The organism is Lujinxingia vulgaris, assembly GCF_007997005.1.
Taxonomy (GTDB): Bacteria; Myxococcota_A; Bradymonadia; order Bradymonadales; family Bradymonadaceae; genus Lujinxingia.
The window spans coordinates 117461-175131 of record NZ_VOSL01000025.1; the positions used below are offsets into that span (position 1 = coordinate 117461).

General features: G+C 64.1%; 48 protein-coding genes and 2 tRNA genes (2 of these 50 running past the window's edge). 40 read left to right on the forward strand and 10 right to left on the reverse strand.

What is annotated here, in order from left to right; translation table 11 throughout:
• Positions 1–560 carry the end of a pyridoxal phosphate-dependent aminotransferase gene (locus FRC96_RS06115; RefSeq protein WP_146973621.1) on the forward strand. It extends 730 nt beyond the left edge of the window, so only the last 560 of its 1290 coding nucleotides appear in the window; its start codon lies off the left edge, out of view; it ends in the stop codon at positions 558–560.
• 17 nt (positions 561–577) lie between these two features.
• On the opposite strand, the gene FRC96_RS06120 is transcribed toward FRC96_RS06115, so the two are convergent.
• Positions 578–2140 (reverse strand): sensor histidine kinase, encoded by a 1563-nt coding sequence (locus FRC96_RS06120; protein WP_146973622.1) that lies wholly within the window; start codon positions 2138–2140, stop codon positions 578–580.
• A 264-nt stretch (positions 2141–2404) separates the two neighbouring features.
• Here FRC96_RS06120 and FRC96_RS06125 point away from each other — a divergent pair, with 264 nt between their 5' ends.
• The 3 genes from FRC96_RS06125 (at position 2405) to FRC96_RS06135 (ending at position 6622) form a co-directional block, all read left to right on the forward strand.
• Positions 2405–3949: a PEGA domain-containing protein gene (locus FRC96_RS06125; protein WP_146973623.1), complete on the forward strand. Its 1545-nt coding sequence runs from the start codon at positions 2405–2407 to the stop codon at positions 3947–3949.
• Positions 3946–5658, forward strand: coding sequence for a hypothetical protein (locus FRC96_RS06130; RefSeq protein ID WP_146973624.1), 1713 nt, complete (start codon positions 3946–3948; stop codon positions 5656–5658). Before FRC96_RS06125 ends, FRC96_RS06130 begins: the two co-directional genes overlap by 4 nt.
• A 208-nt stretch (positions 5659–5866) precedes the next feature.
• Entirely contained in the window at positions 5867–6622 is a 756-nt protein-coding gene (locus FRC96_RS06135) for an SDR family NAD(P)-dependent oxidoreductase (RefSeq protein ID WP_146973625.1), read from the forward strand.
• A gap of 40 nt (positions 6623–6662) precedes the next feature.
• Here FRC96_RS06135 and FRC96_RS06140 read toward each other — a convergent pair whose 3' ends face one another.
• Positions 6663–7622 (reverse strand): hypothetical protein, encoded by a 960-nt coding sequence (locus FRC96_RS06140; RefSeq protein WP_146973626.1) that lies wholly within the window; start codon positions 7620–7622, stop codon positions 6663–6665.
• A 97-nt stretch (positions 7623–7719) separates the two neighbouring features.
• On the opposite strand from FRC96_RS06140, the gene FRC96_RS06145 reads away from it, so the two are divergent.
• The 16 genes from FRC96_RS06145 (at position 7720) to FRC96_RS06220 (ending at position 26290) form a co-directional block, all read left to right on the forward strand.
• A complete protein-coding gene (locus FRC96_RS06145; protein ID WP_146973627.1) occupies positions 7720–7902 on the forward strand; it encodes a hypothetical protein in 183 nt (60 codons plus the stop codon).
• A gap of 690 nt (positions 7903–8592) precedes the next feature.
• Entirely contained in the window at positions 8593–9051 is a 459-nt protein-coding gene (gene mraZ, locus FRC96_RS06150) for a division/cell wall cluster transcriptional repressor MraZ (RefSeq protein WP_146973628.1), read from the forward strand.
• Between the two features lie 227 nt (positions 9052–9278).
• Complete coding sequence (rsmH, locus tag FRC96_RS06155; RefSeq protein WP_230469935.1) at positions 9279–10244, forward strand: 16S rRNA (cytosine(1402)-N(4))-methyltransferase RsmH; 966 nt, start codon at positions 9279–9281, stop codon at positions 10242–10244.
• 11 nt (positions 10245–10255) lie between these two features.
• Positions 10256–10612, forward strand: coding sequence for a cell division protein FtsL (locus FRC96_RS06160; protein ID WP_146973629.1), 357 nt, complete (start codon positions 10256–10258; stop codon positions 10610–10612).
• Positions 10613–10642: 30 nt separating this feature from the next.
• A complete protein-coding gene (locus FRC96_RS06165; protein ID WP_146973630.1) occupies positions 10643–12715 on the forward strand; it encodes a penicillin-binding transpeptidase domain-containing protein in 2073 nt (690 codons plus the stop codon).
• Positions 12716–12735: 20 nt separating this feature from the next.
• Positions 12736–14292, forward strand: a complete 1557-nt coding sequence (locus tag FRC96_RS06170; protein WP_230469936.1) for a UDP-N-acetylmuramoyl-L-alanyl-D-glutamate--2,6-diaminopimelate ligase — start codon at positions 12736–12738, stop codon at positions 14290–14292.
• Positions 14289–15758 (forward strand): UDP-N-acetylmuramoyl-tripeptide--D-alanyl-D-alanine ligase, encoded by a 1470-nt coding sequence (locus FRC96_RS06175; RefSeq protein ID WP_146973632.1) that lies wholly within the window; start codon positions 14289–14291, stop codon positions 15756–15758. Before FRC96_RS06170 ends, FRC96_RS06175 begins: the two co-directional genes overlap by 4 nt.
• 3 nt (positions 15759–15761) lie before the next feature.
• Positions 15762–16901 carry a phospho-N-acetylmuramoyl-pentapeptide-transferase gene (gene mraY / locus FRC96_RS06180; RefSeq protein ID WP_146973633.1) on the forward strand — a complete coding sequence of 380 codons (1140 nt, stop codon included), beginning with the start codon at positions 15762–15764 and terminating at the stop codon, positions 16899–16901.
• 49 nt (positions 16902–16950) lie between these two features.
• Positions 16951–18216 carry a putative lipid II flippase FtsW gene (gene ftsW, locus FRC96_RS06185; RefSeq protein ID WP_146973634.1) on the forward strand — a complete coding sequence of 422 codons (1266 nt, stop codon included), beginning with the start codon at positions 16951–16953 and terminating at the stop codon, positions 18214–18216.
• A gap of 29 nt (positions 18217–18245) precedes the next feature.
• Positions 18246–19370 (forward strand): undecaprenyldiphospho-muramoylpentapeptide beta-N-acetylglucosaminyltransferase, encoded by a 1125-nt coding sequence (gene murG, locus FRC96_RS06190; protein WP_146973635.1) that lies wholly within the window; start codon positions 18246–18248, stop codon positions 19368–19370.
• 289 nt (positions 19371–19659) lie between these two features.
• Positions 19660–20607: a UDP-N-acetylmuramate dehydrogenase gene (murB, locus tag FRC96_RS06195; protein ID WP_283808890.1), complete on the forward strand. Its 948-nt coding sequence runs from the start codon at positions 19660–19662 to the stop codon at positions 20605–20607.
• Positions 20608–20613: 6 nt separating this feature from the next.
• Complete coding sequence (locus FRC96_RS06200; RefSeq protein ID WP_146973637.1) at positions 20614–21594, forward strand: D-alanine--D-alanine ligase; 981 nt, start codon at positions 20614–20616, stop codon at positions 21592–21594.
• Between the two features lie 82 nt (positions 21595–21676).
• A complete protein-coding gene (locus FRC96_RS06205) occupies positions 21677–22555 on the forward strand; it encodes a cell division protein FtsQ/DivIB (RefSeq protein ID WP_146973638.1) in 879 nt (292 codons plus the stop codon).
• A gap of 125 nt (positions 22556–22680) precedes the next feature.
• Complete coding sequence (gene ftsA / locus FRC96_RS06210) at positions 22681–23913, forward strand: cell division protein FtsA (RefSeq protein ID WP_115602784.1); 1233 nt, start codon at positions 22681–22683, stop codon at positions 23911–23913.
• 216 nt (positions 23914–24129) lie between these two features.
• Entirely contained in the window at positions 24130–25437 is a 1308-nt protein-coding gene (gene ftsZ / locus FRC96_RS06215) for a cell division protein FtsZ (RefSeq protein WP_146973639.1), read from the forward strand.
• A gap of 70 nt (positions 25438–25507) precedes the next feature.
• Positions 25508–26290, forward strand: coding sequence for an RNA methyltransferase (locus FRC96_RS06220; RefSeq protein WP_146973640.1), 783 nt, complete (start codon positions 25508–25510; stop codon positions 26288–26290).
• Between the two features lie 25 nt (positions 26291–26315).
• Here FRC96_RS06220 and FRC96_RS06225 read toward each other — a convergent pair whose 3' ends face one another.
• The gene (locus tag FRC96_RS06225) at positions 26316–26654 is read right to left on the reverse strand and encodes a hypothetical protein (protein WP_146973641.1); all 339 of its coding nucleotides are present in this window, start codon (positions 26652–26654) and stop codon (positions 26316–26318) included.
• Between the two features lie 101 nt (positions 26655–26755).
• Here FRC96_RS06225 and FRC96_RS06230 point away from each other — a divergent pair, with 101 nt between their 5' ends.
• The 5 genes from FRC96_RS06230 (at position 26756) to FRC96_RS06250 (ending at position 33843) form a co-directional block, all read left to right on the forward strand.
• Positions 26756–28285, forward strand: coding sequence for a hypothetical protein (locus FRC96_RS06230; protein ID WP_146973642.1), 1530 nt, complete (start codon positions 26756–26758; stop codon positions 28283–28285).
• A 144-nt stretch (positions 28286–28429) separates the two neighbouring features.
• A complete protein-coding gene (gene rpsO / locus FRC96_RS06235; protein WP_146973643.1) occupies positions 28430–28699 on the forward strand; it encodes a 30S ribosomal protein S15 in 270 nt (89 codons plus the stop codon).
• A 368-nt stretch (positions 28700–29067) separates the two neighbouring features.
• The gene (gene pnp / locus FRC96_RS06240; RefSeq protein ID WP_146973644.1) at positions 29068–31173 is read left to right on the forward strand and encodes a polyribonucleotide nucleotidyltransferase; all 2106 of its coding nucleotides are present in this window, start codon (positions 29068–29070) and stop codon (positions 31171–31173) included.
• A 259-nt stretch (positions 31174–31432) separates the two neighbouring features.
• Complete coding sequence (locus FRC96_RS06245; protein ID WP_146973645.1) at positions 31433–32416, forward strand: hypothetical protein; 984 nt, start codon at positions 31433–31435, stop codon at positions 32414–32416.
• A 104-nt stretch (positions 32417–32520) separates the two neighbouring features.
• Positions 32521–33843, forward strand: coding sequence for a hypothetical protein (locus tag FRC96_RS06250; protein ID WP_146973646.1), 1323 nt, complete (start codon positions 32521–32523; stop codon positions 33841–33843).
• Between the two features lie 113 nt (positions 33844–33956).
• On the opposite strand, the gene FRC96_RS06255 is transcribed toward FRC96_RS06250, so the two are convergent.
• A complete protein-coding gene (locus FRC96_RS06255; RefSeq protein ID WP_146973647.1) occupies positions 33957–34880 on the reverse strand; it encodes a redoxin domain-containing protein in 924 nt (307 codons plus the stop codon).
• 102 nt (positions 34881–34982) lie between these two features.
• On the opposite strand from FRC96_RS06255, the gene FRC96_RS06260 reads away from it, so the two are divergent.
• From FRC96_RS06260 to FRC96_RS06285, 6 genes are all read left to right on the forward strand, one after another.
• A complete protein-coding gene (locus FRC96_RS06260) occupies positions 34983–36392 on the forward strand; it encodes a cytochrome c biogenesis protein CcdA (RefSeq protein WP_230469938.1) in 1410 nt (469 codons plus the stop codon).
• A gap of 261 nt (positions 36393–36653) precedes the next feature.
• Complete coding sequence (locus FRC96_RS06265; protein ID WP_146973649.1) at positions 36654–36884, forward strand: FmdB family zinc ribbon protein; 231 nt, start codon at positions 36654–36656, stop codon at positions 36882–36884.
• A 159-nt stretch (positions 36885–37043) separates the two neighbouring features.
• A complete protein-coding gene (gene dnaK / locus FRC96_RS06270; RefSeq protein ID WP_146973650.1) occupies positions 37044–38936 on the forward strand; it encodes a molecular chaperone DnaK in 1893 nt (630 codons plus the stop codon).
• A gap of 173 nt (positions 38937–39109) precedes the next feature.
• Positions 39110–39994 (forward strand): hypothetical protein, encoded by an 885-nt coding sequence (locus FRC96_RS06275; RefSeq protein ID WP_146973651.1) that lies wholly within the window; start codon positions 39110–39112, stop codon positions 39992–39994.
• A 113-nt stretch (positions 39995–40107) separates the two neighbouring features.
• Positions 40108–40179, forward strand: a tRNA-Gly gene (locus tag FRC96_RS06280).
• A gap of 176 nt (positions 40180–40355) precedes the next feature.
• Positions 40356–40427: transfer RNA gene (locus FRC96_RS06285), tRNA-Gly, on the forward strand.
• A 476-nt stretch (positions 40428–40903) separates the two neighbouring features.
• Here the strand turns inward: FRC96_RS06285 and FRC96_RS06290 are convergent.
• Positions 40904–42658 carry a peptidylprolyl isomerase gene (locus FRC96_RS06290; RefSeq protein ID WP_146973652.1) on the reverse strand — a complete coding sequence of 585 codons (1755 nt, stop codon included), beginning with the start codon at positions 42656–42658 and terminating at the stop codon, positions 40904–40906.
• A gap of 381 nt (positions 42659–43039) precedes the next feature.
• Between FRC96_RS06290 and FRC96_RS06295 the strand changes: the two genes are divergently transcribed.
• Genes FRC96_RS06295 through FRC96_RS06320 form a run of 6 tightly spaced genes read left to right on the forward strand, consistent with a single transcriptional unit; the run spans position 43040 to position 50202 of the window.
• Positions 43040–44077, forward strand: a complete 1038-nt coding sequence (locus FRC96_RS06295) for a rod shape-determining protein (protein WP_146973653.1) — start codon at positions 43040–43042, stop codon at positions 44075–44077.
• 55 nt (positions 44078–44132) lie between these two features.
• Positions 44133–44966 carry a rod shape-determining protein MreC gene (gene mreC, locus FRC96_RS06300; RefSeq protein WP_146973654.1) on the forward strand — a complete coding sequence of 278 codons (834 nt, stop codon included), beginning with the start codon at positions 44133–44135 and terminating at the stop codon, positions 44964–44966.
• Positions 44967–44971: 5 nt separating this feature from the next.
• Entirely contained in the window at positions 44972–45487 is a 516-nt protein-coding gene (locus FRC96_RS06305) for a hypothetical protein (protein WP_146973655.1), read from the forward strand.
• A 34-nt stretch (positions 45488–45521) separates the two neighbouring features.
• On the forward strand, positions 45522–47447 hold the full coding sequence (mrdA, locus tag FRC96_RS06310) for a penicillin-binding protein 2 (RefSeq protein ID WP_146973656.1): 1926 nt from the start codon (positions 45522–45524) through the stop codon (positions 47445–47447).
• Between the two features lie 2 nt (positions 47448–47449).
• Positions 47450–48556 (forward strand): rod shape-determining protein RodA, encoded by a 1107-nt coding sequence (rodA, locus tag FRC96_RS06315; protein WP_230469939.1) that lies wholly within the window; start codon positions 47450–47452, stop codon positions 48554–48556.
• 11 nt (positions 48557–48567) lie between these two features.
• Complete coding sequence (locus FRC96_RS06320; protein WP_146973658.1) at positions 48568–50202, forward strand: ABC transporter ATP-binding protein; 1635 nt, start codon at positions 48568–48570, stop codon at positions 50200–50202.
• A 21-nt stretch (positions 50203–50223) separates the two neighbouring features.
• Here FRC96_RS06320 and FRC96_RS06325 read toward each other — a convergent pair whose 3' ends face one another.
• Entirely contained in the window at positions 50224–50559 is a 336-nt protein-coding gene (locus FRC96_RS06325) for a nucleotide pyrophosphohydrolase (RefSeq protein ID WP_146973659.1), read from the reverse strand.
• A gap of 44 nt (positions 50560–50603) precedes the next feature.
• Between FRC96_RS06325 and FRC96_RS06330 the strand changes: the two genes are divergently transcribed.
• Positions 50604–50936 (forward strand): Rieske (2Fe-2S) protein, encoded by a 333-nt coding sequence (locus FRC96_RS06330; protein ID WP_146973660.1) that lies wholly within the window; start codon positions 50604–50606, stop codon positions 50934–50936.
• Between the two features lie 3 nt (positions 50937–50939).
• Here the strand turns inward: FRC96_RS06330 and FRC96_RS06335 are convergent, their stop codons facing one another.
• Positions 50940–52550 carry an aldehyde dehydrogenase family protein gene (locus tag FRC96_RS06335; RefSeq protein ID WP_230469940.1) on the reverse strand — a complete coding sequence of 537 codons (1611 nt, stop codon included), beginning with the start codon at positions 52548–52550 and terminating at the stop codon, positions 50940–50942.
• Positions 52551–53291: 741 nt separating this feature from the next.
• On the opposite strand from FRC96_RS06335, the gene FRC96_RS06340 reads away from it, so the two are divergent.
• The gene (locus tag FRC96_RS06340; protein WP_146973662.1) at positions 53292–54185 is read left to right on the forward strand and encodes a PfkB family carbohydrate kinase; all 894 of its coding nucleotides are present in this window, start codon (positions 53292–53294) and stop codon (positions 54183–54185) included.
• 84 nt (positions 54186–54269) lie between these two features.
• Here FRC96_RS06340 and FRC96_RS06345 read toward each other — a convergent pair whose 3' ends face one another.
• The 3 genes from FRC96_RS06345 to fsa form a co-directional block, all read right to left on the reverse strand.
• Entirely contained in the window at positions 54270–55103 is an 834-nt protein-coding gene (locus FRC96_RS06345; RefSeq protein ID WP_146973663.1) for a PHP-associated domain-containing protein, read from the reverse strand.
• Between the two features lie 109 nt (positions 55104–55212).
• Positions 55213–55767, reverse strand: coding sequence for an FxsA family protein (locus tag FRC96_RS06350; protein ID WP_146973664.1), 555 nt, complete (start codon positions 55765–55767; stop codon positions 55213–55215).
• A 60-nt stretch (positions 55768–55827) separates the two neighbouring features.
• Positions 55828–56478, reverse strand: coding sequence for a fructose-6-phosphate aldolase (gene fsa / locus FRC96_RS06355; RefSeq protein ID WP_146973665.1), 651 nt, complete (start codon positions 56476–56478; stop codon positions 55828–55830).
• 273 nt (positions 56479–56751) lie between these two features.
• On the opposite strand from fsa, the gene serS reads away from it, so the two are divergent.
• On the forward strand, positions 56752–57671 hold the 5' portion of the coding sequence (serS, locus tag FRC96_RS06360; protein WP_146973666.1) for a serine--tRNA ligase. 358 nt of this gene lie beyond the right edge of the window; the window shows 920 of its 1278 coding nt (coding positions 1–920); the start codon lies at positions 56752–56754; the stop codon falls past the right edge of the window.

Here is a 57671-nt window from a genome sequence, read left to right on the forward strand (position 1 = left end):
ACCCGGCGGTGATCGTCAACGGCCTGACCAAGAGCTGGCGTTACCCGGGCTGGCGCCTCTCCTGGACGGTGGGGCCGAAGAAGGTCATTGAGCGTGTCGCCAGCGCCGGAAGCTTTCTCGACGGCGGCGCGGCGCGTCCTCTGCAACGCGCGGCGGTCAGTCTGCTCGATGATGAGGTGACCGACGCCGAGATCATCGCCATCCGTGAGCGCTTCGCGGCCAAGCGTCAGATGATGATGTCGCGCTTGCAGAAGATGGGCATCAAGCTCGATCTGCCCGCCCAGGGAACCTTCTACGTGTGGGCCAACTTAAGCGAGCTGCCGCCCGGGCTTCGAGACGGGATGGACTTCTTCTCGCAGGCCCTCAAACGCCAGGTGATCTGCGTGCCCGGCGAGTTCTTTGACGTCAACCCTGGCCAGCGTCGCGCCAACCGCTACAGCCGCTTCAAAAACTATGTGCGCTTTAGCTTCGGGCCGCCTCAGGCGGAGCTGGAGGCCGGCCTGGACCGCCTCGAGCAGATGATCGCCGAGGTGTCGCAGGCGCAGATGGCAGGCGCCTGAGAGGCGCGTCCTGAGTCTCAACGCGAGCGCATAAGGGGGAGCTCAAAGCAGAAGCGGGTGCCGCGTCCGACCTCGCTCTCTACGCGTAGCTCGCCGCCGTGCTCTTCGATGATCTGCTGGGTCATCGGAAGACCCAGCCCGGTGCCTTGAGACTTGGTGGAGAAGAAGGGCTCAAAGAGGCGCTCCAGCGCCTCGGGCGCGATGCCCTCGCCACGGTCATGAACCTCAACGCGGGCACGTCCCTCGTTGCGCGCGACGCGCACGACGACCTCATCGCCACGCGCGCTGGCTTCGACCGCGTTTTTGATCAGGTTGAGCAGCGCCTGGCGCATCTGGTTGGCGTCGACGTCGACCTCCACAGGCCCGTCGTCGATCGCCAGAAGCACCTCGACGCCGTGCTGGCTCCACTCCCATTGATGAAAGTCGATCAACCCCTGCACGATGTCATCGAGGTGCTCGGCCTGGGTCTTCGGGGAGGGAAGGCGCGCGTAGATCAGGTACTCCTCGGTGATGTCTCGGAGGCGATCGACCTCCTCAATGACCGTCTCCAGAAGGGGGCTTATCTCCTGGTCGGAGGTATCGATGCCGCGCTCCTGGAGCGCTTCAGCGAGCATCTCGACGTTGAGGTTGATGCTGGAGAGGGGGTTGCGCAGCTCGTGGGTGATCAGGCTGGTCATGCGCCCGATGGTCGCGAGGCGCTCCGACTTGAGCAGCGCGGCGTGCTGGCTACGCAGCCGCGCGTCGCGCTCGGCCAGGCTGTGGGCCATCGCGTTGAACTCTTCGGTGAGCAGCGCGACCTCATCCTGCCCCATCCGCGTGGAGGGGCTGGGAAGCGGGCGGTAGTCGCCCTCACCGATGCGGCGGGCAGCCTGAGTGAGGGTGGTCAGTGGACGCAGCGTCCAGACAATCAGGATGAGCACGAGCAGGGCCACCGCCAGCGCCGCCAGGCTGAGCGCCCCGAGCGCATAGACCGAGCTGCGCTCGGTATCATCGGCCCGCGCCAGGGCCTCATCGGTGGCCACGCGCAGCTCGGCGCGAAGCTGCGTGAGCCGATTGTCCAGCGCGCGCGCCTCCGCGCTCAGCTCGGTCTGCGTCTCGGAGATGGACTCGGAGAGCTCCGAGCCCTGAGGGCGCTCTCTCAACACCTGAGCCGTGAAGGCGCTGGCCGCCCCGGAGAACTCGCCGCCTCGCGCCTGCAGGGCCCGCAGATCGCGATGGATGGTGGCAAACGCCTCACTCTGCGCGGCGGGCACCTCCTCAAGCTCGCTGAAGTCCGCCAGGAGTGCGGCTTCGCCGAGCTCTTCGTCAAGGTTGTCCGGCAGCGCATTGAGCAGACGCGTCAGCTGCAAGGAGCGCCGAAGCACCGCCGGGTCGCGCTCGTTGAGCACCACATGGAAGCTGCGCAGGTCGTTTTGCACATCGCTCAGCTGCAACCCCAGCGGCACGATGCGGTGATTGATCGCGCGAAGCTGCCCGTAGAGGGTCTGGGTGCGCTCGACACCGAACATCACCACCGCGCTGAAGACGATGGTGACGCCGGCAAAGGCGATGAAGACTTTGGTGGCCAGGCTCAGGCGCATAGGGCGAACGATCTCGAAGAGGAGAGGGGCTTAATAATGAGGACAATGCGGGGCGATTCGTGATGGCGGCGACCGAGGTGGTGAAAAAGGCGTGCCGGTTGACGCTCAAATCGCCGTTATGCTAGTGAACGAGGCCGTTTTATCCACGCGAGTCGCGCGTCTTCAAGGCGTCGCTCACAGGTCGAGTGACGACCGAGTGCAGCGCGTAAGTCGTCGTGCCCGAGTCCTCTGTGAGGACGCGAGCGGGCCGGAGGTTGAGGTATCATGAATTCTGTACGTATCGCGAGCCGCGCCAGGCGTCCGCTGGGCGCGCTGCTCTTTATGCTGGGGTTTGTCGCGTTGAGCGCCCCGGCCTGGGCTCAAGAGGGCGAGGAGAGCGGTCAGGCTGAGCAGCCCGCCGCGGAAGAGCCCGCTCAGCCTGCCGGGCCTACTCCCCGTCTTTTCATGCTGCCGACCGACAGCGTCGGTGGGGAGTTGACCCGCATCATCCCCGAGCGCGTCGATGATGGCACCCGCGCACGTCTCAAGGAGCAACGGGGGCTGGAGCTCTTGCCAGACTACCGTCAGATGCAGGAGCGACTGGGCGGTGGCCGCAACGCCAGCGCGGCGGTGGCTGAAGCCGAGCGACTTTATACCTCCGGCATCGGTCTGCTGGCCGCCGGGGACTCTCAGCGCGCCGCCGAGACCTTCCAGCGCGCGCTCGATATGATGAACGAGCACCTGGCCGATCTTCAGAACTTTGATGTGTACGCCGATACGCTGGCCAACCTCTCGCTGGCTTACTTCCAGAGCAACTTTGACCTGGATGCCCGCAAGTTGATGCAGCGCTACGCGCAGCTTCGCCCGGGCGCCACGCTTGACCCCGAGAAGTTCCCTGCCGACCTGCGCGAAGTCTTCGATTCGGAGATGGACCGGGTGGAGAAGGCCGGCCCGGGGGTGCTCGCCGTGGTGGGCAACGTCGACGGCGCAGAGGTCTACCTCGATGGTGAACTCAAAGGGGTGACCCCGGCCCGAATCGACGGGGTGGGATTTGGTCACCACTACCTGGTGGTGCGCGGTGGCGGCAGCGTCTGGGCGCAGGAGGTCCGCGTGCGCGGTCGTGGCACCGAGCAGGCCGTCTCCGTGGAGCTTGGCGCGCCGCGTGAGGAGCAGGCCGCGGCCGATGAGGATCTTCCCGCATTTTATCTCGATCTTCGGGAGACCCTGCGCTCGGGTCGTTTTGGCGCCGAGCTCAGCCCGTACCTGGTGGAGCTGACCACGCGCACCGGCGCGGACTTCGTGGCCTGGGTCATCATGGTGCGCGACGGGCGCGACTACGCCGCGGCCCCCTTTGTGTATCGGGCCCGCGACGGGATGGTGGTGCAGGGCGAGAACGTCAGCTTTAACATGGAGATGTCGAACCAGCGTGTGGGTGTGAGCCGACTCGCTGCTGAGATCGCCACCGCGGTGCGCACGATGCCCGCGGATCGCGCGGTGGTCGATGTGGACCTGGCCCCCGCACCGGCGGTCGCCGTGACCACGCCGGTGGAGACGGAAGAAGGGGGCTCAACCTCGGGGGTCCGCGAGGTGAGCGAAGACCAGGAAGTTGCTCGTGCGCCGCTGCCCACGCCCGGCCCTGTGGTCGAGGACCCGGAAGTTATCGCCCCGCCCGCGGCGATGCCCTCGGAGGGACGCAGCAACACCAAACGCTACCTCGCCTATGGCGGCGCCGCGGTCCTTGCCGGCGGCGCGATCGCGGGGACCCTCTTTTTGATTTTGCGTAGCAGCGCCTCGCAGCCCGCGGCGTTTGAGGCGGAGGTGGAGTGGTGAGCACCGTGAACACGAAGACGACACAGATCGCCTGCCTGCTGGCAGGAACCTTGCTCTTGAGCCCGCTCGGCTGTGGTCCCGATGAGGCCACGCCCCGTGTCCAGGTCAGCCTCTTTGGCTGGGGCCCCACCCTTCAGGGCGGGGAGGGGTTTGTGACGGGCATGCCAGCCTACGAAGGCGCCCAGACGGTCCGCATCAAGGTGACCCAGCCGATGGATCGGCGGGTCCTCTCGCAGAGCACCTTTGATTTCGCCGCGCGCAGCGCGTCGATGCCCGAGATCACCTATGGCGAGCGCCTGCGCCTGGATGTGGAGGTCTTTGATGCCTCCAACAACCTGCTGGCTGCCGGCGCCACCCCGATCTTCACCTTCCAGGCCGGAAGTCCGCTGCGGAACTTCCGGGCGATGGTGGCGCCGGTCGACGAGGCATCTCCGGTGGGCTCGTTGATCCTGGACAGTGAGACGCAGCAGACCCAGTTCGTGCAGAGCGCCTTTGACTATCGCGGTGAGACCCGCGACTGGCTCGGGCGCATCGGGCATGCCTCGGCGACGACCTCGGATGGCGAGGTGCTGATCGTCGGCGGCGGCAACCCGGGGAGCTTCTACCAGCCCTTCACCACCCCGAACCTCACCGAGGTGTACGACGACATTCAGGTCTTCTCGCCACAGACCGGCTACTTCACCAGCCTGGCTCAAGACGACGCCGCCGAAGCGGTTGGCGTGCTGGGTCGCGACAAGCTCGCCGAGCCGCGCGCCTTCCATACGGTGACGCCCCTGGGGGATAAGCGCTACCTGGTTGCCGGCGGGTTTACGCTGCGCGACGGCGTGGTGCGGCCGGTCGACTCCCTGGAGCTCATCGATCTGAATGAGGCGCCTGGCACCCGCGTGCGCAGCATTGTGGACTTCAACGGCAACGCCATTCGCCTGGCGACGCCGCGTGCGCATCACACCGCAACGCGCCGCACCTCCGACGGCGCGGTGGTCATCGCCGGCGGCCTGGGTCGCGACAATGCGGTGCTCAACACCTTTGAGGTCGTCAATGTGCAGGCCGCTCAGGTGAGCTCCGGCCTGCAGATGACCGACGCGCGCGTGGGTCATACCGCGGTCTTGCTGCGCGACGGACGCACGGTGTGGTTGGCCGGAGGACGCAGCGCAAGCCAGGTGCTCGCGAGCTCCGAAGAGATCGTGCCGACCGAAGCCAGCTCGGTCACCACCGAGAGCGTGCTGCTGAACATGGCGCGTTTCGGTGCCTCCGCGCGCCGCATCAGCAGCGGGGGAGGGGATCTGGTGATTGTGATTGGCGGTTTCACCGGCCTGACCGATGGCGGCACCGCCAACTTTGAGGTGGGCCGGCCGCAGCAGGGCCAGATGCTCAGCGAGAGCACCTGGCGCATCAACGAGGCGCGTGGCGCAGCCTCGCTGGTGGAGCTTCCCCAGAGTGGCGACCTGCTCATCATCGGTGGCGTGGGGCCGGGGCGCCAGCACGTGAACAACGCCGAGCGCCTGACCTTCCAGGGCCTCACCGCCGTGCCCCCCTTCAACGTGAACGTGCTGGGTGATTTGCACCAGGAGCGCTTCGGCTTCACCGCGGATGTTGCGTCGAACGGACGCGTTCTGATCACCGGTGGCATGAGCCGCACCAACAACAACGTGGCGCGCCACGACGCCGAGTATTTCAACGCCTACGACCCGGTGCGTCCGCCCCTCTGAGCGGGGACGGCTACGCAAAACCTCAGGGTTAAGATGGCCCGGTTTGCCGACGTGTTCGGTAAGCCGGGCTTCTTTTTTGTCCCGTTGGCCAGGGGAGGCCCGTGATTTGTGGCGGGTTCTGTGCGTCGGAAGGTCCCCCCGTTGACCGACCCGGCAGGGTGCGCACAACTTGAAGCTCACGCATCAGTCACAAGCTGCAGGAGGTTCGATGAAGTCGTTGTCGGGAAAGGTCGCTGTCATCACAGGGGCATCACGGGGCATCGGTCAGGCGTGTGCCGAGATCTTTGCTTCAAAAGGGGCAAAGGTTGTGGTCTCCGACCTTCCGGACACCGGGGGCGAAGAGGTGGTCGAGGCGATCGAGCGGGCCGGCGGCAGCGCGCGTTTTGTCGCCTGTGACGTCACCGATTCAGAGCAGGTGGCCGCGTTGATGAGCGCCGCAGTGGACGCTTTCGGTAACCTGGATATCGGCGTCAACAATGCAGGTATCGGCGGAGCCCAGAAACCCACCCATGACTACACCCTGGAGGAGTGGCAGCAGGTACTCAACGTCAACCTCACCGGCCCCTTTTTGTGCATGAAACATCAACTTCGCCATATGGTCCGCGCGCGCTCCGGGGCGATTGTTAACGTGGCCTCGATTCTGGGCGCGGTCGGGTTTGCGATGGCACCGGCCTATGTGGCCGCAAAGCATGGCCTGGTGGGACTAACGAAGACCGCGGCGCTGGAGTATTCGCACTACGGTGTGCGCATCAACGCAATAGGGCCGGGCTTTGTCGATACACCCCTCATCCAGAAGATCAAAGACGATGAAAGCACCTACGAGGCGATCGTGGGGGCGCATCCCATCGGGCGTATCGCCAGGCCTGAAGAAGTGGCCCGTATGGCGGCATTTCTGGCCAGTGATGAGGCGAGTTTTGTGACCGGGGGATACTACCCGGTGGATGGCGGTTATCTGGCTCGCTAAGGGCGCAGCAACGCCCGCTGCCTTCATCGCAACAACACCATCATTGAGGTTGGCGCAGGACCGAGAAGTGCTCGATGATCGCCTGTGCGCTTAGGTAGGCCGGCCAGTTGTCGCGGTCGCGCTGACGCAGGTGCCGGTCGAACGCGTCGAGATCAGTGTCCCCGATAGGGGTCGGCGCGATGTAGTTCAGCAGTGAGATGGCGTCACCCTGAACGCCGTCGGGCAGCGAGGCTGGCGAGTTCTCACTCGATCCCCAGTTCCATACCACATTGCTTTCGGCGGTGACCCCGGTGGTGTTGGAGATGGCACCGCTTGCGAAATCTTCCGTCGCGCTGTCGAGAGGATCCACGCTGTGGATGACCACATTATCTCGCAGCACCGAGCCGGACACGCTTTTGGTATCAAGCCCCCAGCCTCGCGCGCCGATGTCGAACGCGACCTTGTTGCCGGCGATGGTCACAACGTTGCGCTCGACGAGCGATGGCGTGCCCGTGCCGGTGAAGTAGGCGGCGTTGTTGGCGATGAAGACGTTGTCCTGGACAATGCCGCCGCTGCGAACCTGGGCGCCGAATGAGGCGCCACGCGAGGAGATCGATCCGCGCAGCACCACGTTGGAGTTGTCCCCCTGAAGATAGAAGTTATGCGAGTACTTCGAGGGCGGCTGCGGCCCGGGGCCAGCCTCCGGATCGTAGCCGGGCTGCCACCCGTTGGTATCGGCATAGCATTCGTCGATGAAGATGCCGTCGACGTTTGAGATGTACACCGCCGAGATCCGGTTCTCATGGGTGGCACGCCAGTCTTCGGCCTCGTCGACGGGCTCGCCGAGATGAGCATCCAGCAGCATGGAGCGGCGCAACGTGATGCCCCGATGAGCCTCTTCGTCGGAGCCCTGAATCCGCGACTCGCATCCTTCGAAGACGACGTTCTCGACGTAGAGGTTTGTGATCTTGCCGAGCACGTCGAGGCAGTTGAGGGCGTGCAGAGTTGACGCCGCTCCCAATGCCTGTTAGCTCATCCGGCCTGCCTGACCCGTTCCCCCTCGCCAGCGGCAAGGGAGACGCCCACAGCCCAGTGCTATAGATTTTAAGGAGATGACCATGGCTGAAGAGACCACCAACGCGCCGGCCGACGGCGAAGCTACCAAGCTGAGCGGCGAAAAGATCATGTGCTTTGTGTCCAAGCAGATGGTGCCGATCGAAGATACCGTCGAGCTGGAAGTTCAGGAGCACAAGAAAGTTCGCGTGCTTCCGAAGTACATCAAGTACGACCAGGACGCGTAAGGTTTGAGCCCGGCGCCCGGCGCCGGCTTCGCCTTCAGGACCCGCTTCCCGCCAGGGAGGCGGGTTTTTTGCTCTGTGGCACCTCATCCCCCATGTGGCGCCTCATTTTTCGTGTGCCACTTCATCCCCCCTGTGCCACTTCATCCCCCCTGTGCCACTTCATCCCCCCTGTGCCACTTCATCCCCCCTGTGCCACTTCATCCCCCCTGTGCCACTTCATCCCCCCTGTGCCACTTTATCCCCCCTGTGCCACTTTATCCCCCTGAGAGTGTTTGATGCCGCTGTCGTCAACACGTTGGTGTACGTGTGCGTCGACGCGCCGATGGCGTTTGGGAGGCGATCCCACCCTGCGCTCCCACCTTCTCCCACAGATCGCTTTTGCGGCGTTTTGTCAGGTATGAGGAGGTGTTCTTTTGTGTGTTAAGTTGTTGTTTTTAAAGGGTTAATGGGTCTATTTTGGGGCTGATTGAAACTGCGGATCACCCACGTTCTATGCGGGTGAGCGCGTCAAATACTTTTCTTGACGGCGGATCCACCCACCCCTATAGTGCCCTCAGTGGGATGAATTCCCATCCGGTGGCACGAGGTGGTGGAGCACGCGTTGACCGGAACGCGCCAGGGACGGCGCGGCCGACGTTGAGATGGGTTCCATGGATGGAGAGTGGTTGGTGATGTGAGCCAGGTGTCGCGATGTTTCGAGGTCAGTACGAACACACGATGGACGGGAAGGGGCGTATCAGCGTCCCGGCTCGCTATCGTGAGGTGCTGGCCGCAAACGATCCGACCGGCGAACATGCCGACCGCCTCATCTTGACGCGCACCTTTGAGCAATGCCTGGTGGTTTATCCCATGGACAAGTGGTTGGCCTTTGAGGAGAAGGTTCGTTCGCTCCCTCAGTTCAACCCCAGCGTCCAGCAGCTCAAGCGGGTCTACATCGCCGGAGCGGTGGAGTGCTCCATCGACAGCCACGGTCGGCTGTTGGTGCCGCAGGCGATGCGAGATTTCGCGCAGCTCGATCGGGAGTGTGTCTGGGTGGGCCAGCTCGACACCGTCGAGCTCTGGTCGCGGGCCAAGTGGGACGGCGCAGTCGAAGACGCGCTGGAGGACCCGCAGGCGCTCTCCGCGGCGATGTCGGAGCTCGGTCTTTAAGAACAGACCTTCGTCTTAACGCTCAAGGATGAGCGGACTGCGCATTGAGCGAGCGCGCGGTAAGACTCAGGGATGAGGAGGCCGGGAGCTTCAGGGATGAAGCCAGGGGCTGTGGCGCTCGTGAGAGCTCCGCATCCCAAGACGCCCAGGGAAGGGCGAGCCGTCCCGGCTATAAATATGAGCCGACGACGTGGCGGCGTCCGTAGGTGCAGTCAGAGAGGTCGCCAGTGTCATCGAATCTTTATGCCAGTGAATACCACGCCCCGATCATGGTCGAGGAAGTGCTTCACTGGCTCAATGTCATGCCCGGGGGGCTCTACGTCGACGGGACCGCCGGCGGAGGCGGTCACAGCGCGGCGATCCTGGATCGCAGCGCCCCGGATGGGCGTCTCATCGCCATCGATCGCGACCCGGAGGCGCTGAGCGCTGTGCGCGAACGTCTGGCCGAGGAGGCCGGCTCGCGCCTCACGCTCGTCAACGCCAACTACGCTCAGGCGGCCGAGATCCTCGCCGAACGCGGAGCGCTCGCCGACGGCTGGCTGGTCGATGCCGGCGTGAGCTCGCACCAGCTCGATGAGCCCTCGCGAGGCTTTAGTTTTCAGCAACCCGGCCCGCTCGATATGCGCATGGGGCCCGACGTGCCCACCCTGGCCGAGTATCTGGAGACGACCTCCCGCGAGGAGCTCGCCCGTGTGATCAAGGTCTACGGCGAAGTTCGCGGCTCCTGGGGTGTGGCCGGCGCCATTCTCGGGGCGTTCTCCCGCGGCGAACTCAAGACCACCACCGATCTTGCCGATGTGGTGGCCTCGAAGCAGCGCGGAGGCTCGCGCAAGATCCACCCGGCCACGCTCGTTTTTCAGGCGCTGCGCATCGCGGTGAACCGCGAGCTCGAGCATCTGGAGGCGGCCGTCCGTCAGATCCCGGATGTCGTCAAGCCCGGCGGTCGTGCGGTCTTTGTGAGTTTCCACTCCCTCGAGGATCGTATCGTCAAGCACACCTTCCGCGAGCTTGCCGACCCCTGCACCTGCCCGCGCGACTTTCCGCGCTGCGCCTGCGGCAAAGAGCCGCTGGTGGAGGTGCTCACCCGTCAGTCGGTGGTCGCAGGCGATGAGGAAGTTCAAACAAACCCCCGCGCCCGGAGCGCGCGTCTGCGCGCGATCGAGGTGTTGCCCCATCCACGCAGCGATGTGTGATCAGGAGTTGTATGAAGTCTCATATCATTGGCGCGCTTCGCGATCTTCTGGAGGTCTCCAAAGTGCTGGTGCTCGTCGGGGTGCCCGGCGCGCTCTTGCTCTTCCATGTCTGGCAGGAGTATCAGATCACGCAGACCGGTTACGCGATCGCCGAGGTCACCGAAGAGCATCGCGAGCTGCTCGAGGAGCATAAGCGGCTGACCGTGGAGGCCAGCATGCACGGCCGCGCCGACCTGGTCGCGCAGACCGCCCGCGAGCAGTTCGGGCTGGAGCCGGCGCGCCCCGAACAGGTCATTGTGATCGACCTGGAAGCCGGAGATCGTCAGGAGCACGCCGCGCTCTTTGACGGGAGCACCGCGACGCGCTGACGCGCGCGATATCTGGCCGCCTGGAGCACGATGATGGAGCACATCAATGAGCCGCGAGAGCGCTTCTGGCTGAAGGCGCGCTTTTTGATGGTGGGGGTCTTTTTCACGCTGGGATTTGTGGCCGTCGCCGGCCGCGTCTACTACCTGCAAACGGTCGAATCTGAAATCTTGCAGGAGCGCGCGGCGATCGAATGGAACCGCGAGGTCGTCAAGCAGGCGCGCCGCGGCGATATCGTTGATCGCAACGGCGCGGAGCTCGCCGTCTCGGTCGAAGTTCCCAGCATTCACGCCAACCCCCGTCGCATCGACAACCCGGAGCGGGTCGCTCGCCAGCTACAACCGCACCTGAAGTTGAGCTACGAGGATCTGGTCGCGCGTTTGAGCCGCGACGCGAGCTTCGTCTGGCTGGAGCGCCAGACCCGACCGAGCGCGGCCGAGGCGATCCGGGGCCTGGACATCAGCGGCGTGCATATCACCCGGGAGTACAAGCGTTATTATCCGCTGCGCGAGATCGCCGGTCAGCTCGTGGGCTTTGTCGGCATCGACGGCCAGGGCCTTGAAGGGCTGGAGCGTCAGCTCGACCGCACGCTTGCCGGCGGGACCTACGAGATGCGCGTGACGCGCGACGCCAGCGGGCGAGCGATGCTCCTGAGCGACGCGCCGCAGTTCGGCAAGTTTGAGGGCCACAGCGTCCGGTTGACCATCGATGAGAAGATCCAGCGCGTAGCCGAGCAGGCGCTGGCCGATCAGGTCGCCGAATTTGATGCCAAAGGCGGCTGGGCGGTGGCGATGGACGTGCACACCGGCGATATCCTGGCCCTGGCCAACACGCCGGGCTTTGATCCTAACCGCTTTCGCCATCACACCAGCGCGGACTGGCGTCTGCGCTCGGTGACCGACACCTTTGAGCCCGGCTCCGTCTTTAAGCCCTTCGTGCTGGCGGCCGCGCTTCAGGAGCAGGCAACCTCCCTCGATAAAGTTTACGACATTGAGGATGGCCGCCTGCAAATCGGCCGCAACATGATCCGCGACACCAAGCGGCGCGATGAGCTCACCGCCGCCGAGATTATTCAGGTCTCCAGCAATGTCGGTTCCTACAAGCTGGCGCAGGAGGTCGGAAAAGAGACGCTTTATAACTACATCCGCGCCTTTGGCTTCGGTCAGCGCAGCGACGTGGGTCTTCGCGGCGAGCAGCCGGGGCTTGTGTGGCCGGCCGACCGCTGGCCGGAGATCACCTTTGCGAACGTCTCCTTTGGACAGGGTTTGACCACCACGCCCCTGCAGCTGGCGGCCGGGACGGCGGCGCTGGCCAACGGGGGCCTTTTGATGAAGCCGCGCATCATCGATGCGGTCCTCGATCGCGAGGGCAACATCGTGGAGCGCGAGGAGCCCACGCTGGTGCGGCGCGTCGTCTCGGAGCAGGTCGCCGAGCAGGTCTCCTGGGCGATGTCGCTTGTGACGATCCCGGGGGGCACGGGCACAAAAGGTGCGATTCCCCATGTGACCGTAGCCGCCAAGACGGGCACCGCGCAGAAGGTCAACCCGGAGACGCGTCGCTACGATCCGGATATGTGGATCGCCGGTTTTGTGGGCTATGCGCCGGCTGAGGCGCCCGAGGTCGCGGTGGTGGTCTTTATCGATGAGCCTCAGGAGACGCATTACGGTGGCACGGTCGCTGGCCCGGCGTTTGCGCGCATTACCGCGGAGGCGCTGCGGGTGCGCGGGGTGATGCCGCTGCCGCCTGGCGAGCGCTTTCAACTTCAGGAGGAGCCGCCCGAGGCGCTCGCCAGCCAGGCGGCCGCTCCGGCGCCGCAGCATGTGGTGACCCTGCCGACGATGCGCGTGCTCGACCCGACTGAGGATGAGGTCGCCGAGGGCCAGCTGCCCAACTTCACCGAGCTGACGCTGCGTCAGGCGATCGACCGTGCCCGGGAGTTCGGGTTTGTGCCCGAGGTCACCGGTTGGGGGCGTGTGATCAGCCAGGATCCTCCGCCGGGGACACCGCTGGAGGAGGTCGGGGTACTCAACCTTGCGCTTGCACCCGGAGGCAGGCATGGAATGCTGGCCGAGGAACCCTCGGCAGGTGGTCGGGATCAGCAGTGAGGTCGGCGTCAATGAAGTTGATGGAAGTTGTAGAAGCATTGAGAGAGCAGGGCGTACGGCTGCGCAGTGGCGCGGCCGATGTCGCTCTGAGCGCGGTGACCCAGGACTCGCGTCAGGTCTCGGCGGGAACGCTCTTTGTGGCGGTACGCGGGGAGCGTTTTGACGGTCATGGGTTTGTCGAGAACGCGCTTGCGCAGGGCGCCGCCGCGCTGCTCGTCGATGAGGACTTCGACACCTCGCAGATTGCGGTGCCCGTGCTCAGCGCGCCCGACACACGCGCGATCCTCGGCCATCTGGGGGCGTTCTTTTATGGCCACCCCTCGCGTCGGCTCGACGTTGTCGGAATCACCGGGACCAACGGCAAGACCACGGTGTCCTATCTGGTCGAGGCCATCGCGCGGGAGGCCGGCCGCGAGGTCGGGGTCATCGGCACGATCAACAACCGCTGGAAGCAGCGGGTAGAGCCGACCGTCAACACCACGCCGGACGGGCTGGCGTTGCACCGACGCCTTCGCGAGATGGCCGACGACGGCGTCGACCTTGTGATCATGGAGATCTCCAGCCACGGCCTGGCCCTCGGACGCGTTGACGGAGTGGCCGTGGACGTGGCGATCTTCACCAACCTCACCCGCGATCATCTCGACTTTCATAAAACAATGGAAGCCTATCGCGACGCCAAGCGACTGCTCTTTACGCGGGTGTTGCCCGAACGTCTGGAGGTTCGCGGCGTGCCGGGGGAAGCCATCATCAACATGGACGACGCCGAGGGCAGGGCGCTTGCTGCGATCCTCGCCAGTGACGCGCGTCTTCGCGTGACCACGTACGCCGCGGGTGACGGCGCATCTCCTCAACACGACACGTCATCAGCGACCTCCCAGCTCCGGGCGACCCACGTGCAGATGCGCATCGACGGCACCTCGCTGACCCTGCTCTCTCCCGACGGAGAGCTTGCCATTGAGACCTCCCTTCATGGCGAGTTCAACGTCTCCAACATCCTGGCGGCCAGCGGCGCCGCCCGCGCGCTCGGGCTGGCCGATGAGGCGATCGCCGCAGGGTTGCGCAACCTCTCCGGAGTGCGCGGACGCCTCCAGCGCGTCGACGGCCCCGAGGGCACCCCGGCGGTCTTTGTGGACTACGCGCACACCCCCGACGCTCTGGAGCGCGTGCTTCAAACCCTGCGCCCGATGGTCGAGGGGAAGCTGCGGGTGGTCTTCGGCGCCGGCGGCGATCGCGACCGCGACAAGCGTGCCCCGATGGGCCGCATCGCCTCTGAGCTTGGCGACTACGTGATCATCACCTCCGATAACCCCCGGTCGGAAGATCCAGCGGCGATCATCGCTCAGATCGTCGAAGGGGTGGCCCCGCGGGATACATCAAACGTGGAAACCATCGTGGAGCGCGAAGAGGCGATCCACCACGCCGTCACAAACGCCGCGCCCGAAGATGTGGTCCTGATCGCCGGCAAAGGCCACGAGACCTACCAGGAGATCGCCGGAGAGCGACGCCACTTCGATGACGCCGCCATCGCCGCGACGATCCTTCAGACCCGCGCGCCGCAGACCCGAGGGGACGCATGAGCACACGTCGAATTACGAGCTGGACCCTCGAGAAGATCGCAAGTCGCGCGGGTGCGACGCTTCATGGACCGAGCGATGATCGTGTGAGCGGTGTCAGCACCGACACCCGCGCCATCGGCCAGGGCGCGCTCTTTGTGGCGCTGCGTGGCGAGCGCTTTGACGGGCATCGCTTTGTGGACGCGGCCTTTGAAGGCGGCGCAGCGGCGGCGATCGTCGACCGCGCCTGGTGGGACTCGCGCGTCGATGACGAGCCCTCTCACCCCCTCCTCGTCGTGGATGATACCCTCGACGCCCTCACTCGCCTGGGCCACGCGCTCTGGCAGGAGGCCACCTTAGAAGGGCTGCACACCGTGGCGGTGACCGGCTCCAACGGAAAGACCACCACCAAGGAGCTGCTCTCGGCGCTCTGGTCGACCCGGGGGAAGGTCTGGGCGACGCCCGGAAACTTAAACAATCACATTGGGGTTCCGCTCACCCTCTGCGCACTCCCCGATGACTGCGACCACCTCATCTGCGAGATGGGCGCAAACCACGTCGGTGAGATTGCCCACCTTGTGCGCCTGGCTCCCGGAGCCGCCAGGGTGATCACCTCGATTGGAAGCGCGCACCTGGAGGGGTTTGGCTCGATGGAGGGCATCCGCCGCGGGAAGTCCGAGCTCTTTGAGCAGGCCGACGCCGACACCCATGCCATCTTCCCCTATGGGGAAAAAGATAAACTGATGCTTGAGGGTTTCCCCGGAGAGCGATGGTCCTTCGGAGCCGAGGAGGGCGCGCGGGTGCGCGTCGTTTCGCTGCGTGAGCGTCCGCCCGGAGAGCCGCCGGGCATGGCCGTAAGCCTTGAAGTTGATTCTAGATATCTCACCCTGTCGCTTCCTCTGCTGGGCATGCACAATGCGACCAACCTCGCAGCGGCGCTGGCCACGCTGGCGGCCGGCGAGGTGGAGCTTGACGAGGCTGCGCTCAACGAGGCGCTGGCTCGGCTGATGTTGCCGGGAGGGCGCTTTCGCCAGCTCGTGGTCCGGGGTGTGCACATCCTCGATGACGCCTACAACGCCAACCCGTCCAGCGTGCGCGCCTCGGTGGAGGCCTTTGAGCGCTGGGCGGCCGTCCGGCATTGCGAGGGCCGCTATGCGGTTCTCGGTGAGATGTTGGAGCTTGGCGAGGGTGCCGCCGGCGCGCACGCGGAGCTTGCGCGGTGGGTCGCGACGCGCCCCGGGATCGACGGGCTGGCCTTCGTCGGCGGTTTCTCGGAGCTGATGGCTCAGAGCGCCCGGGAGGTGCAGCCGGAGCTCGATGTGGGCGCCTTCGGCTCCATCACCGATGACCTCATCGCGTGGGTCGGCGCTCAGCAGGGCGCAGCGGTCCTGCTTAAAGGCAGCCGGGGCGGTCGACTGGAGACCATCGTCGACGCTCTTACGAACGACCCCGGGTCAGACCAGCCGGGCCCCAACTCCAGCGAGGCATAAGCCATGCTTTTTGAACTCTTCTTCATGCTCAAAGACGAATTCACCTGGATGAACGTCTTTCGCTACGTCAGCTTCCGGGTGGTCGCCACGATGCTCACCTCGTTGATGGTGAGCTTTTTGCTCTACCCCTGGTTTATCCGAAAGCTCCAGGCGCAGCAGATCGGGCAGGTCATTCGCGACGACGGGCCTCAATCCCACTTCAGTAAGGCCGGCACGCCTACGATGGGTGGGGTGCTGATCCTCTTTGCCGTGGTCGTCTCCACACTTTTGTGGGCGGACCTGAAGAACCCCTACGTGGGCGTCGTGCTGGGGGTGACGGTGTGTTTTGCCGTGGTCGGATTTTTTGACGACTACATGAAGATCCGCGGCCGCTCAAGCGCCGGGCTCAGCGGTAAGGCGCGCCTGGGCATTGAGTTCGCGGTGGTGCTCGCGATGATGCTCGTGATGTTTAAGAGCAACGTGTTTAGCTACTCCACCGAGCTCTACCTGCCCTTTGTCAGCACCGAGAAGTTCAGCCTGACGCTGCCGCTGTGGATCTATGTGCCTTTCGCAATGCTGGTGATCGTGGGCACGGCCAACGCGGTCAACCTCACCGACGGGCTCGATGGCCTGGCAATCGGACCTGTGATCATCGCGGCGGGGACCTTTCTGATCCTCGCCTGGAGCACCGCCACGGTGCTCCATTACACCGAGGTGGTCGACGGGGTGCAGGTGGTTTCACGCTTCGACGTCGCCAAATACCTGATGATCCCGAAGGTGGAGGGCGTCCAGGAGCTGGCCATCTTCTGCGCGGCCATCATCGGCGCCGGCGTGGGCTTTCTCTGGTACAACTCCTTCCCGGCGCAGGTATTCATGGGCGATGTGGGGAGCCTCTCACTCGGCGGCGCGCTGGGAACCCTGGCCGTGGTCACCAAGCACGAGCTGCTCTCGACGATCATCTTCGGCATCTTTCTGGTCGAGGCGCTCAGCGTCATCACTCAGACCACCAGCTACAAGCTCACCGGAAAACGCGTCTTTCGTATGGCGCCGATTCATCACCACTTTGAGATGAAGGGGTGGCCTGAGCCCAAGATTATTGTGCGCTTCTGGATCATCGCCATTATGCTCAGCCTGGTGGCGCTGGCCAGCCTGAAGCTGCGCTAAGGCCTGCCCCACTTGAATCGATGACCGACGTCATGGCCACGGAGGGCACATGTCGAGCGATCTTCTCTCACATCTGACACGGCAGACGAGCCGCAGTGGCGGCAGCCCGTCTGGCGCCGACAATGAGCGCCGCTGGGACATCTGGCTACTCTTCTTTGTCGGCGCGCTGGTGACCTACGGGCTGGTGATGCTCTATTCGGCCAGCGCCGTGATGGCCAGCCAACGCATGGCCGCCCACAACGTGCTCCTGTGGAGCCAGACCCAGCGCGTGGTGCTCGGGGTGGGGCTGCTGATCTTCGCGCTGCAGTTCGACTACCGCTGGTACAAGCGCCTGGTCTACCCAATCCTGCTGGGCACGGTGCTCCTGCTGGTGCTCGTGGCCATTCCCGGGGTCGGGGTGGTGCAGAACGGCGCCCGGCGTTGGTTTAGCCTGGGCGGGCTCTCCTTTCAGCCGGCTGAGGTGGCCAAGCTCACCGCCGTGATCTTCATGGCCTACTCGGTGAGCAAGAAGGCCAAACGCATGGGCTCGTTTACCATCGGTTTTCTGCCTCACCTGGTGATCATCGGATTGATGGTCGGTCTGCTCATGCTGCAGCCGGACTTTGGCAGCTCGGTCATCCTCATCAGCATGATGATGTTGCTGCTTTTCGTGAGCGGCGCGCGCTTCTCCTACCTGCTCGTGATGACCCTGTGCGGGGCGGGCCTGGCGTACGTGGCGATCAGCAACAGCGAGTATCGCATGAAGCGCATCCTGGCGTTCCTCGACCCGTGGAGCCATCGCCAGGACATCGGTTACCAGATCAGCGAGTCGCTCATCGCCATCGGCGCCAGCGGGCTCTCGGGCCGGGGGCTTGGCAACGGCGCGGGCAAGTTGGGCTATGTGCCCGAGCTCTGGAATGACTTCATCGGCACGATCATCGCCGAGGAGCTCGGATTTATCGGCGTGGTGGTGCTGCTCTCGCTCTTTATCGGCATGCTCTGGCGCGGCTATCGGGTGGCTTTCAACGCTGTGGACGCGTTTGGCATGTACCTGGCGTTTGGCATCACCTCGCTCTTTGCGCTGCAGGGCATGGCCAACCTCTTCGTGGTCACGGGCATGCTTCCGACCAAGGGGCTGACCTTGCCCTTTGTGTCGTTTGGCGGCACGTCCATGATCATCAGTCTCTTTGCGATCGGTATCGTCCTCAACATCTCGCGCAACGAGGAAGACACCTGGGAAGAGGAGCGCGATCGCCGCGCTGCGCGCCGTGAGGAGCGACGTTGGGAGCGCAAGCGACGCAACATCCTCAAACGCCGTGATGATCTTCGCAGCTGACCCATGTTCTTCTCGCAAGAGGCAACGCCATGACATCGTCCACGTCCGCACCTCCTCATCTTGTGATCGCCGGCGGCGGCACAGGCGGCCATCTTTTTCCCGGGGTGGCCGTCGCCCAGGCGTTTGAGCGTCTGGCCCCTGGCGCACGCGTGACCTTCGTAGGCACCGAGCGGGGCATTGAGGCCCGCGTCATCCCCGGGCTCGGCTATGATCTGGAGCTGGTCGACGTGGTAGGTCTCAAGGGCAGCGGCGCCATGGGGTTGGTACGCGGTCTCTCGCGCCTTCCCCGCAGCGGACTTCAGGCGCGGAGCATCATCAAAAAGCTCGCGCCTTCGGTGGTGGTGAGTGTGGGCGGTTACGCCGCCGGACCGATCACCCTGGCCGCCGCGCTCAGCGGGGTGCCCTCGGCGCTCATGGAGCAAAACGCCATCCCCGGGCTGACGAACAAGCTGCTCGCTCGCGTGGTCGCGCACGCGTTTCTGACCTTCGAGGAGAGCGCTCAGCACCTCGGAGGCGTCTCGTTTTCCGTGCCCGGGAACCCGGTGCGCGAAGAGCTCTTAGAGCTCGCACGCACGTTTGCTTACGAGGCCCCGGCGGCCGAAGGTCCCTTCCGCGTGTTGGTCATCGGAGGGAGCGGCGGCGCGGGCAGCTTCAACGAGCACCTGCCTTCCTGGTTCAAGGCGATGGGCGATTTGCAGTCTCGTCTCGAGGTGCGCCATCAGGCCGGGCGCAACCGCGCCGAGGCGGTACGTCCACGCTATGAGGGTTTCGAAGGAACGGTCGAGGTCGAGGAGTTCATCGACGACATGGCCCAGGCCTATCGCTGGTGCGATCTTTTGATCTGTCGGGCCGGCGCCACAACCATCGCCGAGGTGCTCAATCTGGGGATTCCGGCGATCTATGTTCCCTTTCCGCAGGCCGCCGACGACCACCAACGCTTCAACGCCCGCTCGGTGGTCGAGGCCGGCGCCGGCGTGATGCTCGACGACGCCGAGTTGGGCTCCGGGCGATCCGTCAACCTGCTCGCCGGGCTGATGCGCAACCCCGAAGCCCTCTCTCGTGTCGCCGTCGCCGCGCGCCGCATTGGCCGTCCCGATGCCGCGAAGACGATCGCCACCCGCCTGCTCGCGATGGCCGGCGAAGAGCTACCCTGAACGGGGTTTGCTCGGGTTAAAGTAATACTTTTGAGGCAATTTTTCAGATCCAAGAACCCTCTTGAGGGGCGCTGAAAAGGTTGAAATTTTGCTTCAGGTGTTGCGTGTAACCTGTTGATTGTTAAGGGTAAAGTGTGTGGCAAAGAACGGGTTGCGGGGCCCGTGTGCTCGTGTATTCTTTGCATCGTCCCAAGGGCGGAACTAACGAGCACTTCAATGGCGAGCGGCCACGCTGAGCGAGAATAGAACCATAGCCTGGCAGCAGCCGTCAGCTCCTCTGTCGGAGCGTCTGGAACGTTTTGCAGACGAGGCCAGCCAGAGCAGCGTGCGCGAAGACGAGCCGCTTTACCGTCGCTCGTCGTTGCGCATCGGTGGCAACGCCTGGCGTTTTGTGGACGTGGGTTCGCACGAAGATGCAATGCTTCTTCTGGCGGCGGTCGGTCCTGATTGGCGCCGTCTGGTCTGGGTCGGACTCGGGAGCAACACGCTCTTTCCCGACGAGGGCATCGACGGTGTGGTCGTTCGAATGAGCGGCGAGCTTGCGCAGTGGCATGTGTCCGAGACGCAGGCGACGGTCGGTGCGGGAGCGGTCAATGCGCACCTTGTGCGAGGGTTGTTGCGCGAGGGTTGGGTTGGCGCGGAGTTTCTCTCGCTGATCCCGGGCACCTTCGGAGGTGCCGTCGCGCTCAACGCGGGAACCCGCGAGCGCGAACTCTCCGAGATTCTCGAGCATTGCGAGATTGCGCGTGTGGACGAAGAGCAGGGCGCCTGGCACGTGGGAACGTTCCCGGCATCCGAACTCGATCTGAGCTACCGCCACGCCGGGCTGCAAGACGGCGATGTGGTGCTCAGCGGAGTGGTGAAGGTGGAGCGCGGCGACGTCGAAGAGGCGAAGTCGCGGGTGCGGCAAGACAAGGAACGTCGAAATCGCACTCAGCCTTACCGTCTGGCCAGTGTCGGCAGCACCTTTGCGAACCCGCAGGGTGATTACGCCGGCCGCCTCATTGAGGCTGTCGGGCTGAAGGGCCACCGGGTAGGCGGCGCGCAGATAAGTGAGCTGCACGCCAACTTCTTTATCAACGCCGGTGACGCCACGGCAGCCGACTTCATCGCCCTGATGGCGTTGGCCCGTCATCGGGTTCGAGAGCGTTTTGGCGTGGAGCTTCGGCCGGAGGTTCGCTTCGTCGGTTTTGACGGGTGGGCGCAACTTATCGAGCAGGAAAAGTCGCTAAGGTGAACACGGATGTTCAGCGAGCTTGCTACAACGACATTTCGGGGAAAGCCCGTCGGTGTGATCACCGGCGGTGACACGCCCGAGCGCGAAGTCAGTCTGAAGACGGGCGCCGCGTTTGAGAACGCGCTGCGTGCCCGCGGCTACGACGTCACCGTCTACGATCTTGCCACCGACGTGGCTCGCCTGGTGGCGGACGCGCCGGCCGCAGTGATTATCGGCAGCCACGGCGGACTTGGCGAAAACGGCGCGCTCCAGGGTCTATTGGAGTGCGTGGGGATTCCCTACACCGGAAGCGGGGTGCTGGCCTCGGCGCTGGCGATGGATAAAGCCCGGGCGCGCGAACTGGCAGCCGACGTGGGCGTTCCTGTGGCGCGCGGTGTGGCGTTGCGTTTGAGCGATGTCGCGGAGAGCGACGACGAGGCGATCGTGGCGCGTATCCTCGATGCCGGCGTTCAGCTGCCGATGGTCGTTAAGCTCAACGACGCCGGGAGCAGCTTCGGCGTGGCCATCTGCACCACGAGCGAAGAGGCGCACGCGGCGATCAGGGAGCTTCGCGCTCACCTGAGTGACGACCCGGCCTCGGCGCTGCTCATCGAAGATTATATTGAAGGCCCCGAGTACACCGTCGGCTTTTTTGGCGACACATGCCTCGGCGCGATTCAAATCACCGCGGCGCAGGGCTTCTACGATTACGAGGCCAAGTACCAGAGCCAGCAGACCCGATACGACGCGCTGGAAGAGGGGGCGCTGCATGCCCGCCTCGAAGAGCTCGGTCGGCTGGCGTACAACGCGCTGGGATGTCGGGGCGTAGCGCGAGTGGATTTTAAGGGCGATGTGACCACCGAGCAGGGGCGCTTTCTGGAGGTCAACACGATCCCGGGGATGACCGCGACCAGCCTTGTTCCCAAGATGGCCGTGGCTCGGGGCGTGCCTTTTGAAGAGCTTGTGGAGTTGATGCTCTCCGGCGCCAGGCTGGATCGCCGGCGTTAAGTGGGCGTCTGTACGTGACGTTGTCCTTGTAGAGGTTGCAGGCGGGCCGCACCCAATGCGGCCCTTGTAGTGGGAGTAGGTTGTGTTTCAGAGACGTGCACATAACCGGCGCAAGCCGACCCGGGAGCAGCGCGTGGCCAGCCGCAAAGAGACGGCCTGGCTGTGGGCGCGGCGCCTGGGCACGTCTCTGGCGGTGATCCTCGTGGGGCTGGGACTGCCCTACCTGGTGCTTCAGGGCTACAGTCACACCATGCAGAGCGAGTACTTCCAGGTGAACTACCTCGATGTCGAGGGGCTCAATTACCTGGAGGAGCGCGAACTTCTGGAAGCTGCCGAGCGCGTCGCTGGCGAGAACATCCTCAACGTCGATCCGCGCCGCATTGAGAGCGCAATGAGCGTGCTGCCTTTTGTGCGCTCGGTCGACGTGGAACGTCGCCTGCCCGACCGCCTGCGCATCACGATTGAAGAGTACGAGCCCGCCGCGCTGATCGCCGACGAGGGCATCTGGCTTGCCGATACCCGTGGCGAGGTCTTTTTGGCGATGGACAGCGCGCGCAGCCTCGACGGGCTCTGGGAGCTGCCGCTTGTCACCGGGCTGACGCGCGCCGAGCTCGTCGAGGATGAGGCGCGTCAGCGTCTTCTCGAGGCGCTCTCGGTGTGGGAGCTCTATCACGCGATGGGGCTTGATGCGCAGCAGCCGCTGAGTGAGCTGCATCTCGACGTGGCGCTCGGCCTCTCGCTGGTGACCGCAGAGACGGGCACAGAGATTCGACTTGGCTGGGGCCGCTGGCAGGATCGCCTCAGTCGCTTGAAAGTCGTGCAGACCTCGTTGATTCGGCGAGGGATGGACGCGGAGTATGTGTTGATCGACCAGGATCGCGACTTGAGTCGTGTGACTGTGGGGCCGCGCACCGAGCCATGGATGCGCGAGGACGCGGCCTCAACCGGGGACTCGCCATAGGCGTGGCGAAGTTCCTGTGAATGACGTTGTTGGAAGTTCGTTTGTAGATGTTTCTGGACTCGTGATGGTCGCTACGTGGGGTGGCGAGGGCACGGGGTTCGGGCCGAGACCAGGGAAGGTGCGGTATGGCGAATCGACGAAATGGTGAGATTGTTGTTGGGCTTGATATCGGGACGACCAAAATCGCCTGCATCATCGGCGAGGTGACTCCCGAGGGGATCGATGTCATCGGGATCGGGTCGCACCCCTCCAAAGGGATGCGCAAGGGTGTGGTGATCAACATCGACGCCACGATCAACTCGATCAAAAAGGCGGTCGAAGAGGCCGAGCTGATGGCGGGCTGTGAGGTCAATACGGTGCATGCCGGCATCGCCGGCGGCCACGTGCTGGGCTTTAACTCCCACGGCATCGTCGCCATCAAAGACAAAGAGGTGAAGGGCGGGGATCTCGATCGCGTGGTCGACGCGGCGCGCGCCGTGGCGATCCCGATGGATCGGCAGCTGCTGCATGTGATTCCGCAGGAGTACATCATCGACGAGCAGGACGGCATCAAGGAGCCCCTGGGCATGACCGGGGTTCGTCTGGAGGCCAAGGTCCACATCGTGACCGCGTCGGTGACCAGCGTTCAGAACATCGTTAAGTGCGCCAACGCTTGCGGCCTCAACGTGGCCGACATCGTGCTGGAGCAACTCGCCAGCAGCGAGGCGGTGCTCGGCGCCGACGAGAAAGAGCTCGGTGTGGCCGTGGTCGATATCGGCGGCGGTACCACCGACATCGCCATCTACAGCCAGGGCAGCCTCGTGCATACCGCGGTGCTCTCGGTGGGCGGCAACCACCTGACCAATGACATCGCCGTGGGCCTGCGCACGCCGATGGCCGAGGCCGAGCGCATCAAACAGCGCTACGGCTGCGCGATGACCGGCAAGGTCAGCGCCGAAGAGACGATCGAGGTGCCCTCGGTGGGCGGGCGCCCCCCGCGGATCTTGAGCCGCCAGATCTTGAGCGAGATCATCGAGCCCCGCGTCGAGGAGATCTTCGCCTACGTGGCCCGCGAGATCAAAGAGTCGGGGTGTGAAGATCTCATCTCCGGTGGCGTCGTGATCACCGGCGGCACCACGCTGCTTGAGTGCATGCCGGAGCTCGCCGAGGAGGTCCTCGGGCTTCCTGTGCGACGCGGTGTTCCGCGCAACATCGGCGGGCTCGTCGACGTGGTGCGCAACCCCAAATTCGCCACCGGTGTGGGGCTTGTGCAGCACGGCGCCAAGGCTCCTGAGCGTGCGCCCTTTGGCGAGAGCCACGGCAACCTCTACCAGCGCCTCACCACCCGCATGCGGGAGTGGCTCGCCGAGATGTTCTAAGTCGCTTGCTGGCCGATGGGGCCGGTGCTATCGTCGCGCGAAGTCTCAGCTTTATGTGGAAACAAGGCGCGGGGTGATACCGTTGTGGGTTGGCAAGAAGAGGACGCGGCAACCAAGTCCGTCCTTGCGGTAAGCGCGCCTTGAGGCGTATCATCTGCGCCCGCCCACGGGTGGGCGCAGATGTTCAGTTCTGACTCAGGAGTCCAGGGAAAAGGTATGCTCGAGTTCGATGACGCCGATGTCTCAAACGCGGCAAATATAAAAGTGATCGGCGTGGGTGGGGGAGGCGGCAACGCCATCAACACGATGATCACCGAGGGGATCTCCAGCGTGGAGTTCATCGCGGCCAACACTGATTTGCAGGCGCTGGAGACGAACCTCGCCACGGTCAAGATTCAGCTTGGTGGCGCGCTGACCAAAGGGCTTGGCGCGGGCGCCAACCCGGACGTCGGCCGTAACTCGGCGCTCGAGGATCAGACCCGCATCGCCGAGGCGCTTAAAGGCGCCGATATGGTCTTTGTGACCGCTGGTATGGGCGGTGGGACCGGTACCGGTGCCGCGCCGATCATCGCGAGCATCGCTCGCGAGCAGGGCGCGCTGACCGTTGGTGTGGTCACCAAACCCTTCCAGTTTGAAGGGCGCCGCCGCCGTCGCTCCGCCGATGAAGGGATTCGCAACCTGGCCAGCGCGGTCGATACGCTGATCACGATCCCCAACCAGCGCCTGCTGGCGATCGCCGGCGAGCAGACCACGATCCTGGAGGCCTTCAAGAAGGCCGATGAGGTGCTCTTGCACGCCGTGCAGGGGATCTCGGATCTCATTACGGTGCGTGGTCTGGTCAACGTCGACTTTGCCGATGTGCGCACGATCATGACCGGCAAGGGCCTGGCGTTGATGGGCACCGGCCGTGCTTCCGGCCCCACACGCGCGCTGGAAGCCGCCGAGACGGCCATCTCCTCGCCGCTTCTTGAGGATGTGTCGATAGAGGGCGCCACGGGGATTCTCGTCAACATCACCGGCGGCGTGGACATGACGCTCACCGAGATCAACGATGCGATGATGCTCATCGAGCAGGCCTCGCACGAAGACGCCAACATCATCTTCGGAAACGTCATCGAAGAAGATATGCGTGATGAGCTGATGGTGACGGTCATCGCCACCGGCTTTGATAAGCCGCGCGCCGAGAGCTCGGACTTCAGTGAGATGAGTCGCCGTCGCGAGTCGACCACGCGTCAGTCGGCCCCGGTGGCCGCGGCACCTCGTCAGGCCGAGCCGCCCCGTGCACCGGCACCGGTCGAGGAAGAGGTCGTCGAGAGCGTTCCCGCCCAGCGCGGGGCGCCGGCTTACCAGAGCAGTCCGCGTTATGATCGGGGATCGCAGGACTCGGTGACTGAGCGTCGCGCGTCCTTTCTGCGCTCGAACACCGGCAGCCATGCGGTGCCCGGCGGGTTGAGCGCCACGGAAGAGGAAGAGATCGACACGCCGACCTTCCTTCGTAACTCGCGGCGCCGCAACGACTCCTGATCTTCGGGCGACGCGGTCGCTCCAAGCCCGCTCTCAATGGGAGCGGGCTTTTTTGTCTTTGAGAGCAGTTATGACAGCTTTGATTGAGAACGTCTCCGTGGTGCTGGTGGAGCCCCAGGATGACATCAACATCGGCAATGCGGTTCGCGCCTCCAAGAACTTCGGCATCGAGGATCTTCGGCTGGTCAACCCGGCGCATGCCGATCGCGAGCGCATCGCGATCAGCGCGCCCCGCGCCCACGAGACGATCGATCGGATGGGCCATTTTGAGACGCTGGACGAGGCTCTGGATGATTGCGTGATGACCGTGGGGTTGACCGCCCGGGCGCGTTCGGCGCACTGGCGGGTGCTGGAGCCGGAGCAGGCCGCGGCCGAGCTCATCGCCGAAGCGGCGAAAGGCCGGCGCGTGGCGATGCTTTTTGGTCGGGAGGATAGCGGGCTTCCGAACAGCGCGCTCGATCGCTGTCAGGCGGTCGTCACGATCCCCACCAACCCGGACTACAGCTCGATCAACCTGGGCCAGGCCGTCTTGCTGATGGTCTGGGAGGTGTCTCGGGCGGTGCGAAAGATGCAGGCTGGCGAGGTCGTGGCGGCCCCGGCTGCCACGTCCCAAATGGAGTGGCACTCCGAGTTTGACCCGGCGCCGATGGCCGGGCTCACCCGGATGTTCGGTCAGGCGGAAGCCGCGCTCGAAGCCATTGAGTTTGTGAAGGGGAGCAGCAACGATCACATCATGCGCAGCCTTCGCTCGGTCTTTTTACGCGCGCGCCTCGACACCCGCGAGCTTGCGATCTGGCACGGGATCTTCAAAGAGATCGTCGCATATATGCGTCGAAAGGGCATTGAGCCCTGAGCATGGCGGTCTGCGCGATACGGACTCAGTCGGCCGAGAAGCAGTAGTCGGTCTCGGCCTGACCGTCGGCGTCGTAGCAGCGGTGCCCCTCGCGGCAGGCGTCGTCGCTCTCGCAGCTCTTGAGGCAGAAACTTGTGTGGCGGTCGATCACCACGCAGGTGGAGTCCTCGGGGCACTCTCCGGGGCGGCAGTCGCGCACGGTGCAAAGACCACCTTCCACCGAGAGGTCGCAGCGAGCGCCCGAGGGGCACTCGTTATCGGAGGCGCACTCCGCGCCGATCTGCGGCGCGCATCCGACTGCCAGCAGCAGCGTCAGGGTGAGGATGGCCGGGAGCACGCGCGTCAATGGGAAGAATGGGAGCATGGGGCAACGTTCTGGCTGGAGTTCAGGTGGGCGCGACGCGCTGAGGCTGGCAGGATGCCAGCGACCGGGTCGTTCTACCGCCGCATCGAGAAGCTGACAAGATGAAGCCAGCCAGCGCAAAGAGAGCAGGGGGGATGCTCGTGGGGGGCTCGGCCTCGGTGCTCACGCATCTGCTGGCAGCCGCAGCGCTGGCCTGGGTGGTCACTCCGCCTCCGGAGGAATCCCAAAACGAGGACGAGGCCGTTGAGGTTGTGCTGGAGGAGTGGGAGCCTCAGTTCGACGAGCCCGACGCCGACATGCCGAAGGACGATCCGCTCCCGCGCGAGAATCCGCCCCCCGAAGAAGAGCTGCTTGCCGAGGCCGAGCCTGTGCTCCCGGAAGAGCCGCCGCCCGAAGAAGCGCCTGAGGAAGACGACGAGGAAACGCCACCGGAGCCTCCACAGCCCACCAACGAGGCGATCGCCGTGGAGTTGCAGAACCCCGAGCCCGCCGACGAAGAGCCTGAGGACGCCGAGTTTGTCGCCGAGGTCGCCCAGCGCACCGACGTGCAAATGGTCGCCGAGCAGACGACCCTCGAAGACGCCGAACCTCCCGAGCCCGAGGAGGAGGCCAGCGCACCGGAGCAGGAGGTTGCGCCCGATGCTCCCGAGTATCTCGCCAGTGAGAGTGACGTCTCTGACGATGATCTCGAGGGCGCTCGAGAAGATGAGGGTGAGTCCGAAGCGTCCATCGCTCGAACTAATGATCTGGCCCAGGCGACGCGCGAGGAAGAGGCGCCTGGCTCGCAGGCGGCTTCGGCCCGGCCCGATGAGCCTGTTGTGGAACCCGAGCCTGCTCAGCCGCCGGAGGATGCTCTGGCGATGAGGCTGCCTGTCAATGAGACCGCCGAAGCACCGCTGGTTCCGGAGCGCACCTCGGAGTCCACCGAGACCCCCGACCCTGCTGAAGCGCCGAGTCCGACGCAGCAGCCCGATACGGAGTCTGCCGGCGTCGCCGATGAGACTCTGGGCCCGTCACGTCTGTTCGGCCGGGATATGAAGGCGTACCAGGAGGTGTTTGAAGAGCGGGACGCGGAGCGCGCCGAGGAGATCGCCGACGCGCGTGCCTCGCAGCGACGGCGGCTGCTCAGCGGTTGGCAGGGCGACAGCGCGAAGTTGCGCGCCAGCCTGCAGAACTTTGTGCCGCACGTGCAGGTGGGCAATCACACCCAGGTCAACGCGGCCTCGGCGGCTCACGCCACGATGATCGCGCGCATGCACCGACGCTACATTCACCCGCAGTGGGCCGAAGGCTTTGTGCGCCGTATTGAGTCCGACCATCCCATCTGGCATCCCCTCAACAACCTCGAGCTGATGGCTCGCCTCGAGCTTGTGATCGACGGGGAGAGTGGGGAGGTGGTCGATGTGGTCCGCCTGGAGAGCTCGGGCAACGAGTTCTTCGACGGTCAGGCGATCATCGTCGCCTGGAACATCACCTCGGTGGCGCCGGTGCCCGATGAGGTCATCAGCCATGACGGGCGCGTCTACATCCACTGGGAGTTTGCGCGCGGGCCCAGGCTCTGCGGGACCTTTGGGGCGCGGATCTTCAAGCTCACCGCGCCCGGCTCCGAGCGTCAGCTGGATTCGCCGTGAGCGGGCTTGCGCGCTTGACTTTAGACAGGGGCGCACCTAGTGTCCCGCGCCGTACGCAGCCTCGGCCTACTCTCCATGGGTGGGTTGCCGGGGCGTTGATGTGTACCGGAGCAATTCATTCTACTTCTGACCAAAAGGAACCCCATGGCCCTGCATCCGGATCGCAAAGCGGAGATCATTGAACAGTTCAAGCGCGGTGAAGGCGACACCGGCAGCCCCGAAGTTCAGGTGGCGCTGCTGACGACCCGCATCAATGAACTGCAGACCCACTTTGAGTCTCACAAGCACGATCACCACTCGCGTCGCGGCCTGCTGAAGCTTGTTGGCCAGCGTCGCCGTCTGCTTGCGTACCTGCGCAAGACCGACGTCAACCGCTACCGAGAGCTGATTCAAGCGCTCGGCCTGCGTAAGTAAGGCTTTTTTGCCCCCGCTGAGATGGCTCGGCGGGGGCATTTTCGTAACGAGCCTGAGTCGACATGACGATTCAGGGAGAGGACAACGACGACGTTGGCTTCGATAGGGTAGCCTGTAACAGGCCCCCTCAGCGCACACGAAGCGTTGGTGAGTCCTGTTACATGCTACGCAATCGCGCCCTACCAAAGTTGTTCGAGTCCACCCGTCAGATTGTTCTCGACGATGCTCAGGTGACCACTCTCCGGTATATCGGCCGGGGCAGGGTGCCCGGGTTCATCTTCGGGGCAGGGCTCAACGGGCTCGTATTTTGAAGGACCGCAGCGCGGGGATCGGCCCTGTGTGCGGCGACAATGTATGAGGAGAAAGATATGGCGATTATTCGTGAAGGCGCAAAGTTTGGGGACCGTGAACTGATCATCGAAACCGGCCGCATGGCCCGCCAGGCCAACGGCTCGGTGGTGGTGCAGTACGGCGACTCGATGGTGCTGTGTACCGCCACCGCCGGTGGCGAGCGCCCCGATCTGCCCTTCTTCCCGCTGATGTGCGACTACGTCGAGAACATGTGGGCGGCGGGCACCATCCCCGGCGGCTACTTCAAGCGCGAAGGCAAGCCCAGCGACAAGGCCGTGCTCAGCAGCCGCCTGATCGACCGCCCCTGCCGTCCGCTCTTCCCCGACGGCTACATGAACAACACCCAGCTGATCGCGTGGGTGATCAGCGCCGACCGCGTGCATGATACCGACATCCTGGGTATCACCGGCGCCTCGACCGCGCTGATGATCAGCGACATCCCCTGGAACGGCCCGGTGGCCGGTGTGCGCGTCGGTCTGGTCGATGGCAAGTTCATCGCCCACCCGAGCTTCGAAGAGCGCGAGCGCTCCTCGCTGGACCTGGTCATGGCCATCAGCCCCACCGCCGTGGTGATGGTCGAGGGCCTGGCCGATGAGGTTCCCGAAGACGTGATGGTGGAGGCCCTTGAGTTCGGGCGCGAGTCTGTCCAGGACGTGCTCGACCTGCAGATGAAGCTGGCCCGCTCGATCGGCAAAGAGAAGATGGCCGTCAACGTCACCAAGCGCGACGACGCCATCGACAAGGCCGTCAAGAAGGCCGCCGGCACCAAGCTCAAGAAAGCTCTGGCCGTGGCCGACAAGCTCGAGCGTTATAAGGCGCTCGATGCTCTCAAAGACGAGATCGTCGCCAAGCTCGAGAAGGACTACCCGGAGAACCTGGGCGATGTGAAAGACGCCTTCGGCGATCTTAAGAAAGACGTCGTGCGTAAGGCGACCGTCAAAGACAAGATCCGCATCGACGGCCGCGGTCCCAAAGACATCCGCCAGATCACCTGCGAAGTTGGCGTGCTGCCGATGGTACACGGCTCGGCGCTCTTCACCCGCGGTGAGACCCAGGCGCTGGTGAGCACCACGCTGGGCACCGAGCGCGACGCGCAGCGCATCGACACGCTTGAGGGCGATGTCACCCGCAACTTTATGCTGCACTACAACTTCCCGCCCTTCTGTGTGGGTGAGGCCAAGCCGCTTCGCGGCACCTCGCGCCGTGAGACCGGTCACGGGACGCTGGCCGAGCGCTCGCTCTCCTCGTCCTTGCCCGACCAGGCCTCGGAGTTCCCGTACACCATCCGCATCGTCAGCGACGTGCTCGAGTCCAACGGGTCGAGCTCGATGGCCAGCGTCTGCGGCGGCAGCCTCGCGCTGATGGACGCCGGTGTGCCGGTCAAGCACGCCACCGCAGGTATCGCGATGGGCCTGATCAAAGAGGGCGATGACCTGGTTATCCTCAGCGATATCCTCGGCGACGAAGACCACCTGGGCGACATGGACTTCAAGGTCTGTGGCACCGAGAAGGGCATCACCGGCTTCCAGCTCGACACCAAGATCGAGGGGCTGAGCAGCCAGACGATGGTCGACGCGCTGATGCAGGCTCGTGAGGGTCGTCTGCACATCCTCAACATCATGAATGAGGCGCTCAGCGCCCCGCGCAAAGATCTGGCGGCGACCGCTCCGCGCATCGTCACCATCCAGATCCCGGTCTCCGAGATCGGCACGATCATTGGCCCGGGCGGCAAGACCATCCGCGCCATCCAGGAGACCACCGGCACCACCGTCAACGTCAGCGACGACGGCACCGTGCGCATCGCGTCGAGCGGGCAGGCCGCCGCTCAGCAGGCCATCGAGATCATCGAAGGTCTCACCGAGAAGCCCGAGGTGGGCAAGATCTACCTGGGGACGGTCAAGACCGTGGTCGATTTCGGCGCCTTCATCGAAGTGCTCCCGGGCGTTGACGGCCTCTGCCACATCTCCGAGCTGACCGAAGGTCGGGTCAACAAGGTCGAAGATGTGTTGCGCGAAGGCGATGAGTGTCTGGTCAAGGTCATCGCCGTCGACAGCCGCAGCGGCAAGATCAAGCTCAGCCGCAAAGAAGCGCTGGCCGAGCGCGGCGAAGACGCCGGCGAGTGAGGTTTGAGCGGGGAGGGCGCAGCTCTCCTTGCTGAATGGCGTCACCCGTTAGAACGAGGCCCGCACCGACCTCCCCGTCGGTGCGGGCTTTTTTACGTTGAGCGCACCTCGATGAATCGATGGTGCAATCCCCCCGTCAGACCCGGGACGCCTCGGTGGTGCGGGTTGTTGCCGCCCCGGCCATTTGGTAGCTTGAGCGCGTTGACGCCCGCGCGCTCTGTGGCCGCGGCGTCTCATCAATCTCCGGTGGAGGGTTGCGATGCGAAAACTCAGTGTCCTGGCCATGTTCATGTTCGTACTGCTCGCGATGTCATCCCAGGCTGCGGCCGAGGAGGGGATCGCCGCGATGCTTGGCGAGATCGAGTGGGGCGATAGCCGCGACGAGGTCGTCGAGAAACTTCGTGAGCAGATGATCCAGAAGGTGCGCGACGATGAGAGCCTGCGAGGCGACCGGGTCGCGATGCAGCGCGCACGCCAGCGCGCGCTCGACCGTGCCCGGGGCGTCGAAGACAGCCACACCCAGCTTCGCGGCTCGCGCACCGGCTACGAGGTCAGCATCATCTCCGGGGAGTTCAAAAAAGATAATAATGAAGAGCTCTTGCGCGTTCGCGACGAGGTCGCCCAGCGCTACTACCTCTTCGTCGATGGCAAGCTCTACCGGGTGGTCGTCGCCTACAACAGCGACTACGTCGAGAACGTGGGTTTTGAGACTTTCCTGGCTCAGGCCAGCCGCCGCTACGGCCGCCCGATCTCCTCGGACTACGGGGAGGTCTTTGGCGAAGAGGTCCTGGTGCGCGCGACCTGGGAAGACCGGGACTCGGAGCTTCGGGTTGAGGATAAGCGTGAGTTTTTTGGCACCTTCGCGATGATCTTCAGCGATCGCAGCATGCTCTCGGAGCTCCGTGCCGCCAACCGCCTGGCCACCGGCGATCAGGCCCAGCAGGCCGAAGTCTCCGACCGGGTGCGCGCGCTGCAGCGCTCGGAGGCGGTCGACCGCCACGCCGGCGCTGTCGACTCGCTGCTTGGCGGCGACACCACCGTCGACCTCTCGGCGGGGCGCCCCGACTACAGCGAAGAGGAAGCCGCGGCGGCCGAAGCTCAGGCCCGCGCCGAGGCCGAAGCCCGCGCCGAGCGTGAGCGCGAGGAAGAGAAGAAGAAAAAGAAGAAGAAAAAACGTCGTCAAGAGCGTAACGACTTCAGCGATCTGGAAGCCGGCGGTGGCGACGATCTGATCATTTATTAAGCCTCATCGCCCGCCGGATGTGCGGGCCTGCGATGCGATCCTCACGGGCCGAGGCTGCAAAGGCGGCGCTCGGCCCGTGGTGTGTCAACCTCTGGAGAGATGTAATGACCCTTTTGAAGTCCTCAAACCTGCCTTCTTTCATCTTTCATCGTCGCGCAGGCGCGCTGGTTGCGGCCAGCCTGGCGCTGGGAAGCCTGATGGCTTGCGGTGGTGATGAAGATCCCTTTGCGGAGCTTGAGCCGGCGGCACCGCTCTCGCTCGATACGTCCCAGATCGGCGTGGGCATTCATCACGGCGATGCGCTCGCGCTGGCGGTCAATCGCTCGGAGTCGGTGGAGGTCGTCAACGCTACGGCGACGCACGGGCTTCTGCGGGTAAAATCCTACGACGAGATCGCCACGGTGGTTGGCGAGTACCACGCGCACCCGTTGCCCTCGCGCTTTGATGTCCGGGATGCCAACGACTTTCCGACCAGCGGGACGCCTGCCGGACGTCTTGCGGCGCGTACCGACGATCTCGTCGCGGAGGTCGAGCTCGCCGAGCAGGAGGCCGAGGTTGAGCTCGTCTCGGAGCTGAGCATCGTGGTGGATTTCTGGCGCGAGCGCGGTGACTGGCTGGTGCGCTGGGACGGCCTGCTCAACCAGGGCACCAACATCGAAGGGGAGGGCACCTACGGGTTCACGCGCCAGGAGATGGTCGACGATCTTCTGGCGGATCTTTCGGAGGTCGCCGAGACCCACCAGCCCACCTGGATCATCGTTGGTGACCGGATGGACGGGCTTCTGGCCGGGCCGGATGGTGAACCCGTCTCGGAGGCGGAGTTCGATGCCTTTGAAGACTTCTTCTCGCAAGCGGTCGACGCCATCAAAGAGGCCTCACCCGACACGAAGGTCGCAGCCGGGTTCCACTGGGAGAACGTCACGGGCACCATCGCCGCGCGCTATGCCGATGGCGAGGTCAACGAGGCAGCCATCGACCAGGCCTTTGCCGAGGTCGTGCTGCCCTTCGTGAACGCGGGCGATGCCGTGGCGCTGCGCAGCTACGCGGTGCCCCAGGATATGGTGGAGTCGCACTACCAGTACCTGCGGCGCATTGAGGCGATTCACGGTGTGACCAAGCCGGTGGTGATCTATTCGGCGTCGAGCCCGATCACCTCGCAGACCGCCTACGCGCAGCAGGCCAGCTACTTCACCCGCCTGCTCGAGTATCTGGGAGGCGTCAACGTGGAGCTGCTCGCCTGGGAGCGACTCACCAACATCGACGGGGTGGATACGACCGACCAGACCTTGATCGGTCGCTGCCGCACGCTCACGAACCCGGAGAACCGCGTGGTGCAGATGGAGCAGGCCCGTTGTTTTGACGGGCTCTTCTCGCTCTTTCGCCCCAAAGCAGTGATGGATCTTCTGACGGCGCAGGCCGCCGAGTGAGACTCATGGGTTGAGCGAAACATGCCGAAGGCCGCGCAAACGCGCGGCCTTCGGCGATCGTGGCGACGGGCGATGGATGGATGCTCCCCGGCGCGTCGCGCCGATGCCACACGTCAGGGGGCGCCGGCATCCGTCTTCGTATCCCTTTCCTCGGAGGGCTCAGCGGCTGAGGCGCCCGGCTCGGGCGCGCTCGCACCAGGAGGATCCGCGGACGGATCACCAGAGGGCAAGGTGGTGGCCAGGGCGCGCTCGATGCTGGCGATGTCGTCGACCCCGAAGGCGACCTCCACGACCTCCCCGTCGGCACCGACCAGGGCGTAGGTCGGGAGCGCACGCACCAAAAACGCTTCCGTGAGGACCCGGTTGGTGTCGAGGTAGACCGGGGAATGGCGTGTGCCGTTGTTCTGAAGGTACTCGCGCACCACGCCCGGCTCCTCGTCGCTGAGCGTGATCACGGTGAGGTCGTCGCCGTAGCGCTCGGCGATGGCGGCGATGCGGGGCTCGGCCAGCTTGCAGGCCTGGCACCACGTGGCCCAGAAGTCGAGGAGGTAGGGTTTGCCTTCCAGGCTGTCGGCCGGGAGCGGGTCGCCATCGGCGGCCTCCAGCGAGTGCGTCGGGGCCGGGGCGCCCACCAGGTGTCGTCGAGCGACTTCATCGGGAGTGGGCGAGGAGGGCAGGGTCATGCTGCGTGTCAGGACCTCTTCGCCACGGCGTACGGTGATGTCGACGGTGGAGTTGATGCGTTTACCGCGCACCAGCGCGAGCAGTTTTCCGGCGGTGCGCACCGGCTCGCCATCGACGGCGATGACGCGATCGCCCTGGCGCAGCTCGGCCTCATCGGCGGGGGAGGTGCGAAGCACGAGCTTGACCTCCACGCCGGTGCCATCGCTCGCACCCAGGATGATCCCCAGCCAGGGTCTGGCCATGGGGCGAGCAAAGTCGGGCTCCTGAGCCTGGGCCGGCAAAGCGGTGAGGCTGAAGGGGGCCAGGCTCAATGCGATCAGAAGCAGGCTGCGACGGAATAGCTTGGTGTTCATAGGATTTCTGCTCTAGGTTCGGCGGGCGCGCCCCTTAGTATCATGATGGCGAGGCGGTCGCGAGAGGTTGCCGTGAGATGAAGTCGACGAGCGAGAATGCCGATGTGTTCAAAGGCGAAGACGCAGAAGGTGTGGTTGGCGCTGAGCTTGATGGTGGCGCTGGGGTGGCCGCAGCTGGTGTATGCCAGCGAGGGCGCTGCGGTGGCGCCCCGGTGGCCTATGCTTGCCGCCGGGGGGCTGTTGGTGATGGCCGGCATGGCCCTGATGACGCTGCGCCGCGCCTGGTTTGAGCTGTCGTCTCGCGCCAAAATCTGGCGGGTGGTCGGTGTGACGCTGGCCGGTATCGGTTTTTACGCGCTGACGTTCGGGGTCACCGAGCCTCCTCCCGGAGGAGAGCGCGTCGGTTGGGTCACCTCCTACTCCGAGGCGCAAAAGCTGGCAAAAGCTCAGAATCGACCGATCATGCTCGACTTCACCGCCGACTGGTGCCTGGCCTGCGGCGAGATGGAAAGGGAGGTGTTTGAGCACCCGCAAGTCCGTCAGCGCCTCGAAGACGAGTTCGTCACCCTGAAGATCGACTATGAAGGCGGCGACGCCGAGACCATCGCTGCGATTGAGCGCTTTGAGGTGTCGGGCCTGCCGCGTATCGCGTTTGAGAGCCCCGACGGGGAGTTTCTACGCGGCCCCAGCTTTGAGGGTAAGCTCGGCGTGGAGGAGTTCAACGAGCGCCTCGATGCGGCTATTGAGGGGCGCGACGCAGGCTCGCAGGGCTGGCTCTCGGACGCGCTTCAGGAGCGGGGTCTCTGGGCCGTCTTCATTCTGGTATTTGGTGCCGGTGTGCTCTCGAGCTTTGCCCCCTGCGTCTACCCCTTGATTCCCATCACCATCGGGGTCTTCGGGGCGCGCCAGGCCGCCACGCGTCGTGAGGCCTTCTTGCTCAGCCTGACCTATGTGTCTGGCATCGTGGTGACGTACTCGGTGCTCGGCGTGATGGCGGCGAGCCTGGGGACGGTCTTCGGCGGGTTCTTGCAGCACCCGGGGGTTCAGCTGGGCATCGCGCTGCTCTTTGTGGCGCTGGGGCTGGGGACCCTGGGAGCCTGGGATATGCGACTGCCCGGAGGTCTTCAGACGCGTCTGAGCCAGGCGGGAGGTGCCGGGTTTGGAGGCGCGTTTGTGATGGGCCTTGTGGCCGGCGCGATCGCCGCGCCCTGCATCGGTCCGGTGGTGGCGGGCATCCTCGTCTATGTGGCGCAACAGGGCGATATGCTGCTGGGGTGGTCGTTGCTCTCGATCTTCGCGCTGGGGCTGGGGCTGCTCTTTCTGGTGCTCGGCACGTTCTCCGGGCTCATCCAGAAGCTGCCGCGCGCCGGCGGGTGGATGGAAGGCAGCAAAGCGGTCTTCAGCGCGGTCTTCTTCGGGCTGGCGCTCTTTTACGCTCGCCTGGCGCTGCCGGCGCTGGTCACCCAGACCGAGCGAGTCTGGTGGGCGCTTGCCAGTGGTCTGATGGGTTAAGTGCGACACACGGCACGAACCGCACACCTCTCGGGGGACTTCTGTGGAAGTTCGTCCCGGAATACATGCTTGACGCTTAGTAACGTGTGTATACCTTGGGCGCGATTTGGCCCGGTTGAGCCCGGCGTCTGGCTGCGTCGCAGCGAGCGTTACACGTATCGAACCGGGTCACCCTCATCCAAACTGGCGCAAGCTCGGGCGCGTTGTCTGCGTTCCACGATGAGCCATGCGCGAGCCTGAGCTATCAGGAGGTAAGAGCTCATGCCTATCTACGAATACCGTTGTGCCGGCTGCGGCCATGTTTTCGAGGAGATCCAGCGATTCTCGGATCCTGATCCGGAAGCCTGCCCCCAGTGCGGGAGCCCGCAGGTCGGGCGGATGATCTCCGCCAACTCGTTTCAGCTCAAGGGGGGAGGGTGGTACGCCCAGGACTATTCCGGGGGCTCCTCGTCGTCGTCGAGCTCGTCTTCGGGCGGTGGCGGTGAGGGGTAGGGGCAGGTACCTGAAAAAACGTTTGGTGATCGATGAAGTGTGCCTAGGATTGGCGCTGACAGATGAAGAGGGCCCCAAACGCCACCGATTCGCACGTTGAGGTGGCGAGCGGTGGCCGGGCCCCACGGACCTATTGTTCCAGCTATAAGGAGAACCAACATGGGCAAAATGATCGGAATTGACCTGGGTACGACCAACTCGGTGGTTGCGGTGATGGAGGGCAAAGAGCCCAAAGTGATCGCCAACCAGGAAGGGTCGCGCACGACTCCCTCGGTGGTGGCGTTTGACGAGAAGGGCGATGTGCTGGTGGGCCGTGTGGCCAAGAACCAGGCGATCACCAACCCGGAGAACACCATCTTCTCGGTGAAGCGCTTCATGGGCTTGAAGTTCAAAGAGCTCAAGAACGAAGCGGATCGCGTACCTTATAAGGTCGTGTCCTCGGACAACGGTGACGCGCATATCGAGCTTCGCGGCAAGAAGCTCAGCCCGCCGGAGATCTCCTCGAAGATCCTGATGAAGCTCAAAGAGGCGGCCGAGAGCTACCTTGGTGAGACGGTGACTGAGGCGGTTATTACGGTTCCGGCCTACTTCAACGACGCTCAGCGCCAGGCCACCAAAGACGCCGGCCGCATCGCCGGCCTCGACGTCAAGCGCATCGTCAACGAGCCGACCGCCGCAGCGCTCGCTTATGGTCTGGAGAAGACCGAGGAAGAGCTCATCGCTGTGTTCGACTTCGGTGGCGGTACGTTCGACATCTCCATCCTGGAGGTGGGCGAGGACGTGGTCGAGGTCAAGAGCACCAACGGTGACACCCACCTGGGTGGTGACGACGTCGACCAGGCGATCATCGACTGGCTCATCGCCGAGTTCAAGAAAGACACCGGCATCGACGTCTCCGGCGACAAGATGGTGCTTCAGCGCCTCAAAGAGGCTGGTGAGAAGGCCAAGATCGACCTCTCCAGTGTTCTGGAGACGGACATCAACCTGCCCTTCCTCACTGCGGACCAGAGCGGTCCGAAGCATCTCAACATCAAGCTGAGCCGCGCGAAGCTCGAGTCGATGATCGAGCCGATCATCGAGCGTACGCTTGAGCCCTGCCGGAAGGCGCTGGAAGACCGCAACCTCAAGCCGAGCGACATCGACGAGGTGATCCTGGTCGGTGGCTCCACGCGTATCCCGCTGGTTCAGAAGAAGGTCGCAGACTTCTTCGGCAAAGAGCCGCATAAGGGTGTGAACCCCGATGAAGTTGTCGCGCTTGGTGCGGCGGTTCAGGCCGGCGTGCTCAGCGGTGACGTCAGCGACATGCTGCTGCTCGACGTGACCCCGCTCTCGCTGGGTATCGAGACGAAGGGCGGCGTGATGACCACGCTGATTCCTCGCAACACCACGATCCCGACCAAGCGCAGCGAGGTCTTCAGCACGGCGACTGACAACCAGACCTCGGTGACGGTGCATGTGCTTCAGGGTGAGCGTCCCATGTCGGGCGACAACCGTACGCTCGGCAAGTTCAACCTGGACGGTATCCCGCCGGCTCCGCAGGGTGTGCCGCAGATCGAGGTTGTCTTCGACATCGACGCCAACGGCATCGTGCACGTCTCGGCCAAAGACAAGGCCACCGGCAAAGAGCAGAAGATTCGCATCGAGTCTTCCAGCGGTCTGGCCGATGACGAAGTCGAGAAGCTGGTGCGTGAGGCCGAAGAGCACCGCGAAGACGACAAGCGCAAGCGGGAGCAGGCCGAGCAGCGCAACAAGGGCGAGGCCATGGTTCACTCCGCTGAGAAGACGCTCAAGGAGTTCGGTGACAAGCTCGATGCTGAGCAGAAGACCGAGATTGAGAGCAAGGTCGAGGCGCTGCGCAAGGCCATCGACGCCTACGACGACGCCGCGATTGCTTCCAGCATCGAAGAGCTCGAAGCCCTGATGCACAAAGCCGCCGAGAAGATGTACGAGGCCACCGGTGGCGAAGCGCCCGGCCCTGACGCCGGCACCGACTCGAAGGGCGGCGACGATGATGACGATGTCATCGACGCTGAGTTCGAAGAGGCGAAATAATCACGCCGTACACGTGATTCGTTGGGGGTAGGGCACCACGCGCTCTACCTCCCCGCGGCGTAGCTAAGCCGGCGAGGGTGATCCTCGCCGGCTTTTGTTATAGTAGGAGAGGCCGTCAGAATGCGGGTGCCGATTGGAGACCCATGAGTCTGTGAGTTGCTGGAGAAGCAGGTATGAGCACGAAGAGCCCCAATACTGGCCGACAGGGCGCGGTGGAGAGTCATCAACTCGATGATGGCGCGTTTGAACTTGTGGTCGATGATGTGGCCTCCGGAGCATCCGGTGCTGCGAGCAGCGGTGCCGGTGCGTCGGGAGGTGCTGCGTCGAAAGGCTCCGGGGTGGGCGGAAAGCTGCTTGCGATTGGCGGCGTTGTGGCCATCGGCATTGGCGCGGTGCTCGCGGTGAGCCTGATGTTTGGGGACACCTCGGAGCCCGGCGACGACGAGGTGGAGCTTGATGAGGTGCCGTCGTTTCGTCCCTACGAAGGTAGTGGAGCAGTCGCGGCGCCCGCGCCCGAGCCTCGGGTTCGAGAGCGCCGGCCGACGCAGGGCTGGGAGGTTGAAGAGCAGGGCGATGAGATCCTGGTCAACGGAGAGCCTGCGGAGCCGGACTGGCGCATCACCGAGCGAGACGTCATCGGTAAAGAGATCGACGGGGAGCGCATCATCGCCGACTCGAAGGGCGAGCCGATGTCGAAGATCGAAGCGGAGATACGTGCCCGCAAGATGGTCGAGGCGATTGACGAGTCGGAGTACGAGTTTGAGAGGCGGATGCGCGTGCGTGACGCGCTGAACTCCCGCATCATGGTTCCCAGCCGCGAAGGGATCGGCAAGGTCGAGCTGGCACCGGGCGTGAGCCTCGGCTCGGAGCTGCAAGAGCAGCTCTTGCAACGCTACGGGGCGACCGGCGCGGCGTTGGAAGGTCAGGGAGACGAAGGGGAGGTCGTCGAAGGCGAAGAAGGCTACTACGACGAAGACGAAGCGTATTACGAGGACGAGGCCTATCTGGAAGAGGAGGAGTACCTCGAGGATGAGGCCTGGGACGATCCCACGTATTGAGTGGATGACGCACTGAGTCATATCGCGTCATTTTTATGCGAAAAGCTGTTGACAGCTTACGGCTCCTGACTTAAAAACCTCCTCGTTGTCGCCGAGGTGGCAGCGACTCCCAGGCGGGAGTAACTCAGTGGTAGAGTGCAACCTTGCCAAGGTTGAAGTCGCGGGTTCAAATCCCGTCTCCCGCTCTAAGAAAGCCCCGAAACGCGAACAGCGTCTCGGGGTTTTTTCGTTGCCTGCCCTAACGGAGGCGATGCGTTTGGCGCATGCACAATGTGTTTATTTTACAGAAAAGTGGGTTGACACCCTGACCCTCTAAATCTATAAACCTCCTCGTTGTCGCCGAGGTGGCAGCGACTCCCAGGCGGGAGTAACTCAGTGGTAGAGTGCAACCTTGCCAAGGTTGAAGTCGCGGGTTCAAATCCCGTCTCCCGCTCTAAAAGAGACCCCGAAACGCGAAAAGCGTTTCGGGGTCTTTTCGTTTTTGGTCTGGCGTGGCCAGACGCTCGGTCTGTCGTTCGTCGAGGGGAGAGTAGGGAAGTGCGAGACGATTAAGTACGCAGACGCGCCTGACGCTGCTGTGAGGCCAGGGCGACCCGGGTTTGTAGGGGCCGGACCCATTTCTGTGCATAGGCGGCGTACAGGCGCTCAGGAGCACCTGCGACCCTGTATTAAGGCGTGGGGTAAGGGGTGACACCAGGGTTAGAGAGGGCGGTGCGTCGGACCAGGGCGCTTGTCGTGCGTCAGGAGACGTTGTCGAGGTTGTGATCGGCATGCCTTCCTCTCCGCACGCGCTGGCGAATGTGGGGGCGTCGGGGCTGAGACATTGAGCACGAGAGGCGTGGTCTTTTACGCGCACAAAAAAGCCCCCGACCCTGAGAGGGTCGGGGGCTTCAAGGTGCAGGCCGGACGTTAGTTCGCGGCTCCCACGAGGTCAGCCAGGGGGTCATCGCCGGTGATCATGTCGCGGACCTTCTCGGCGGCGGGGCTGGACTTCTCGTAGAGCTCGATGGTGCCGTTTTCCAGGCCCTCTTCAAGCGCGGTGTCCACGTAGTGGCCAGCGCTCTCCAGGGGGTTGACGAAGAGGAAGCGCCAGGGGCCGAGGAACTCGGAGACCTTCTCGGCGCGCAGCTCCGAAGAGAGCTCGGCGCGCGCGTCGGCTTCAAGCTCGCCGGCGTCTTCGCGCTCTTTGAGGCGGATGACGGCCAGGGTGTTGTCGACGCGGGCGACACGGGGAAGCAGCGCGTCGTCTTCGCTGAGGTTGAACGTCTCGGTGAGGAGCTCGGTGTTCTGACCAAGTTTGGGGATCTCGTTCCAGCTGCGGCCGAAGTTCATGCCGGCGAGCTGGGCGCGGAACATGGCCGGGATCTGCTGCCCCTCTTTGTTGAACATGCCGGTGGTGTCGACCGAGAGGCTGTTCCAGAGGGCGGCCTCGGCGCCGGGCTCTTCGCTTCCTTCGGTTTCGGCGGCGACTTCAGCCTGGATGGCAGCAAGGGCCTCTTCAAGCGAGCTGTCGTCAGCCTGAGCGCGGGCATGGAGGCGCTGCGCCATCTGGGCGCCGCGCTCATCGATGAGATCCTGGCGCAGGAGGGTGGAGGCGATGTCGTTTTGCACGTCGCTGAGCTCGGGCACACCGGCTTCTTCGCGCTCTTCGACTTTGACGAGCATGCGGGCAAAGTCGGTCTCTACTTCGCGGACTTCACCGACCTCGGCGTCTTCGATCGCAGCGGCGATGGCGGCGTCGAGGTTCTCGGGGGTGGTCCAGTCCATCAGGCCGCCCTGGCTGCGGGCGTAATCCTCGGAGAGATCGGTGGCGACGGCTGCGAAGTCTTCGCCTTGCTCGGTCACGCGGGTCTTGGCCTGCTCGTAGCGCGCCAGAGCGTCGGCGTCTTCGGCGGCTTCCGCCGGCTTGGTGATGTAGATTCGGCGGATGCGCACGCGCTCGTCCGTCTCAAACTCGCTGCGGTTCTCTTCAAAGTAGGTGGCGATGCGCTCGGCGTTGTTGGCGACGAACTCGGCGATGGCTTCATCGCTGAGGTCGAGGGCGCCGGCCAGCGTCTCCTGGGAGAATTTTACGAACTCCAGGTTGATGCGGGTGTTGCGCAGCTCATGAAGCTCTTCCACTTCGGCCGGCGATACGGCGACCTGCATATCGAGCATGGCCAGGTACTTGCGGGCGAGGAGCTCGCGACGCTTGAAGGCTTCGTAGCGCTGAAGGGGCACGCTGAGGCCGAACTTCACGTAGCGCTCGTAGAAGGGGCCGTCGAACTTACCGGTGCGGCCGTAGCTGCTGAGGAACTCAACGTTGCGCGAGCCATCGGTGATGTACTCGGCGAACTCCTCGTCGCTGACACGCAGGCCGGCGTCTTCGGCGCGGTCGGCGAGCAGGTAGATGGCCAAGACCGCTTTGAGCGCGGTGGCCTGCTGCTCGTAGTAGGTGTCGTCGAGGGTGGTCGAGCGGTTGGCACCGTAATAGCGGTTGTAGATGACGTTGACATCTTCGGTGAAGATGTCGGTGCCATCGACGCTGGCCATGAGCGCGCGGGAGCCCGAGGGGCGGCAGCCATCGGCGGGGGCGCCGAAGAAGACCGCGAAGACGACGATCAAGAGACCGACGAGGATGTAAGAGAAGCCGCTTTTGGTGGAGCGGCGCATTTGATCGAGCATGGGGAAGTAACTCCTGCGACAATTCTTAACGAGGGCCGACGGCGCGCTCGCGTCTCCAGAGACAAGGCGCGCACACCAGTGCAGACGGAATCAATGCCTGGTGCGAAAGGTTCAATTCCGCCGGGCGGCTCAAGGCGGGGGATGTTAACGAGTCGGGATCGGGTTGGCAAGCTCGCCGCGCTCGCCATGAGAGGTGCTGTAACGCTGTGTAACCGCGGTGCGAAAGCAGCCCCTTGCGAGGTGGTGAGGGTGGTCTTTTCGCTTGTGTTACTTTAACGATCTTTGTTAGCAGACGAGCTGCTTGCGCGCCGCGTCAAAGGCGCGGGTCGACTCCCACGTGGCGGGTCGACCGTCGAAGCACGTCACCTACAGGAAAGGCGCATGTTCAACAAGCTCCTCGGCCTCTTCAGCGATGATCTGGCCATCGATCTGGGCACGGCCAACACCCTTGTTTATGCCAAGGGCAAGGGCATCGTATGCTCTGAGCCGTCGGTCGTGGCGGTGCAGCGCGATGCGCGCGGAGGCAAGCGCGTCAAGGCAGTGGGGCGCGTGGCCAAAGAGATGCTGGGGCGCACGCCCGGGAGTATCGTGGCGATTCGTCCGATGAAAGACGGCGTGATCGCCGACTTTGAGATCACCGAGGCGATGCTGCGCTATTTCATGGGCAGGGCGCATAACCGTCGGAAGCTGTACTCCCCGCGGGTTATCATCTGCGTGCCTTATGGCATTACCGAGGTGGAGAAACGCGCGGTTCGGGAGTCGGCGTTGCAGGCAGGCGCCCGCGACGTGTACCTGATCGAGGAGCCGATGGCCGCGGCGATCGGGGCGGGGCTTCCCATCGCGGAGCCCTCCGGCAATATGATCGTGGATGTGGGCGGGGGTACGACCGAGGTGGCGGTGATCAGCCTCTCGGGGATTGTGTACTCGCAGTCGGCGCGCGTCGGCGGTGACAAGATGGATGAGGCCATCATCCAGCATATGAAGCGCAAGTATAACCTGCTCATTGGCGAGCGGACCTCTGAGATGATCAAGTGCACCATCGGTACGGCCTACCCGACCGAGGAGGTGATGACGATGGAGGTCAAAGGGCGCGACCTGGTGGCCGGGTTGCCCAAGACGCTTGAGGTCAACTCCGATGAGATTCGCGACGCGCTGCAGGAGCCGATCAATGCGATTGTGGAGGCGGTGCGAATTGCGCTGGAGCGCACGCCGCCCGAGCTCAGCGCCGACATTGTCGACAAGGGTATCGTGCTTGCGGGGGGCGGGGCCTTGCTCAAGAATCTGGATATTCTGATTCGGGAGGAGACCGGGCTGCCGGTGCTGATTGCCGACGATCCGATGTCGGCGGTGGTGCTGGGCAGCGGTCAGGCGCTCGATGAGATGGAGCTGCTCAGTGAGGTCGCAGACCACTCGTATTGATGAGGTCGGTGTGGCCTCTTCGTCCAACCCCGTCGTCTAAAGCGTGAGCCTACAGATGTTGCTCGCATGGCTAGAACATCATCGCCGCAAGGTCGTGGCGATGGCGCTGCTCCTGGTGCCGCTGGTGATGTTCGCCACATCTGCCGGTGCGACGCCTGGTAAGGATGTTGGTGCGCCGGCGCGCTATGCGGCGGTACCGATGGGGTGGACGCAGTCCAAAGTCAGCGCGTTGCTCGGCGTCACAGGTCTCTTCGGAGGGGCCGGGTCGAGTGAACTTCGTGACGAGAATGCTCGCCTCCAGGCGGAGGTCGATCGTTTGCGGGAGGAGAACACGCGGCTGATCGGTGTGCTCCAGGAGAACGGGCGGCTGCGCGAGCTCGTCGGGTTTCGCGAACGTCATCCCGAGTACAACCTGATTCCGGCGCGGGTCATCGCGCGTGACACCTCCCCCTTCTTTCGGGTGTTGAAGGTGGAGATCAGCGCGGATGCGAAGCTCAAGCCGCGGATGCCAGTGGTGAGCGCGCAGGGGGTGGTGGGCCAGGTCCATCAGGTCTTTGAGGGGTATGCAGATGTGGTCATCGTCTCGGACCCGCGCAGTCGTATCGATGTAGTGAGCCAACGAAATCGGGCGCAGGGGGTGGTCGAGGGGCTGGGGCATGAGCGCGACTATCAGGGGCGTATCTCGTATCTCTCGGAGCGCGACGAGGTGGTGGTGGGGGACGTGATGGTGACCAGCGGGATGGGCGGGATTTTTCCGCGGGAGCTTGTGGTGGGGACGGTCGCGGAGGTTCAGGAGTCGCAGCGGGGGCTGTTTCAGGAGGCGGTGATTTCGCCGTCGGTGGACTTCTCGCGACTGGAAGAAGTCTTTGTGATCGCCGGGGCGGAGTAGTCAGGATGCCGACGCTGATCGTGGTCGTGGTGGCCTGGCTGATGCTGGTGGTTCAGGGGGCGGTCGGGGGCTGGTTTGGGGAGTGGTTGGTGCCCCAGCTGGCGATCTCGGTGGTGGTGTTTCTGGGGCTGGAGCGCACGATGGTCGCCGGTGGTGTGGCGCTCTTGATGCTCATGTGGCCGGTGGAGTGGTTGGTGGGCGGGGTCGGCGGGATCTACAGCCTGGGGCTGGTGGCGGTGTTCTTTATGATGCAGCTCTTTCGGGGGAGGGTGCAGGGAAGCTGGGGATTGTCTCGGGGAATTGTGGCGGGGCTGGCGACGCTTGTGCACAGCCTGGTGATGTTGCTCGTGCTCACGCTCTCGGAGTCCGGGGAGCGGGTGATGGCCTCCATCGCCTGGCAGATGTGGACGAGCTGCGTTGCGACGGCGCTTGCGACCCTTGTGGTGGGGCGAGTGCTCGGGCGCCTGGATCGATTGATGGATCCTCGTCGAGGGCGTAACGTGTTGGAGTTCCGGTCCTGACGCCCCTGGCGAGGATCGATGTGCAGGCAGGCAGATGGCATTAGGCGACCTTCCAACTCGGGGGAGGCACGGAGAGCTGGCGGAGTACGGCGCGCGCTACGGCTGGGCGCTGGCCATTGTGCTGGTGGCTTTCGGTATCATCGCGCTTCGTCTGTGGCAGATTCAGGTGATCGAGGGGGAGCGCTACTACCGGGCGGCCACCGAGAACATCATTCGTCAGGTGGAGGTGTCGGCCCCGCGCGGACGTATTCTGGATCGCTACGGTGTGGCGCTGGCGGAGAATCGCCCCTCGTTTGATGTTTATATGGTGCCGCATATCTTTCGGCGTCACGCGGATGAGGAGGCCTACGGTCTGCTCAAGCGTTACATGAACCTTTCGGAGGCGGAGCTCGGGCGGATTCGGGGGATGGTGGAGTCGAATCGCGGCGAGGTGCTGTTGCGACGGGATGTGCCCCGGCTTGAGGTCGCGCGTCTGGAGGAGGATCGGCTGCGTCTCCCCGGCATTGAGGTGCGGGCGACGGCACATCGGCATTATCCTTTGCATCATGTGGGCGGCCACGCGGTGGGTTTCGTGGCCGAGGTGGGCCGCAATGAGTTGCGGGATCTGCGGGCCTATGGCTACCGACCCAGGGACCGGGTCGGGCGGATGGGGCTGGAGAGCGCCTTTGAAGAAGTACTTCACGGTTCGCCGGGGCTGGATCGGGTGGTGGTGGATGCCCGGGGGAATCGTCAGGGGGAGTCGCAGACGCGTTTTCTGATCGGGGAGTACCAGCGCATCGAGCCGGTGGCCGGGCGCGATGTGGTCTCGACGCTGGATGCGGATCTGATGGTCATCATCGATGAGGCGATGAAGCGACACGCGGCCGGCGCGGTGGTTGCGGTGGACCCGCGGGATGGGTCGGTGAGGGGGCTGTACAGCAAGCCGCACTTCAACCCGAACGCCTGGTCGGGGCGTCTCTCCGCGATGGAGAAGATGCGCAGCGACAACGACCCCTTTAAACCGATGCTTGATAAAAGCGTGAGCGCGTACTTCCCGGGATCGGTCTATAAGATCGTGGGCACGTGGGCGGCGCTGCACGACGGGATCTATGAGCCTCATGACGAGGTGGACTGCCCGGGCTACTACCACTTTGGTGGACGTCGCTGGCGGTGCCATAAGCGGGGGGGACACGGTGAGGTCGACGCGTATACGTCGATGGCGCAATCGTGTGATGTGTATTTCTATAAGCTGGCCGAAGAGATGGGGATGGACCGCATGGCGGAGTTCGCGCGGCAGTTCGGATTCGGTGAGCGGACCGGGATACCCATCAATCACGAGTCGGCAGGGCGGATTCCGGACACCGAGTGGTACCGGAAGTATGGACCTGACGGGTATACGCGAGGGATGGATTTGAACTCCGTACTGGGACAGGGCGATACGTTGACGACGCCCTTGCAGGTGGCGATGGCGTATGCGGCGATCGCCAATGGTGGGGATCTCTACTACCCGAGGTTGGTCGAGGCGATTCGTAATCCGAGCGGGGAGGTGGTCTTCGAGTACGAGCCGCGGGTGAGGAAGAAGGTGGGGATTGACGCGGAGTCGCTGGAGGTGTTGCGCCGGGGGCTGTGGATGGGGGTGGAGGATGATATAGGGACGGCGTCTCGACTTCGGCTGGATCATGCCGAGGTGGCCGGGAAGACCGGGACTGCGCAGGTCGCCAAGATCGGCGCGGTGAGGGTAGCGAACAGTGATAAAGAGATTCGGCTTCGAGACCACGCCTGGTTTGCGGCGTACGCGCCTTATGAGGATCCGGAGCTTGTGCTGGTGGTGTTTTTGGAGCACGCCGGTCACGGTGGGGCGGAGGCGGCGCCGGTGGCGATGGAGATCTTTGATCGGTATCTGACGCGTCAGCAGGGATTCGATGCGCTGGAGGTTCGGCTGGGGAGCGCGCCGCTTGAGGACGTGGGGGAGGCGCCATGAGGATGGGAGCGAAGACAGGTGCGGCGGCGCTGGTCGAGCGTATCGAGTGGCCGCTGGTGATTGTGGTGGTGCTGCTGGCCGCGTTGGGGCTCTTTAATCTGCGCAACGCCTCGCTCAACTCACCGGCGTCTTTTCATCTGGCGCAGGCGGTCTGGTACATGGTGGGGCTGGGGGCGATTACGGTGGTGACGTTGATCCACACGCGCTTCTTTCAGCGCTGGGCGTATGTGGGGTTTGGGGCGGTGGTGTTGCTGCTGGTGGCTGTGGCGCTCTTCGGGACGGAGCTCAACGGCTCGAAGCGCTGGCTGAACTTCGGGGCCTTCCTGGTGCAGCCCTCGGAGTTGTTGAAGCTTGCGGTGATCGTGGTGACGGCGCGCTATTTTAACGATCGCAACAAGGAGGGGAGCTATTCGCTGCGGGAGCTTGTGGTGCCCACAGGGATTGTCCTCTCGGGGGTGTTCTGGGTGTTCAATCAGCCGGATCTGGGGACGTCGCTGGTGATTCTGGCGATCTTCGGGACGATGGTGCTCTTTGAGGGGGTGCGCTGGCAGAGCGTTGTGGCCCTGGCGGTGGCCGGGGTGATCGCGCTGCCGTTCGGGTATGCGTTCGGGTTGAAGGAGTACCAGCGCGATCGGGTGCTCTCGTTTATGAACCTGGATGCGGACACCCACGGGCAGTCGTGGCAGGTGCGTCAGTCGATGATCGCGTTTGGTTCGGGGCGTGTCTGGGGGAAGGGGCACGAGGAGGGCACGCAGGTTCAGAAGGGGTTTGTGCCCGAGCATGAGAATGACTTTATCGCCGCGAACTGGGGGGAGGAGCGCGGGTTTGTGGGGATGCTGCTCTTGCTCGGGTTGTACTTTGCGTTTATCGCCGCGGCGCTCAATGTGTCTCGCAAGGCGCGGGACCGATACGGAGTGCTGGTGGGGGTGGGGGTCGCCGCGCTCTTCTTCTGGCATACGGTGGTCAACCTGGGGATGGTGACCGGGATGTTGCCGGTGGTGGGGCTGACGTTGCCGATGCTCAGCTATGGGGGGAGTAGTTTGCTGACGATGATGGTGGCTATCGGGCTGCTCTTTAACGTGAGTTTTCACAGGCCGTCGTACGGTTAAGGGAGTGGTTGGTGTCGGAGCATGGTGTGGCGAGTGAAGAGCGCGAGAATCTGCTGTTGCCCGGAGTGGCAAGGTGGGAGGGAGGGGAGGACGAGCCGATCATCGAGCTTGTCGATGTGTATAAGAGTTTTGGGGATGATCATGTCTTAAAGGGGCTGAGCCTGAAGGTGATGCCGGGGAAGATTACGATCATCATCGGGGCGTCGGGCTCGGGGAAGAGCGTGCTGCTCAAGCATATGAACGGGCTGCTTCGGCCGGATAAAGGGACGGTGCGCCTCTTCGGGCAGGATGTCTCGGAGCTGGGGGACCAGGCGCTCGACCGGCTGCGTAAGCGCGTGGGGACGATGTTTCAGAACTACGCGCTCTTCGACTCGTTGACGGTGCGGGAGAACGTGGCGTTTGCGCTGGTGGAGCACGGTGCGATGCCGCGGGCCAGGGCCGAGGAGTTGGCAGAGACCCTGATCGAAGAGCTCGATCTGGGGCATGCGCTGGACCAGTATCCGGCGACGCTTTCGGGGGGGATGAAGAAGCGGGTGAGTCTGGCGCGGGCGATCGTGTCCAATCCGGAGGTCGTGCTCTTTGATGAGCCGACGACCGGGCTCGATCCGGTGATGATGGAGTTTGTGGACAAGCTGATCGAGGAGATCACTCGAAAGTACGCGCTGACCAGCGTGTTGATCAGCCATGACCTGGCGACGATCTTTCGCATCGCTGATCAGGTGGCGGTGCTGGCCGAGGGGAAGATCATCTGCGTGGGGCGGCCAGACGAGATTCGCCAGAGCGAGGATTCACGGGTTCAGGAGCTGATCGGGGGCAAGGCGAAGTCGCAGATCGAGGTGCACGCCTCAGACGGGTCTGAGAAAGCCGAGATGATCGTGCGGATGGAGGGGGTGCATAAGGGGTGGGGCAAAAATCAGGTGCTGCGCGGGGTGGATTTTGAGGTGCCCCGGGGCAAATTGACCACGTTGATCGGTGGTTCGGGCTCGGGGAAGAGCGTGATGATGAAGCACCTTCTGGGGTTGCTGAAGGCCGATCGGGGGACGGTGGAGGTTTTTGGTGAGGACCTCTCGAAGCTGAGCGAGGGGGACCTGCGGGAGTTGCGCACGAAGGTGGGGATGCTCTTTCAGCATGCGGCGCTCTTTGACTCGATGAGCGTGCGGGAGAACGTGGCGTTTCCGCTGGTGGAGCGTCGGGTGTGCAGTCGTAAGGAGGCTCATGAGCGCACCGATCGACTGCTGGAGCAGCTCAAGTTGATGGAGATCGCCGATCAGGTGCCGGTTCAGATCTCCAGCGGGCAGCAGAAGCGGGTGAGTCTGGCGCGGGCGCTGGTGACCGAGCCACAGCTGCTGATCTACGACGAGCCGACCACGGGGCAGGATCCGATCATGGCACTCTATGTCGAGGAGATGATCATGGAGGTCCAGGAGAGCTTCGACGTGACGAGCATTGTGATCAGCCACGATATGGCGTCGGCGTTTCGCACCGCCGACGTGATCGCGATGTTGCATAAGGGGGAGATCATCGCGTGCGGGCCGCCTCAGGTCATCGCGGACGCGGAGGATGAGCGGGTGCGCAACTTCGTGTACGCCGCCGACGTTGCCGCACAGGAGCGCGGGGCGGCGTCGCGGCGGGCGGACGAGGGGTGAGTGGTTCGGGGAGTGGCGGGATCAGGGTGTGCGCGGGGTGAAGCGGTCGGCATCTCGGACGTTGTACTTTTGAAAGACCTGGTTGAGGGCCTCGTCGAGATCGATGTCGAGGGAGTTGGCCAGGGCCAGCATCACGAAGAGCATGTCGGCGAGCTCTTCGGCGGGGTTGCCTTTGCCTTCGGTGGACTTGGGGGGCTTGTCGCCGTGGAGGTGATTGAGGGCGCGGGCGAGCTCTCCGAGCTCTTCGGTGAGCCTGGCGAGGTTGGAGAGGGGGCTGAAGTAGCCTTCGTCCCACTGGTTGATCCAGGCATCAACTCGGGCTTGTAAGTCGGGGAGGGTTGGGGGAGTTTTTTTCATGAGGATTCTTAAGGGTTGTGGAAGCTCAAGGTTAAGGAGACGACGTGGCAGGACCGGTGGTAGAGGCGACGCGTTATGTGGACGTGTCGGGTGTGGAGGCGGTGAAGGAGGGGGAGGGGACGATTGTGTTTGTGGGGGTGAGGCGTCTGGCGCTCTTTCGGGTGGGGGATGAGGTGCACTGCATCGAGAACCGCTGTCCGCATGCCGGTGGGTTTCTGGGGCTGGGGCGGGTGGAGGGGTGTCAGGTGCGGTGTCCGCGGCATGACTGGGCGTTTGATTTTACCACGGGAGATTGCCTTAGCGACCCCCGCTACGACGTGCGGCGCTATCCGGTGCGCGTCGAGGGGGGCCGGGTGCTGGTAGGCGTGGCGGAGTGACGCTTAGCCGCGGAGCGCCTGGGAGAGGACGCCGGCGAACCTGGCGAGGCCAGGGTTGAGCTCGAAGCGGGTGAGGCGCTCGGCGATTTTTGCGGTGTTTTTGGTAGTGACAAACCAGGGGGGCTTCGGGAAGGCTTTGAAGGGGCCGCGGATGACACTCTTCTGGGGTTTGTCGAAGAGGAAGGTGTTGTGGACGACGCCGATTCCGGAGCCGATGTCCTGGTAGGTGTGTCCGGGGAAGGCACCCCAGGGGGTGACGCCGAGGCCGTAGCTGACGGCGGGCCAGTGGTTGACGACGACGCTGCCGTAGCGCAGCTCGGAGATGGCCTGCTCCAGGGCGGCGGCCTCTGTGCGCTGGGTGCGCGGGTCGATGAGGATGGAGGCGCTTAATGTGCCCCAGAGGTGCTCGTTGCAGAAGGCGGTGGCGCGTTTGAGGAACTCCGAGGGAGAGGAGGCGTCGAGGGAGGTCTCGCACATCACGCCGCAGAAGGACTCAGTGGTGAAGCAGACGTTGTCGGTGTCGTCGGCGGGGACGTTGGGGATGAGGCCCCAGGGGAGGATGCCGTCTTGACGGGGGCCGAAGAGTTCGGCCTGGTCGTTGGCGTCGATGAAGGTGTCGAAGCGTTCCTCGGCGCCGGGGTAGTAGGCGACGCGTTTGTCGATGTCGCTGAGCACGCTGCGGAGTTTGTTGAGAAAGGCCTCGCGCTGGGGCCAGTCTTTTTGTGTGATAAGGACGCGGGCAGCGTTGCAGTTGAAGCCGCCGTTGTTGGCGAGCTGGGTGGCGACGTTTTCGGCCTGGAATTGCAGCTCACTCTCGGTCCAGGTTCCCGGGGTGACGATGATGGGGCTTACGTTACCAAGCTCGCTGGTGATGCGCTTGTTGAGGAGGGGCTCGTCGTTGGCTTTGCGCTGCTCCCCTTCCGGGCCTGTGCCGTAGACGATGGCGTCGTGGGTGAGGTCGCTGCCGGTGATGTGAATTTCTTCGACGAGGGGGTGATGGCAGAGGTAGGCGCCGACATCGGCGCCGCCGTATGCCATGGCGAGGAAGCCACGATCGATGAACTCCGCAAACGCCTCTTCGATGAAGGGGCCGAGGTAGTCGTTGACCGGGTTCATCTTGAGGATGCAGACCTGGCCTTCGGCGAAGAGTTTGTAGACGACATCGAGGGGGCCGATGCTGGCGACGTTTCCGGCGCCGAGCACCAGGGCGACGTGGCCATCGGGGAGGTCCTGGTCGTAGAAGCTGGCGGTGTTGCTGGCGAGGTTTGAGGGGGTCACCTCGGGTTGCATCCAGACTTCGGCGGTGAAGCCCTGGTACATGAGCTTGTCGAGGGTGCCGAGAGGGAAGACATCGACGATGACCTGGCCATCGTGGCGTGTGCGCAGCGCACCGTTTTTGAGTTGGGGTTTGCCGTGACGGTCGATGTCTTCGAGGGTGTCGATGAGCAGGCGCAGGTTGCGTGCGGTGATGACGGGGCCACCAAGCCACTCTTCGCCGGCCAGGGGAGAGCCTTGAGGGATGCGTTTGGCGCGCAGCGCGGCCTCCACCTGGCGTGGGGCGACGTCGACCACACGCTCCAGCAACCGGCGCGTCATCGCGATTTTCTCGCTCAAGGGCAACCTCGCCCACGAGTGACGGTTATCGTGCAGCGTGGCGAGGCGCGCGTCGAGCTGGGGCGCGTCTGCGGGGGTTGGGATGTTTGCTGACGAGGGTGATGGCGAGGCGGATGTGGCCATGGCGGTCTCAGGTAGTGGGAGCGCTGTAAAACACCGGGCGAGTTTGGTGGCAATGGGGAGAGATTAGGACGGAAGTTGTTGGGAGGCAACGCGATCGGAGTGGTTGATCTGTGGCGAGTGTGGTTGGGGGGGGGGTTGGACTGAGGGGGGCGTGAGGCGATTACCCGTGAAGTCTGAGGGAGGTCGGGGGTGGAGTGTCGGCCTGAGGGGTGATCGCATACCCCGAATGACGGACAACCACCCATTCGGGGGTATGGAGGAGGGGTCAGTGTGAGGGTCGAGTCCCGACTGGAGGGGTGTGGGAGGGGTCAGTGTGAGGGTCGAGTCCCAGCCGGAGGGGTGTTGCAGGGGTTTGGCTCCGAGGGGCGTCTGAGGATGAGAGGTTCGTCAGGGCAGCGGTTGCCGGTGGGGTTCGATGTGGTGACGTCGTGTCGGGGTGAGGGGTGAAGGAAGGTGAGCTTCTGCGGGGTGTGAGAGGGGGGAGGTGGTGGAGGTGTGTGGTTGAACAAAGGCGTGAGGATCAGGCGCTTCCGGTGTGGTGGGGGATTTCCTATACTGGGCGTCTTAGAGCGGAGAGCTGACTGTGATCCAACGGGGCGATGCCAAGGGAGAGATGCGATGCGAGTGTTGTCAGCAGGCTACTGTACGCTGGACCAGATCGGGGTGGTTGAGACGCGTGGGCGCGGGGAGACGCGACGCGATCTGACGACGTTTTCGGTGCAGGGTGGGGGGACGGCGGCGACGGCGGCGGTGGCGTTAGCGCGGTGGGGCGTGGATGTGGGGGTTGTCGGCGTGGTGGGCGACGATGAGCGGGGTGCGCAGATTGAGCGTACGCTCTCTGCGGCGAAGGTGGACACCCGGCATATGATCCGTCGACAGGGGGGGATCAGTCAGTTGACGATGGTCGTGTTGGATGCCGAGGTGGGGCGACGGTTGTACGTGACGCCGGGGAGTGTGGCGCCGTTGGAGGCGGACGAGGTCAGTGAGGGGATGTTAGACGGGGTCGATTTACTGGTGATTGACGGGGCGTATCCGGAGGCGCAGTTGGCGTTGGCCCGGAGCGCGAAGTCGCGGGGTGTCTCGGTGGTGGGGGAGCTTAAGCGCGGGGGACGAGAGGTTGCGGAGACGCTCTTGCCCTGGCTGGATGTGGTGGTGACCTCGGAGCGTGTCGCCAGTGATTTGACGGGGGTGGGGGCGTTGCAGGGGATATGTGAGGGGTTGATCGAGCGAGGTCCGACGGTGGCTGTGGTGACGCTGGGGGAGGAGGGAGCGGCGGGGATGGGCGAGGATGGGGAGTTGTTGCGGGAGGTGGCCAGTCGGATTGAGGAGGTGGATGTGACGGGGGCGGGCGATGTTTTTCTGGGAGCGGTGGCGCTGGGGGTGCGGGAGGGGTGGCCGCTGCAGCGCGTGCTTCGCTACGCGAACGCCGCGGCGGCCCGGGCCTGTGAGGGGCTCGGGGGGCGGAGCTCGATCGGCACGCGAGAGGTGATTGAAGCGATGCTTGAGGGTTGAAGGCGCGAGGCGTCGTGAAGAACGACAGAAAGCCGCTCCCGATGGTCGGGGGCGGCTTTCTTTTTGTTGCGATGTAGCGCGGGATCAGGAGCGTTTGGAGCGACCGCCGCGGGAGCGTCCGCCGCGGCTGGAGCGGCCTCCACCTTTGGAGCCACGGCGACCGCCGCCTTTGGAGCCACGACGTCCGCCGCCACCTTTGGAGGAGCGTCCGGAGCGTCCGCGACCCGAGCCACCTTTGGAGGGGCGGCGGGCGCGGCTGGATGCCTGTTGTTCGACGTCCCCGATCTGGACGGCCCAGAACTCGGCGTTTTTGAGGGCTTCGACGAGTTGTTTCTGAGTGCGGATCTCGTCGTCGAAGAAGGTGGCGAAGCGTCCGACGGCGTCGAGGTCGTCGGCGGGGTCGGAGCCGCCGATGGTGCCCAGGCCCATGAAGGTGGCGGCTTCCAGGGCGAAGTTATTCTGGAGGGCGCCGACCCGGGGGGTGAAGACTTCGACGGCGCTGAGGCGGTCGAAGGTGAAGATATGATCGCCCATGTTGAAGGGGATCTCGAGGTCGTATGGGCGGGCGGCGATGGTGACGCCGTTGTGCTTGTCGAAGAGCTGCATGACGGCTTCGGCAGCCGGGGTGGTCATGTAGGTGATGGCTCGCCACTCTTCGGCCAGGTAGAAGGCGTCAACTTCGGGGACGAAGCCCAGGAGGATGCCGCGGTCAGTGGGGATCTCCACACCGATGAAGACGTTGAGTTCGGGGAACTCGTTACTGGCGAGCGCGAGGATATCGGCGCTGCGGGCGGTGGAGAGGGTCTCACAGAAGGCGACGGCGTCGAGGCCTGCGTCGCGGGCTTTCGTGAGGATCTGGCGGGGGGAGAGCTTAACACCTTCGGAGATGTCCGACTTGGCGTGGAGATCAATCAACATAAATCAAAGCCGTGTGTGCGGTCCGTCGGCGTCGACGAGGGCGCCGAGAGGTAGGGTTCATCGTTGCGCAGTGACGCGTTGGGTGTGGCCGTAGGGCCGGGGTTTGCGGTCAGCGCTGTCGAGGCAGGCTAGCGTCAGAGTCGCGGTCTGTCGAGTCTCCGGGGCGATCCGGGGTGATATCGATGATGTCACCCTGGTCGGCGCCGCCAAAAGGCGAGCGTGCGTCGCCGGCGCCGGGACCGAAGGGGGAGTTTCCGAAGACGTTTGAGGACTGCGAGATGAAGAAGGTGGACGTGCCGCTTTCCAGGGCCGCCTTGAAGCGGGCGCGGATGGCGTTTTTGAGCGGTCGTCTCAAGGGGGGGATCAAGAGCACCAGGCCGGCGATGTCGGTGAGCACACCGGGGGTGATGAGGAAGACGCCGGCGATGAAGACGGCGAGTCCGTCGAGGAGGCTGTCGGCGGGGATGTTGCCCTGGCGCAAGTCGTTCTGGATGGCGTGCCAGGCGCGCAGCCCCTCGAGTTTTCCGAGGACGGCGCCGAGCAGGCCGGTGGCGACGACCAGGCCGATGGTGGGCCAGAGGCCGATGAGCTGGCCCAGGGGGATGAGCAGGGCAAGCTCGATGAGGGGTACGACGGTAAATAGGAAGAGCAGTTTGAGTAGCACGATGCCTCTCAGTGGGGCGGCGCCAGCGCTGGTGCGGGCTGGCGCCGCCGCGCAAAAGGATCAGGCCTTCGGGACTTTCTCCCAGTCCTTGAGGAACTTCTCCAGGCCGATATCGGTCAGGGGGTGTTGGAACATCTTGTCGATGATGTTGAAGGGGATCGTGGCGACGTGGGCGCCCAGAAGGGCGGACTCGGCCACGTGGCGCGGGTGACGGATGGAGGCGACCAGCACCTGGGTGGAGATGTTGGGGTAGTTGGCGTAGGCGGCGACGATCTCTTCGATCAGGTCCATGCCGGACTGTCCCAGGTCATCGAGGCGGCCGATGAAGGGGCTGATGTAGGTGGCGCCGGCGCGGGCCGCGAGCAGGGCCTGGTTGGTGGAGAAGCAGAGGGTGACGTTGACGCCGATGCCTTCGTCCGTGAGGGTTTTGCAGGCTTTGAGGCCGTCGGGGGTCAGGGGGATTTTGACGACGATGTTGTCGGCCCAGCTGGCGAACTCGCGGCCTTCGCGCACCATGCCTTCAGTGTCGGTGGAGGTGACCTCGGCACTGACGGGCCCGTCGACGAGCTCGCAGATCTCGAGGATGACTTCTTTGAAGGGGCGACCACTTTTAGCGATGAGGCTGGGGTTGGTGGTGACGCCGTCGAGGATGCCGAGCTGGGCGGCGGTGCGGATTTCGGTGGTGTCGGCGGTGTCGATGAAGAATTTCATAGGGCTCACTCGGTCAACGGGTGGACACAAAGGGCGAAGAGAGACGCAGGCTCCCTAACATTGAGGGCCTTTCAGGCGCAAATCGTCTCGCGGAGCACCGGCCTTGTGTCGACACTGTGAAGAACACGGTCGAAGGGGGGCTGATTCCCGCTTGGCGGGGCGCCAGCGAGGCTGGAAAAGGGCGCGGGCGATGTGCTATTCGGACGCGACGATCATTGAGCGCCAGCCCGCGCCGACGCTCTGCCATGTATAAGCACCCAAGAGGCTTTCACCATGCTGGATATCAAGTTCATTCGTGAGAACGTTGACACGGTTAAGGAGGCGGCTCGCAACAAGCGCTTCGACGTGGATATCGACCGGTTGTTGGAGCTGGACGAGCGTCGTCGTGATTTGCTGAGCAGCTCCGAGAAGATCCGGGCGCGTCGTAACGAGGTGGCCCAGGCGATTCCGAAGGCGTCGAAGGACGAGCGTCCGGCGCTGATCGAGGAGGGCAAGCAGCTCAAAGAAGATCTGGCGAGTTACGAGGAGGAGCTGGTTGAGGTGCAGTCGGCCTATGAGGGGCTGATGTTGATGGTGCCCAACGTGACCCTGCCGGAGGTGCCGATCGGGGAGACGGACGAGGACAACGAGGTGATTCGGCACGTCGGTGAGCCGCGCACCTTTGATTTTGAGCCTCGGGACCACGAGGAGCTCGGCGAGCTGCTGGGGATCATCGATAAGGAGCGGGGGATCAAGGTGGGCGGGGCGCGATCCTATGCGTTACGCGGGGCCGGGGCGCTGTTGGAGATGGCGGTGATGCGCCTGGGGATGGACCTGATGGTGGAGCGAGGCTACGAGCCGATCATCGGACCGCTGATGGTCAATGAGAGCGCGTTGGTGGGAACGGGGTTCTTTCCCTACGGTCAGGAAGACACCTACCACCTGGAGAAGGACGATAAGTACCTGGTGGGGACCAGCGAGGTGATCCTGGTGAGCCTCAACGCCGATGAGATTCTGGAGAAGGACTCGTTGCCGCGGCGTTATTGCGGGTTTTCGCCGTGTTTTCGGCGGGAGGCGGGGAGCGCGGGTCGCGATACGCGCGGGGTATATCGGGTGCATCAGTTTACGAAGGTCGAGCAGGTGATCATCTGTGAGGCCGATGAGGCGAAGTCGCGGGCGCTGCATGAGGAGTTGTTGGGGAACTCCGAGGCGTT

Excerpts from the sequence above, each read along its gene's own strand:
- FRC96_RS06120 (WP_146973622.1), bottom strand. The coding sequence starts at position 2,140 with ATGCGCCTGAGCCTGGCCACCAAAGTCTTCATCGCCTTTGCCGGCGTC.
- FRC96_RS06125 (WP_146973623.1), top strand. The coding sequence starts at position 2,405 with ATGAATTCTGTACGTATCGCGAGCCGCGCCAGGCGTCCGCTGGGCGCG.
- FRC96_RS06135 (WP_146973625.1), top strand. The coding sequence starts at position 5,867 with ATGAAGTCGTTGTCGGGAAAGGTCGCTGTCATCACAGGGGCATCACGG.
- FRC96_RS06145 (WP_146973627.1), top strand. The coding sequence starts at position 7,720 with ATGGCTGAAGAGACCACCAACGCGCCGGCCGACGGCGAAGCTACCAAG.
- mraZ (WP_146973628.1), top strand. The coding sequence starts at position 8,593 with ATGTTTCGAGGTCAGTACGAACACACGATGGACGGGAAGGGGCGTATC.
- FRC96_RS06160 (WP_146973629.1), top strand. The coding sequence starts at position 10,256 with ATGAAGTCTCATATCATTGGCGCGCTTCGCGATCTTCTGGAGGTCTCC.
- FRC96_RS06165 (WP_146973630.1), top strand. The coding sequence starts at position 10,643 with ATGATGGAGCACATCAATGAGCCGCGAGAGCGCTTCTGGCTGAAGGCG.
- FRC96_RS06170 (WP_230469936.1), top strand. The coding sequence starts at position 12,736 with ATGGAAGTTGTAGAAGCATTGAGAGAGCAGGGCGTACGGCTGCGCAGT.
- FRC96_RS06175 (WP_146973632.1), top strand. The coding sequence starts at position 14,289 with ATGAGCACACGTCGAATTACGAGCTGGACCCTCGAGAAGATCGCAAGT.
- mraY (WP_146973633.1), top strand. The coding sequence starts at position 15,762 with ATGCTTTTTGAACTCTTCTTCATGCTCAAAGACGAATTCACCTGGATG.
- ftsW (WP_146973634.1), top strand. The coding sequence starts at position 16,951 with ATGTCGAGCGATCTTCTCTCACATCTGACACGGCAGACGAGCCGCAGT.
- murG (WP_146973635.1), top strand. The coding sequence starts at position 18,246 with ATGACATCGTCCACGTCCGCACCTCCTCATCTTGTGATCGCCGGCGGC.
- FRC96_RS06200 (WP_146973637.1), top strand. The coding sequence starts at position 20,614 with ATGTTCAGCGAGCTTGCTACAACGACATTTCGGGGAAAGCCCGTCGGT.
- ftsA (WP_115602784.1), top strand. The coding sequence starts at position 22,681 with ATGGCGAATCGACGAAATGGTGAGATTGTTGTTGGGCTTGATATCGGG.
- ftsZ (WP_146973639.1), top strand. The coding sequence starts at position 24,130 with ATGCTCGAGTTCGATGACGCCGATGTCTCAAACGCGGCAAATATAAAA.
- FRC96_RS06220 (WP_146973640.1), top strand. The coding sequence starts at position 25,508 with ATGACAGCTTTGATTGAGAACGTCTCCGTGGTGCTGGTGGAGCCCCAG.
- FRC96_RS06225 (WP_146973641.1), bottom strand. The coding sequence starts at position 26,654 with ATGCTCCCATTCTTCCCATTGACGCGCGTGCTCCCGGCCATCCTCACC.
- FRC96_RS06230 (WP_146973642.1), top strand. The coding sequence starts at position 26,756 with ATGAAGCCAGCCAGCGCAAAGAGAGCAGGGGGGATGCTCGTGGGGGGC.
- rpsO (WP_146973643.1), top strand. The coding sequence starts at position 28,430 with ATGGCCCTGCATCCGGATCGCAAAGCGGAGATCATTGAACAGTTCAAG.
- pnp (WP_146973644.1), top strand. The coding sequence starts at position 29,068 with ATGGCGATTATTCGTGAAGGCGCAAAGTTTGGGGACCGTGAACTGATC.
- FRC96_RS06245 (WP_146973645.1), top strand. The coding sequence starts at position 31,433 with ATGCGAAAACTCAGTGTCCTGGCCATGTTCATGTTCGTACTGCTCGCG.
- FRC96_RS06250 (WP_146973646.1), top strand. The coding sequence starts at position 32,521 with ATGACCCTTTTGAAGTCCTCAAACCTGCCTTCTTTCATCTTTCATCGT.
- FRC96_RS06255 (WP_146973647.1), bottom strand. The coding sequence starts at position 34,880 with ATGAACACCAAGCTATTCCGTCGCAGCCTGCTTCTGATCGCATTGAGC.
- FRC96_RS06260 (WP_230469938.1), top strand. The coding sequence starts at position 34,983 with ATGTGTTCAAAGGCGAAGACGCAGAAGGTGTGGTTGGCGCTGAGCTTG.
- FRC96_RS06265 (WP_146973649.1), top strand. The coding sequence starts at position 36,654 with ATGCCTATCTACGAATACCGTTGTGCCGGCTGCGGCCATGTTTTCGAG.
- dnaK (WP_146973650.1), top strand. The coding sequence starts at position 37,044 with ATGGGCAAAATGATCGGAATTGACCTGGGTACGACCAACTCGGTGGTT.
- FRC96_RS06275 (WP_146973651.1), top strand. The coding sequence starts at position 39,110 with ATGAGCACGAAGAGCCCCAATACTGGCCGACAGGGCGCGGTGGAGAGT.
- FRC96_RS06290 (WP_146973652.1), bottom strand. The coding sequence starts at position 42,658 with ATGCTCGATCAAATGCGCCGCTCCACCAAAAGCGGCTTCTCTTACATC.
- FRC96_RS06295 (WP_146973653.1), top strand. The coding sequence starts at position 43,040 with ATGTTCAACAAGCTCCTCGGCCTCTTCAGCGATGATCTGGCCATCGAT.
- mreC (WP_146973654.1), top strand. The coding sequence starts at position 44,133 with ATGTTGCTCGCATGGCTAGAACATCATCGCCGCAAGGTCGTGGCGATG.
- FRC96_RS06305 (WP_146973655.1), top strand. The coding sequence starts at position 44,972 with ATGCCGACGCTGATCGTGGTCGTGGTGGCCTGGCTGATGCTGGTGGTT.
- mrdA (WP_146973656.1), top strand. The coding sequence starts at position 45,522 with ATGGCATTAGGCGACCTTCCAACTCGGGGGAGGCACGGAGAGCTGGCG.
- rodA (WP_230469939.1), top strand. The coding sequence starts at position 47,450 with ATGGGAGCGAAGACAGGTGCGGCGGCGCTGGTCGAGCGTATCGAGTGG.
- FRC96_RS06325 (WP_146973659.1), bottom strand. The coding sequence starts at position 50,559 with ATGAAAAAAACTCCCCCAACCCTCCCCGACTTACAAGCCCGAGTTGAT.
- FRC96_RS06340 (WP_146973662.1), top strand. The coding sequence starts at position 53,292 with ATGCGAGTGTTGTCAGCAGGCTACTGTACGCTGGACCAGATCGGGGTG.
- FRC96_RS06345 (WP_146973663.1), bottom strand. The coding sequence starts at position 55,103 with ATGTTGATTGATCTCCACGCCAAGTCGGACATCTCCGAAGGTGTTAAG.
- fsa (WP_146973665.1), bottom strand. The coding sequence starts at position 56,478 with ATGAAATTCTTCATCGACACCGCCGACACCACCGAAATCCGCACCGCC.